Source organism: Limnobacter sp., assembly GCF_036846585.1.
Taxonomy (GTDB): domain Bacteria; phylum Pseudomonadota; class Gammaproteobacteria; order Burkholderiales; family Burkholderiaceae_B; genus Limnobacter.
Map to the genome: position 1 here is coordinate 22,932 of NZ_DAIUBR010000006.1, position 57,671 is coordinate 80,602.

Consider the following 57,671-nt stretch of genomic DNA (forward strand, 5'->3'; position numbering starts at 1 on the left):
GAAATTCATTCAAAAACAACTCATCATTTGGGGGGTTTAGCAAAAATGGGGGTTGCGTGAATGTGCCAATACACCTCAATATGCTTGGTCGATGTACAAGAAGGAATACATTGGATTCGTTGTTGTCATGTCGTCATCAACCAATGAATCGTGCTTGTGAAGTAAAAAATGACAAATTCCCTTCGGTATTGGCAGCGTCGATACAAACTGATTGCCGTTTTGCTGGGTGTTACCCCGTATCTGGCCTATTGGTTTTTGGAATTTAGTGCCGGGCCTTCACTGTCTTCCGAAGTCTGGCGAAGCGTTGCGCTGGTGACCGCATTCTGGTCGCTCAATAATTTGCTGGTTCTGGTGTATTTCGAATACGGAAATAGAACCATCAAGGCAACAGTACTGCAACACGACAATGCCGAAAAAGCGCGCGAAATTGCGCAACGTGACCTGGAATCTTTGCTTAACGGCGTGCCCTACATGCTGGGTTACTGGGACAAATCACTGCACAACCGTTTTTCCAACAAAGCGTATGCCAACTGGTTTTCAGTTGAACCAAAAATACTGCTGGGCAAGCACATCAGCACGCTTCTTTCCCCCCAAAGGCTTAAAACTTCAATGTCCTTGATCAACAAGGCGTTGAACGGTGAACATTGCGAGTACCTGGTCAAATTAAGAAATAAATCGGAAGATCGCCCCACGCACATTCTTGTTCAGTACCTTCCCGACTTTGCCAATGGCGAAGTCAGCGGGTTTTATGCAATCGGGCAAGACATTTCTGAAAAATACCGGGCAGAACAAAACCTGATACTTAGAACAAAACTGCTGGAACTGGCCAGCGAGATTGCACATGTGGCGAGCATTGTCATTGAACCCACGACTGGCGAAGTTCAGCTAACGCCCGAAGCACAACGGCTTTTGCATTCGACCAATGAAAGCTTCGCCGATGCGGGCGCGTTTTGCCGACAGTTTGTGTGCACCACGCAGCAAGCCCTGGTTGAACACAATATTCACTTGGCAGTAAAACAGCAAAGCAGTTTGTCCATCGAATTTCAGACCAATGATGGTCAAATGCATTTCGGTTGCTCCGGGGAGTCAGTCATCATTCAAGACAAACCCAGTTATTTGATGTGCTTGATGGACATCACGGAATCGACGCACGCAAAAACCCGTTTGATTGAAGCCAAGGAAAGAGCCGATCAACTGACCGCCGCAAAAAGCCAGTTCGTGGCCACCATGAGCCACGAGATACGCAACCCACTGCACACGATTCTTGGCCTGTGTAATTTGCTCAATGACCAATGCGACACGGAAACCCAGCAAGACCTGACTGAAAAACTGAAGTATTGCACAGAAGACCTGGTGGACCTGTTGACGAATTCACTGGACTCCTTCCGGCTGGACCGCGGTGAACTTCATTTTGAGAACAGCGAATTTGATTTGTGGTCGCTGATTTACAACCTGTCGAACCACCTGTACGGCGGCGCGAAAAACCACGACCTTGAATTGCGCATCGAACTAAAGGGAAAAATCCACAGGCACTGGATTGGTGACGCGTTCCGGATCAAGCAAATGGTGGGCAATTTGATCAGCAATGCCTGCAAATTCACAGAGACAGGGCATATTCACCTGATCATTGAGCAGTTGTCTGCAAACCTGCTGCTGTTCACAGTGAACGACACAGGCCCCGGCATTCCGAAGGACAGTGTGAAAAACCTGTTTGATCAACTGGCACAGTCAACCCCTTCCACCGCGCGACTGTACGGCGGTTCGGGCCTGGGTTTGAATCTGGTGAAGTCGCTGGTTGAGCACATTGGCGGCACCATTCAAATTACAAGCAGTGAAGGAAGCGGTACTTCAGCCACACTCAATGTACCGTTAACGCCCAGCAAGAAAGAAGACACTGAAACACTGAAATTGCTCAATGCCCAAGCAATTCAACTGGCCGTTTCCCACCCCCAATGCGACAAACATGCGCGGGACATGCTTGAAGGCATGACCTGCAGAATTGTTGATCAAGGTGCTGCACTGCTGATTACCGACCGCACCGAGACCGCACATGCGCACCTGGACGCACACCCGGACCACCGGGCCTTGATATTGCCCGGTGCCAATGGGCATTTGCAAACAACAAACCACCCCGATTATTCACACCGTACCTTTCTGGCACAAGGCCCCCTGCAACCTGCAGTAATTGTGAAGTGGCTTCAATCACTTCAAGTCACCGCAGGGGGCAAAAACCTTTCCGCGCAAACACAACCCCCTACTGAGCTGGTGGTGCTTCTGGTTGAGGACGTCAAAATGACGCGCACGGTGATCAAGACCCTGTTGAACAGAAGGGGCATACAGTGCATTGAGGCGGAAAACGGCCAGAAGGCTGTGGAGATTATCCAGGCGCAAGGCGATACCATTGACTTTGTGCTGATGGACATCAATATGCCTGTGTTGAACGGCATTGATGCCACATTGCAGATTCGCAGTGACTACCGATACGGCAACCTGGTGGTTTATGCCTTGACAGGCGAAGATGAATCAACCACCACGCACAGCCGGGACTGGTCCGTGTTCGACAAGGTGCTTAGCAAGCCTTTGAAAATGCCCACCCTTGAAGCCTTGCTGGACACACACCGCGCTACAAAAGCCCCCGAACCATATTCACAGCAATAACAAACAGCACCACTGCAAACACTTTTTTCAACAGATCTGCGGGCAACACATGCGCAGCCCTGGCACCCAGGGGCGCGACCAGAACAGACGCCACCACGGTGAACAGCAAGGCGGGCAGGTACACAAAGCCCGCACTCCCCACGGGCAGACCGGGTGCTGTCCAGCCATTGAATACAAACCCGATGGTGCCGCCCACGGCAATTGGAAAACCCATGGCAGACGCAGTGCCAATTGCTTTCTTGATGGGTACATTGCACCAGGCCAGAAACGGCACGGTGAGTGCGCCGCCACCCACTGCCACCAGCGATGAAGCGGTGCCAATGAAAGTGGCCACGGAAAACTGGCCCCACTTGCCCGGCAGCAGCCTGCCCGGTTTGGGCTTGTATTCAGAAACCATCTGGAATGACACGCTGCCCATGAACAGCGCAAAGAAACCCACCAGAAAATTCGATGTCACATGCCGTGCCAGAAAGGTGCCAAACAAGGTGCCCAATAAAATGCCGGGAATGAAATTTTTCACCACATCCCAGCGCACCGCGCCGTGCTGATGGTGCGACCGTACACTGGATAACGACGTGAACAGGATGGTGGCCATGGACGTGCCCAGTGCCAGCCTGAACACCCACTGTTCTGGCAACGCAGCCAGCTCGAATGCCCACACCAGCGCGGGCACCAGCACACTGCCACCACCCACACCCAGCAAACCCGCCAGAAAGCCGGCAACAATGCCAATGGCGATGTAGGCCGACACGGCATCCACAGTGAAAATTTCAGCGAACAACAATGCCTCCCAACCAGTTCAAAGCCCCACCCAGGGTTTGAAATTCTGACAATGAACGTGCCTTCGCATTCGGGAAACGTTCGCGTACCATGCGGGTCAAGGTGTTGCCGGGGCCAATTTCAAAGTACGCCCTGGCACCCATTTCTGCACTCAAGTCCAGCGTTCTGGCCCATTGCAATGGCTCGGAAATTTGGCGTGACAGGCAATCAATCGCATGGCTTTGCGAGTCCACGGGGCTGCCGTCCAGTGCGCTGAGCACCGGGCAATCAAAGTGGTTCCAGCGGGTTTGCTCAAGCGCGCTGCGAAAGGCCACAGTGGCGTTTTTCAGCCAGGGCGTGTGCGAGGGCACGGACACGTTCAAATGCACCACATGTGCGCCAAGGTCATGCTCCATGTCCTTGCAAATCGATTTCATCACGGCAATGCTGCCGGCCAACACCGCATGTTGTTCGTCGTTCACGATGGCAATGTGCAAGCCGTGTTTCTGCGCAAGGGCATTCAGTGTGTCCAGCCGCACACCTTTCACTGCCATCATGCCGTGTGCCTGCGGTGATGCAGTGTTCATGCTGCGCGCGCGCGCTGTGGCCAATCGAAGCGCATCGCTGGCGTGCACACTGCCCGCCACCACATGGGCGGTCAATTCACCAATGCTGTAACCCGCACTCAAATCAATTCGAACACCCTGCGATTTCAAGGCCAGCGACACGGCTGCACCTGCGGCCACAATCAGGGGTTGCGCATACTCGTTCAAAAAACAACTTGAGGTGTCTTGCGAAATCGCCAAGGCGTCAAAAGGCATTTCGCTGATTAACGGTTGCAAATGAGTGGCAAGCAACGGTTCTGCGAGCAGGCGCGGCAACATGTCGGTGAATTGGCTGCCCTGCCCCGGGCACAGCACGCACAAGCTCACCGGTTGAACTCCACAGGCTGCGAAAGTGTTGTGTTCAAGGCAGCGAGCGACTGCACAAACCACGCGGCTGAAAGCAGGTCGGCGCTGCCGCCCGGGCTTAACCAGTGCGCCTCGAACTCAGTGCACATGGTTGCCGCGTGTTGCTGCCAGGCAGAGGCAAACACGCTGCCCTCGGCGAGAAAACGTTCAGCCCGGCGTTGTGCCCACTGCAAGCCTTGCAGGCCACCGCGGTGGGCCAGGTTGGTGTCGGGCAGTTTGGCCATGGTGCCTACCAAGGCGTGCAAGCTGGCTTGTTCCGCGCTGGCACCTTCAGACAATGCCCAGTGCAACTGGGGCACTGTTGTGGCAAACAGCACCGGGAAACCTTGCGCGGCCTGTTCACGCGCGCCGGGCAAGCCGAATGCACTTTTAACGTGTCTGCCATGTGTGGGCTGCACACCCGGCTGTACGCCCGCCAACAAAATATTCACGCCCCATTTTGCGGCGACCAGCCGCCCCAGGCGCATGGGCTCGAAGCAGCCGTACTCGCCATACTGCGCGCCCGCAGCACCCGCCAGCAGGCCCATCAGGAAGATGGCACCCTTGTGGGTGTTCACACCCTGTGTGGCGCTGAACATGGCTTTCTCTGCCGCCACACCCAAGCGTTGCAAGTCGCGAAATTCCTTGCCTTCAAAGCCCGCCTTAAAGCACCCACCAAAATAGCCTTGAAGCGCATCGATGCTGGCCTGAAACGTGGCGCAATCCATGTCGGCATGGCTACCATTCCGGCTGGGGCACACCAACCCCGGCTTGTTTTCCAGCATCACTTCCTGACGCAATGCGTCGCAGGCCAATGCATCGATTTGCAGCATGAAGGGCGTCATGCTGCGCTCCGTTCAGCAAGATGAAATGCCCCTTGATATTCATCAAGATTGACCAGGCGCACCTCTTGATTCGACTTGACCAGCAATTGAACACGTTTCTGGCTTAACTCCAGCCAATGCACGGCATCGCCTGCGGGGTTTAATACCTCGCCATCCACCTTGAATTCGGGATGCTTCAAACGCAACTGATTCAAGCAAACACACAGGGCTTTGGCTGCTGCCCAGCCTGCGGGTTTTAACAACACATCAAGATCCGAGTTTGCGGTGATGCAGGGCAAGCCGGTAAGCACCTCAATGGCAGTTGACCCGTACACATGCGCAGGCACACCCAATTCCTTCACGCTGATCGCCAATTCTGCGGCACCTGCCTGCCATGCTTGTGGCAGGCGGTGAATAATGTCGCCCAGCAAAGGGCCGGGCTGACGCCGTTCAATCTCGTCCGTGTTCACCAGAAAAGCCAGGCGACGCTTGCCCCACGCTGCGGGTTCAGCCAGGCCCACGCGCAAACAGCCCTGTGGCAGGTCGTTTTGCCGGGCCACAATCAAGGGGTAGTTGCCCAGCACCCAGCGGTGCAACAGCGACAAGGCACGCATGGGTTCCATGGCAGTTGGTCCGGCGTATTCTGCGTGCTTGACAGCATCCAGTTTTAACCACACCAGGTCGTGGCGATTGAAAGCGTTCATTTCCACGTCAAGCATGGCCCAGCACGCGTTCAATTACCACGCCTGCTGCTTTTCTACCGCCACGTTCTACGCCACGGGCAATGCGGGAATCAACCGCAATATCGGCACGCGACTTTGCTTGCAAGGCAGAAATTGAAGCCGCCAGTTGGGTGGCGCAATCGCCTTCCCACACTGCGTCGAGATGGCCCATGCGCAAGTAATTTTCCACCCCGGGCGAGAACACGGGCGACTGTTTAGCGAGTTCCTGCAGCTGTTCCAGCGGAATTTTGGTGATGCGTGCCATGGCAGGCAAATTCATCACCTTGATTTCTGCATCGGCCAGTGCATAGCAGGCATCGGCCATCATGCCGGTGCTGATGTAACCCCCGCTGACTGCTTCGCCGTACACCACACTGACAATCACATGGCCTCGCTGGCGTGCCAGCTCAACCGCCTTGGCCAGGTGCGCCATATAACCATTCAAGCCCATCAGTTCATCGCGGCGGCGAAGGCGCTGACCTTGCGTGTCGAGCAAGAACACAATCGGTTCACCCGCGCGTTCCTTGATGGTTTGAATCACCACGCGCGCCATGGTCAATGCCATGTCTGCACCTACTTCAGCTTTCTCGGAAGTACCAATCACTGTGACCTCTTGATTGCCGACGCTGGCACGGCCATAAAAATGATCTGCCTCAAGGTGTTCTGCTTTCCAGTTTTCACCAAACAGGGCGTTCAATACCTGGTCCCGGTTCATCTTGCCCCCTTGGCCACATTGCGTGCGCTGGCTGTCGTGCTGACAAATTCATCGGCTGGCATCAAGGCCAGTTCCTCTGCGCTGGGCAAGCCAAGCCGTTGCCAAATTTCCTTGGCGTCCCGGCAATCGCCGAACTGCGCAAGGCGCTGGGTCAGCATGGCGTGCTCGGCTTCCAGGCTTTCCAAATCAAAGTTCACTTTGCCGGTATCCAGGGCCTCCATGGCTGCTCTGCGGAATGCATCCACTTCATCGGCCACCAAGGCCTGAATGTCGCCCATCACGTAGCGGTGCTTGCCACCGCTGACCCGCCACACCAGTGCGCGGTCGCGTGAATCAAATTCTTCCACGCCGTACACGGTTTCAATCACCTCGGGGCCAGACATGGCCAAGCGCCCTTCTTCGGACATGATCAGCACATCGCAACAACGGGCAATCAAACCCGTGCCACCGAAACAACCGGCGGCCCCACCGATCAAACCGATGAATTGCACGCCCTGTGCACGGGCTGAACACACGGCCCGCATGATCTCAGACACAGCAATCAAGCCCGCATTGGCTTCATGCAAACGCACGCCACCACTTTCGAAAATCAACAACACTGCGCGTGGCTTTTCTTCAATGGCTTTGGCAATCAGGGCGGTAATTTTCGCGCCGTGCACTTCACCAATGGCGCCCCCCAGAAACTCACCTTCCTGCGCAGCCACCAGCACCGGCGCACCACCCAGGGTGGCGCGACCAATGACCACGCCATCGTCGAAAGCAACTGGTTGTTCCAGCAGTGCCATGTGCGGGCTACTAATGCGATCGGAAGGTTTCAAGATTTCCTGAAAGCTGCCTGCATCACAAATACCGTGTACGCGTTCACGCGCGCCGGCTTCCAGAAAACTATTGATCATGTTCGTTCTCCCACGCCTCAAGGGCTTGGTCAAGGCGCAGGCTGACCACGGCTGGCGTGGCACCCACGTCATGAATTTCTATTTTCAGGCCACCGGCATTTTTGCGCTCGGCAAAGTCGCACAGCACCGCTTGCCAAATCTGGCCAAAGCCACGGGCCGAGGTTTGAATGTCCACCGCGCAATGTGCGGGGTCATCGCCTTTTTCCAGCAACACTTCGCAGTTGCCACTGGCGGTAACACCCACCAGAATTGCATCGCGCTGCTGCTGTTGTGCCTTGCTGGGCAGCGTGTATCGCAGTTGTTCCATGCTCATGAGTTTGTCCTTACCAGTTGCGGAAACGGCTTGGCGGGTTGTACAAACCGCCGGAAGCACGCACCAGGTCTTTCACTGTTTTTGCCGCCAACAAATCGCGCGTGGCATCGCGCCGCGCAATACCCAAATCTTCGGCTCGACGAATCACGCCGCGTGCGCGAAGTTCTTCCACCTTTTTCCTGTCCCGTGCCATGCCCACTTCGGTGTAACCTGCCACACCGCGAATGGCCTGCTCACGTTCTTCTTCACCGCGACACAACAACAAATTCGCAATGCCTTCTTCGGTCACTATGTGCGTTACGTCATCACCAAAAATCATCACTGGCGGGTTGTTCAAACCCATGCTGTCGGCAAGGTCCCAGGCGTCCAGTCGCTCTACAAAGGCGGGGGCCATGTGTTCGCGGAATGTTTCCACCATTTGCACCACCAGCTTGCGGCCACGCGGCATGTGTTGGGGGTTGGCCTGTGCCTCGCGCCCTGCCTTCACCCACGCTTCGCTTTCATGGCGGCGGCCACGGGCGTCTGCGCCCATATTGGGTGCGCCCCCAAAGCCCGCAATGCGGCCCTTCGTGGCGGTACTGCTGTTGCCAAATGTGTCGATTTGCAGGGTAGAACCAATGAACAAGTCGCAGGCGTAATGGCCTGCGGCCTGGCAAAACGCGCGGTTCGAACGCATGCTGCCATCGTTGCCAGTGAAGAATACATCGGGCCTTGCGGCAATGTATTTTTCCATGCCCAGTTCACTGCCAAAGCTGTGCACACTTTGCACAAAACCGGCTTCAATCGCGGGTATCAATGCGGGGTGCGGGTTCAGTGCCCAGTTGGTGCAAATCTTACCTTTCAGGCCCAGTTGTTCGCCATACGTTGGGAGCAACAATTCAATGGCTGCGGTATCGAACCCAATGCCGTGGTTCAAACGCTTCACACCATATTCGGCGTAAATGCCCTTGATCACCATCATGGCCATCAACACTTGAATTTCTGAAATTTGAGCGGGGTCGCGCGTAAACAGCGGTTCGATGTAATTGGGGCGCGGGGCGTGAATGACGAAATCAACCCAGTCTGCTGGCACATCCACACGCGGCAGTGTTTCCCGAATTTCATTGACCTGCACAATCACAATGCCGTTTTTGAATGCGGCGGCTTCCACAATGGCAGGCGTGTCTTCGGTGTTTGGCCCCGTGTACAAATTGCCCTGTGCGTCGGCTGCCTCAGCGGCAATCAAGGCAACGTTGGGCGTTAAATCCACAAAGTAGCGGCCAAACAATTCCAGGTAAGTGTGAATGGCGTTGATCTTGATTTTCCCTGCTGCCACCAGGTTGGCCAAACGCGCACCTTGCGGGCCAGAAAACGAGAAATCAATTTCCTTGGCAATGCCTTTGTCAAACAAGGCTGTGTGTTCAGGCAAGGCCACCACCGATTGCAGCATGTGCAAATCATGCACCTGTTGCGGGTTTACTTTGGCCAAACATTGCGCCAGAAAATCAGCCTGTTTCTGGTTGTTGCCTTCCAGGCAAACACGGTCACCGGGCTGAATCACACTTTCAAGCAAGGCCACGGTTTGGTCTGCTTTCACCACCTTGCCTTGGGCAAAGCGGGAAGCGCTGGCCAACCGGGCCGCCTTGGATTGTTGCCCTTGGCGCCATGCGGTGTTGGTCATGCTCATTGTTTTTTCCTGATTAGTAGTCGTAGAACATGTCGGGCAGGAACATCACGATATCGGGGAACACTGTCAGCAACACAATGTAGGCCACGATAATCAGGATGAAAGGCACGATGCCCCGGAAAATTTCACCGAACTTGATGTCAGGTGCAATGCCGTTGATCACGAACAGGTTCAAGCCCACGGGTGGCGTAATCAAGCCCAGTTCCATGTTGATGGTCAATATGATGCCGAACCAGATTGGATCGAACCCTGCAGCCAGAATCGGCGGCAGAATCACAGGTGTAATCATCAAAATAATGGCCACTGGTGGCAAGAAGAAACCCAACACCAGCAACAGCATGTTGACCCAGAACAGCAAAGCCCACTTCGACATTTCCAAAGCCACCAGCCATTCCGCCATGCTTTGGCTGATCCGCAAGTAGCTCATCACATACGTGAACAGGAATGACATGGCAATGATCATCATGACCATGCAGCTTTCTTTGGCCGTGCCCGTGAAAATCGCTTTCAGGTCGGTCCACCGGTAGCACTGGTACAACGCAATGACCAAAATCAATGCAGCCACGGCGCCCACACCCGCCACTTCAGAAGGTGTACCGAAGCCGCCGTACATGGCACCCATGATCAAGCCAATCAGCAAGAGGAAGGGCAGCAGGCGCGGCAGCGACTCCATTTTTTCCTTCCAGGTGAAGTGCTCTTTCTGTGCAACCTTGGCAATTTCTGCGGGGCTGGCGGTTTTCATCCAGGCGTGGCGATCACGAATGAATTTGAAGACCACCCACACCGAGAACAGCACCGCCAGCAAGATGCCGGGAATAATGCCGGCAATGAACAACTTGCCGATGGATTGCTCTGCCATCACACCGTAAATAATCAAGGTGATGCTGGGCGGAATCAGAATGCCCAGCGTGCCGCCGGCAGCAATCAGGCCAGAAGCCAGTGCACCGCTGTAACCGCGTTTGCGCATTTCAGGAATGCCCATGCCGCCAATGGCTGCACAGGTTGCAGGGCTTGAACCACACAAGGCTGCGAAAATGGTGCAACCGGCCACGTTGGCCACGCCCAAGCTGCCCGGCATGCGGTACAGCCAGCGGTAGGCTGATTCATACAGATCCACCGCTGCCCGCGTTTTACCAATGGCCGCCCCCATCAAAATGAACAAGGGAATGGTCAGCAAGGTGAAGTTATCCAGTTCACCGAAAATAGTTTCTGCAATCAAGTGAATATTGGTTGCAGGCATGAAAAAATACATGATGATCACTGCCGAAGATCCCAGCGCAAACGCGATGGGCATCCCCGAGAACAGGAGCACCAAGGTGAGGGCCGTGTAGATCAGGCCAATTTCAACAACACCCATTTTTAGTCTCCCAGCACGCTGGCGTGTGAATGTGAAGGCAGATCTGGCACCTTGCCCATCAGGCCTTCAATAATCTGAACCACGAATTGTAAGGTCAGCAATAACATGCCAAGCGCCATGAAAAAGTAGGGAATCCACAAAGGCGGCCCCCAAGTCGAGCTGGTTGCCCAACCTTGATCCCAGGCTTCAAAACAGTACACAGCCGACAGGTACGCCACCAAGCCGCAGAACAGCAGTGACAAAACATCGCCCAGCAACAGGCGGAAACGGGAGGCGCGCTTGGACATTACTTCGTCCAGAATTTCGATACCCACATGGCCGCGCTCACGCTGCGTGTGGGCTGCAGCCAGGAAGGTGGCCGCGATCAACATGAAAATGCTGAGTTCGATTACCCAGTCATTTGAAATATTCAGAATGTATCGAGTGACCACTTCGTACACCAGTACGAGTGAACAAATCAGGATCAGTAGTGCAGACAGGTACGCCATGGCTTGGTTGATGCCGCGTACCGTGCCGCTGAACAGTCGCCACAAAGGGTTGTTCATAATATTCTCCGTGTGGAACTTGAACACCAAACCCCGTTCTTTTGAAAAAGGGCTTGGTGCGCTTTACAAGATTGGCTTCACAGCTTTATTTCACTGCGGTAGCCATATCAAGCCACTTCTGGCCGTCTTTCACTTCTTCAGCGAAATCAACCCACGCGGTTTTCTTGGCAATTTCACGCCACGCGTTAAATGTTGCGTCGTCCATTGCATAGGCCTTCTTGCCTGCTTTTTTCCACACTTCGGCTGCTGAGGCGTCGTCTTTCTTGGACTCTTCCATGCCAAACTTTTCCAGGCTGGCACCCACTTCCATCACTGCTTTTTGCTGTGCTGGGGTCAGGCGGTCAAATGTGGACTTGGCCATCAACAAAGGTTCGAACATGTACCAGAAAGAATTCTGGCTGGCGTCGGTCAAGTGATCGCCCACTTCTTCCAGACGGAAAGAAATGATGGACGTGCTGGATGTGACAGCAGCGTCCAACACGCCAGTTTGCATGGCGCTGTAAACTTCGTTGGATGGCACGTTGGTGATCGAACCACCGGCGCCTTTGAGCATCAAATCCATGTGCTTGGAAGCACCGCGAATTTTCACGCCCTTTACGTCAGCGGGTGAAAGCACTTTCTTTTTGGAAGCAATGCCGCCAGCCTGCCAAATCCAGCTGACCACTTTCACGCCCTTGCTTTCCAGCAGCTTTTCCAGTTCGTTGCCGATGGGCTGGCCTTTCCAGCGGTGGCCTTGTTCGTAGCTGGTGATCAAGCCTGGCATCAATGTAATGTTCACTTGGGGAATCTTGCCGCCTTCATACGCCAGCGGGTACAGGGTCATGTCCACTGAACCGTTTTGCAAAGCGCCAAATTGGGCAAATGTTTTCACCAGCGAGCTGCCGGGGAAAATTTCAAACTTCAATTCACCATTGGTTTTTGCCTCGACACCTTTGGCAAACTTGCGCACCAAGCGGTCGCGGAAATCGCCTTTGTCCTCAGTCCCGCCGGGGAACTGGTGCGACACCTTGATTGTTGTTGCCGCTGACGCGGTGCTTGCCATACCGAAGGTTAGTGCGGCGGCAGTCATACCTGCCACGAGTGGTTTGAACATAAATCGCATGAGTAAGTCTCCTCTTTGCTTCTAATAATTGAACGCCATTGAATCGACCAAGCGATTCTTTGACGCGCTCCACATCCGAACGAAATTTCTGGGTTCGTTCAATATTTCCCGGACAACAGCGAGCCGAAGCCCGGGGCATAGGTCTTAAGACCCAATTTCTTTAACATCATGTAAGTTGTTGCGACCGACGATGACAATACGGGCATACCCGCACGGTCCTCGATTTGTTGAATGGATGCCAGCGACGGCATTTGCACACAAGCCGAGGCCACAATGGCGTCTACATTGGCTGTGTTCAGTTTTTTGGTGTGCTCTACCGGGGCCAGCGGGTTGAGCAACCCCACCTCCAGATTGTTCGATACTTCCAGCGAAATACTGTCAAGTACCTCAATTCCCTCGTGTTCAATGTAATCAACCACCAGTTGGGTCAGCGGTTTCATGTAAGGCGTCAAAATTGCGACCTTCTTCGCGCCAATGGCTTTCAAGCCGTCCACCAACGCACCAGCACTGGTTACCACGGGCGCAGGGCCACCCGCTTCAACGGTGCGGCCATGCAGGCGTTCTTCTGATTTTTTGTGATAACCCAGTCCCATGCTCATGATGGCCACCAGGCACGCGTAGCCCAGCACATCCACACGGGCGTCGGCCAGTTCAAGCGCACAGCGGTCCGAATCGGCATCCATTTTTGCCAGCTCTTCTTTTGTAACGTGCTGCATGCGCATGCGGCTGGAATGGAAGGTGAAACGCTCGGCCTCGACGGCTTCGCGTGCGCGCAAAATGGCTGGAATTTCAGTTTCCATGGTGGTGTTGGAACTGGGCACAATCTGGCCAATTCGGTAAATCTTGCTCATTGAATGCTCCGTGTCTTGCGGTTTAAGCGGCCAGTTGGCGGGCCAGATCCACAAAGTCTTGTGCTACAAAATCAAATTCGCCTGCTTGCACTTTCGGCAAGGGCACGTGTTCGCCAAATTCAAAGGGACGCATCACATAGGCGGTGCGCATGCCTTGCGCCTTGGCGGCGCGCAAATCACTGGGGTGGGAAGCACACAGCATCACCTGCTCAATTGGCAAATTCAGCAAACCCGCCACACCGTGATAGGTTTCAGGGTCAGGCTTGTAATGCTTGAACAGCTCGGCCGACACAATGCAGTCCCAGGGCAGACCTGCGTTTTTCGCCATGGCGGTGAGCAGGGAAAAATTGCCGTTCGACAACGTTGTGATAGTGAACTGTTTTTTCAGGGCTTGAAGACCTGCAACCGTGTCAGGCCAGGGCGCAAGGCGGTGCCACACCTTGTTCAGGTTTTCGCGCTGTTCGTCTTTCAATTGGAAAAGCCCGAACTGCTCCACGATTGAATCCAGAATCATGCGGTGCAGGCTGTCGATGTGCATCCAGGGCAACTCGCCTTTGCGAACACGATCCATGGCCGGTGCATAACCAGCGCGCCAGGCATCCGCAAACGCCAGTGCATCCACCTGAATATTCAGGTGCCTGGCGATCACAGCCACTTCGCGGGCCACGCTGCCCCGCCAGTCTACAACTGTGCCAAATACGTCGAATGCAAGTGCTTTAACTGCACTGGCTGGGTGGCTCATCACCTGTCTCCTCGTCGGTTTACCCGAAACTGATTGTGTTTGGGCGTTTGCTCTCTTATTATTGTATGTAGAGCATCGCATTTTGCATGCGTTTTTTGATTTCTTGTATACAAGACTAATTCCGCTCGTATACATTGTCAATAACGCTGATTCATTTTTTTTATCGCCCCATGAAGAAAAAACTCTCGGAAGACGTACGGGATCAAATCGAAGAGTTGATCGCTTTCGGCAAGTTACCGCCGGGCGAACATCTAGACGAAACTGAGCTGGCAGCACGGTTTGGCGTGTCCCGAACCCCTATTCGAGAGGCACTGAACCAGCTTGCCACTGCAGGCCTGGTCGATTTGCGCGCGCGCCGGGGCGCGGTGGTGGCACAGTTCAGTGCCCAGCAATTGGTCGAAATGTTTGAGGTAATGGGCGAATTTGAAGGCATGTGCGGCAGGCTAGCTGCCCGCAGGCTAACCGATGAGGAGCAACAAGAACTGCTGGCCACCCACGAAGAATGCAAGGCCGCGATGGCCAAGGGTGGAGACCCAGACGAGTATTATCAGCTCAACGACAAATTTCACGGTGTCATTTACCGTGGTAGCCACAATGAATTTTTGATCGAACAGGCTTGGGGATTGCGCAGAAGGCTGCGCCCTTATCGCCGCTTGCAACTTCGCGTGCGCGGGCGCATTCCGACTTCGCTGGATGAACACGATGCAATTGTGAAGGCCATTCTGAACGGTGAGGGGGATACAGCAAACGAGCTGCTTCGCAACCACGTCATGGTGCAAGGCCAGCGCTTTGCTGATTTGGTGGCTTCGCTGCCTTTGCTAAAGGCGAGGTCAGCGGCTTAGTGTTTTAACTAAACCGTCGGCCTTGCCAATTCAAAATTACTGCGGGTGGTGCAATAACCATCGCCCGTCAGTTTGCCCACCGCGTCCAGCAAATCATTGGCAATCAAACCATTGCGCATTGCAGCGTCATTCACTTCAACACCCAGCACATCCAGCAGCATCATCGAGCCACCCATGGGGCCCTCACCCACAAGTTTCACTTCCCGCAAATTGCATTCGAAACGCACCAGTGCATCTTCAACGCCAGGTGCAGTCACCGCTTTGCTCAGTGACTTTTTTAAACCGGCTTTTTCGAATTCATCCACTTCGGGCGGGTAGTCGCCACAACTGGTGTTCATGGCGTCCACCAGCACATGGCTCACCACGTTCACCACGCATTCACGCGTGGCCTGCAAGTTGGTTAAGGTGTCTTTCTCAGCGCGGTTGCGTGGGTTCACCTGCACTACGCACAACACGGGCGGCTTGCAACTGGCCACCGTGAAAAACGAATACGGCGCCAAATTGGCCGTGCCGTTTTCACTTAGGGTGCTGACCCAGGCGATTGGGCGCGGCACCACCGCCCCGGTCAACAATTGATAGTTTTCGCGTGGGCTGATTTCCGCGGTGTTGAAGTACATAGCGAGTTGACTCCTTACACAGATACGTTTTTCAGAATGGTCGGCTGCACCTCACTTTCACCCAGATACACCATGCCTTCCTGAATGGTGCAGGCCAGGTTCATGTTGCGCTGGGCCAGGCTTGCCAATTTGGCGCCATCTTCCACGCTCAGTTGCAGCACCTGCACTTTGTCCAGTTTGTTCAACCAATCCTGGTTTTGTTTCCACCACACAGCGGCTGAGCGGGTGTAGCAGTAAATCACCACGCGATCTGAACGGCCGCATGCTTTTTTTATTCTGCTTTCATCGGGCTGACCCACATCAATCCACACTTTGATTTGCCCTGTGGGGTCGACTTCCCACACAGCAGCCTCTTCTTCTGCCGACAAGCCTTTGCCGAACTGCACATCTTGCCCTGCATGCATGGCAAAAGCCAGCAGGCGAACCATCATGCGTTCTTCCGTTTCAGAGGGATGCAAAGCGAGGGTCAGCGCGTATTGCGCGAAGTGGTTGCTGTCCAGGTCGGACACATCCAGTTGAACTTTGTAAACGGTGGCTCGAAGGGCCATGAGGCGACTCGCGGTTTGAAACATTCAAACCGCGATTATCGCTGATTACAAGCCTGTTAACGGCCCATGCGACGCAAGGCTGCCGTAGAGAAGTCGGCAGGCGAGTACTTCTTGCCAAATTCGGCAAACTTTTCTTCGTTGGTCAAACCGCCCACCAGGTAGCGGCGCGACTGCAAGTCGTAAATCACTTCGCCTGCGGACGCAAACGTAGGTGCCTGGTACGCCTGTGTGCCAAACACTTCACGCACACGCCACAAGCTGTTGCGGCTGTCGTACTGGTCGCCGTGCAACACACCCCATGAGTCTTCATCAATGTAGAACACGCGCTTGGCATAAATATGGCGCTTGCCTGGCTTCAGCGTGGCTTCCACCACCCACACGCGGTGCAATTCATAACGCACCATGTCGGGGTTGATGTGGCTTTTCTGGATGATGTTGCTGTACTTCTGGGTTTGATCGGCCAGCTTGTAGTTGTTGTACGGCACGTACATTTCTTTCTTGCCAACCAGCTTCCACTCGTAACGATCTGGCGAGCCGTTGAAACCGTTCAGGTCGTCATTGGTTCGCAGGCCATCAGCACCAATACCGGGGGAATCATAGGCCAGCTCTGGCGCACGAATCACGCGGCGCTGCCCGGGATTGTACTGCCAGGCCAAACGGGGTTCTTCAACCTGATTGATGGGTTCGTGCACCAAGGCCACTTCGCCAGCTGCATTGGCAGGCGCGGTAATCTGGTTCATGAAGTAGAGAATACGGTTGGGTTCGGGGTTGTCCATGTAAGAAGCCAGCGACACTGTTTCCATCCGCTTGCCCACGGTAAATGACCCGTCGGTTTGAACCGGGAAGTCGGCGGAGTAACGCGTGAACGAGCCACCCAAATCACGGAAGTTGTGGTTCCAGATCACCTCGATGCCGCTTTTTGGCACAGGGAAAGGCACGTTTGATTTTTTAATGCCTGTGACACCGTTGCCGTTTTCAACCAACTTCACGTTGGGTGCTTCAGCTTTGGCATTGTCGTACACCGACTGGCGATAACCCGCAGTGCGGTGGGTTTTGTACACGTTCATTTTGTACGTGGGGTAACGCTTCATCAATTCCATCTGGCCCGGGGTCAGGTTGGCCTTGTACTGCTCCATATTGGCCGCGCTGATGGTAAACAGTGGTTTCTCGCCAGCGAAAGGATCGATGTAACCTTTGGCGGGATCAAACCCTTGGGGCGGCTTGACCATGCCACCAGTCCATTCCGGAATGGTGCCTTCGGCATTGCCCTTTTTCTCTGCACCGATCGGTGTCAGGCTTTTGCCCAACTCGGACAGGTCGTTGGCCAGTGCTGCGCCACTTCCCAGAATAATTGCTGCGGCCAGCAAGCCGTGTTTCAACTGTTGAACTGCCATTTCATTGTCTCCTTGTGGATGAATGGTTATCGATTGGTGTTTTGATCTTGTTCACACAGCGCGAACACCTCGCTGCTGCGGTTGCTTTGTACAAATACTTCAGGCCTACAGTACACGCCCTTGGGCGCGAATTCGCCCATCACCGTCTGCAATGGTTCACCCTGCTGAACATTTTGAATGGCCTGCTCAAAAACCGGGTTGTGCAGCATGTGGCGGTACAACAAAACCTGATCTGGATAGGGCCCCCAGGGAAGCCACACGAAACCATTTTCTGCAGTTGCGTTGGCAGGCCTGTCCGCGGGGTCGGAGATGACAACGGTGAAGTAACCGGAGTCATCCAGCGGCACCTGGTAGTCGGCTGCACAATCGGTGTAACGCTGGGTCGCAAACTCATTGGCACACAGCGACCAATAGCGCAATTGTTCCTCCTTGAATTCCACGCCGGGCTGCCCACGGTAGGTGGGTGCCTTGGCCCGAACCATGGCAATGCTGCCGCCACTGCGGTCGAATGCGGTGCTGGTATAGGCATTGTGCACATTGCTCAGAAACCCGCCGGAACCCGAATCCACACGCTCACCCACAGCGCTGGTGCCTTGCCCGGTCACGTTGCCCACAATTCGCAGCGCGGTGTCGCCCAAGCTGTAAAATTTGGCGGTGCCGGGTGGATGGGTGGCGGTTGGAAACGGCAGCGCGAGTTGATTGGGGTAGTCAAGCCCCAGCAGCAGTTCATTCAAGCCCAACACGGGCAGCGCCCCCCCGCCATTGGGCAGGGTCGGTTCGGCACAGTCGGGAAGGGTGCCCAATTCACGGCTACCATCGGCGGTTTCAAGCGTCAGGGTGGGCAAGCCCACACCACCGTCCATGAATTCACCCGCATTGGACACATACACCCGGTAAATGAAAAGCGCCAGGCCATTGGGCACACCCAGCGGCCCCAGACCGATCTCGCCGGTGTAAAAAGTATTCTGTTTTCTGGGTACTTCTGAGTTTTGCGTGGGCGATGCACCATATTCCAGATAGGCGGTGTACTGCCCCCCCGGTTTTGCACCTTTGCGCAGGAAAGGGTTTCCAGCACGGCCCGCCGGGCTTAATTCAAAATCAGCGATTGCATCGGTGGGCCGCAGGGCCACATCGTAAGCGTTGTACGAAAAGTAACGCGCATCGGGATAACGGCCGTCAATGCGCAATCGGGTTTGTGGCGACACGGGCGCGGCAGCCACCCAATATTTGGCTTCACTGTCGGGAAACGCGATGTTGGCTTTGTCCGGATCAGACGCAGCGACCCAGCCGCAACCCAGCCCCAACGGGGTTTCGCTGCCCATGGCTTGCATCAGCGATTCGTTGCTGAGCACGTTGCCTGAACTGGGCGACACAACTGCCATTTCAGTGCCTGGCACCTCTTCGGACGAACAGGCACCCAATGCCGCCAAGGCCAGCAACGACAATCCGGTCGTGAACACTTGAACAAGTTTCACGCATGTCTCCTGATTTTGTAGTTATAGTGTGTTTAATCACTCTAGATTAATACCAAGGTATTAATTCAGGCAAGCAGAAAATTACTCACAAAAACAAACACATGAATAAACCTGCCGATTCTGCCCATTCTGTAGTTGATACTCGCGAACAGCTGTTACGGATTGCATTGAATGAATTTGCCCGGCACGGTATCGAAGGTGTGACGCTGAGCAAGATCCGCCAGTTGTCGGGCCAGGGCAACCGCTCTGCAGTGCATTACCATTTCAAAAGCAAAGAACGATTGGTCGAAGAAGTGGTGGATTTCGTGACCGGTCAGCTTGATGTGTATTGCAAACAGGCGCATGCCGAGTTCGCGCTAGGCTTGCCCGAACACCGCGAGTGGACACGCTTGAGTGAACTGATTTTCGACCCGTTCCTTCGGCTGTTTGCAAGCGGTGAAACAGGGGCCACCTGCATTCAGTTTTTATCGCGCCTGACCTGGCAAACCGGCGAACAGGGGCAACGTTTCCTGACCCGGTTTTTTAATCCTTACATGGCTGCATTCGCCCCCACCTTGCAGCAAATGCTGCCGCATTATTCTGAAACCCAATTGCGCTTCAAAATACATTTGGCTGTGAACACCGCCATTCATGGGCTGGCCGATTTTTCCATGGTGATGCACGATGAACGCCTGTTGCCTTTGGTCAGCCAGGCCGATGGGCCGAAAGAAATGCGCAGGCTGTTTCACGACTACATAAGCGCAGGGTTGAAAGGTAACGCGACGCTATAACAACTTGTTTTGCCGCATGGCATGCAGGCGCGCTTTGCCCTGCTTCAGCGAACCCGCGTTGTCGACGATCGGCGGCAGACAATTGGGCGTGTTGAATTCAGGCAACCAGCGGCGAATAAACTCGCCTTGGGGGTCTTGCTCAAGCTGTTGCTTCACCGGGTCATACACCAGCATTTGAGAGAAATGACTGGTGCCCGATGCAATGCGCACTTGCCCGTAGTGAATGGCGGGTTCAAAATCAAGAAACTGCTGCGCCAGGTACAGGGCCACAGGCTGCCAGGGCAGGCCCAGTTGAACGCACGCGAATGACACCAGCGTGGCCCGCGCCCGCATATTCAGCCAGCCGGTTTGACACAGGCAACGTTGCAAGGCGTCGATGTAGGCGAAGCCGGTTTTGCCCTGCTGCCATGCGCTTAGAAAATCCTCATTTGTTTCAGCGGGTTCATTTGCGTAAAAGGCATCGGTTTCCAAACCCGTGTGGTTTTCAAACTGCTGAAAGTAGCCTTGCCGCCATATCAGCCTGTCAACATAAAAACGCGCGGCGTCTTCCACCTTGGCGATCAATTCCGCATCGCCCTGCCCGTGCACGGTGTTCACCAGTGCGTTCAGTTTTTGCAGCACTTCCCGGTCGCTGACCACGCCATACGCCAGGTAAGGCGACAGGCGCGAACAGCCATTGAACGCCTTCAAGGGGCTGGAAATTGAGAATGGGTAGGCCCTTAATTTTGCAGGTGTGAAAAACTTTGCAGCCACCGCCCGCGCCTGTGTTCGGCCACCCTTCATCCGCAGGGGTTTGTCATCGCCTGCAGCCAGTGGCACTGTGGCGCGGTTCAATGCGTGCGGGGGCTGGGGTGCGAAGAAAGCCGACAAATCGCGCTCCGCCGGGTTTTTGATTTCCTCTTGCGCAGCGCGGTCAAGGTAAGTTTGAAAGCTGACTCTTTCACCGCGCGGGTTTGCACAATGTGCAACACGCTGCACATTGTTCTGCGGCAGTTCAATGAATGCCACACCCGCACTTTTGCACCAGGCCGCCACGGCCTGGTCGCGCCTGTATTGTGCAAGCTGCGTGGTTTCCTGATGCGCCCACAGGTGGGTAAACTTGAATTGTGCGTGCAGCGCGGCCAGCACATCAACGGCCTCGCCCAGTTCTTCGTGCAGGTAGCCGCCGACGGCGTTGAATTGCTGATGCAGGTCTTCCAGACATTCATGCACAAACAACTGGTGTTGGCGTGCTGTGTGCACATCCGCAATGTGGCTGGGTTCGTGAATGTACAGGGGCAACACCAAACCATGGTGTTTGGCATTGCGCATGGCCTGAAATAGCGGCAAGTGGTCGCTTAAACGCAAGTCCCGCTTGAACCACAACACCTGCATGCTACTTCCTTTAAAGGGGCTGCAACACCCCGGCGGTCAACAGCGCCAATACCACCACGCCCAGCACCACCCGGTACACCACAAACAAACCGTAGCCACGCGTGCTGACAATTTTCAGGAACCACACAATCACGGCGTAGCCCACAAAGAAGGCGACAAAAGTGGCCAAGGCTGTGTTGGCCGGACTGACCGGGCCCGCCACGCCCCAGCTTTTGTACAACTGGTAAAAGCCCGAAGCAAACACCGCAGGCACCGCCAGCAGGAATGAATAACGCGCTGCGGCCTCGCGGGTGTAGCCCATCAGCAAACCCGCCGTGATGGTGCCGCCTGAACGGCTGACACCGGGAATAAGCGCCAACGCTTGGGCAAAACCAAACACAATCCCATCGCGCCAGGTCATGTCGCGCAGTTCGGTTTGGCGCTTGCCCGCCTTGTCGGCAAAACCAAGGATGAGGCCAAACACAATCAGCATGATGGCGGTCAGGTACAAATTGCGCAGGTAGGTTTCAATCATGTCTTGAAACAACAGGCCCAGAACCCCGATGGGCAGCGTGCCCACAATCACCAGCCAACCCATTCGGGCATCGGGATCCATAGGCGCACTACTGGGAGTATTGCGCTTGAACGAACCACACCATGCCAGGAATATTCGGGCAATGTCCTGCCGGAAATACACCAGCACCGCCAGTTCGGTGCCCAATTGGGTAATGGCCGTGAACGCCGCGCCGGGATCAAGCCCTGAGGGCAACATGGGGCCAAGGATGCGAAGGTGCGCACTTGACGAAATTGGTAAAAATTCGGTTAGCCCCTGAATGAGCCCCAAAATGACAGCTTCAAACCAACCCACACCGTTGCCGGCAACAAACATGGCAAATTCCTGGTAAATGACAAAAAAATGAATGCAATACACCAAAAACACAACGGAACAGGCCATTGTTGGCGCGTTTTCAATGCGCCACTATAACAAGCCCGAACAGGGGAAAACATTTTTCTGGAGGGGAAAGAGGCCTGATATTTAACAAATGATCACAAGCCCTTGCCCACATAATGAAGAAAATCAAACAGAAAGGCTTGGGAATGGACGATCGGAAAATTTTTGTGACGCAGCCCGCGCTGCCGCCGCTTGCAGAGTTCATTCCCTATCTGGAACAAATCTGGGACAGCAAAACCCTGACCAACAACGGGCCTTATCACCAGCAGCTTGAAAAAGCCCTGTGTGAATACCTCGGCGTGCCTTTCCTTTCCCTGTTTTGCAACGGCACCATCGCCCTGATGACCGCGCTGAAAGCCCTGCGCATTCAAGGCGAAGTGATTACCACCCCCTATTCCTTCGTGTGTACCAGCCATTCCCTGTTGTGGAACGACTTGCAACCCGTGTTTGTTGACGTGGACCCCGTCACCCTGAACCTGGACCCCCGCCGCATTGAAGAAGCCATTACCCCGCAAACCAGTGCCATATTGCCCGTGCATTGCTATGGCCTGCCCGCCAACACCGAAGAAATTCAGCGCATTGCCGATGTGTATGGCCTGAAAGTAATTTACGATGCTGCCCACGCCTTTGGCGTGAAGCAACACGGCGAGAGCATTTTGAATGCAGGCGATTTGTCGGTGCTCAGCCTGCACGCCACCAAGGTGTTCAACACCTTCGAGGGCGGTGCCATTGTTTGCAAGGATGAAAAAACAAAGCAGCGCATCGATTACCTGAAAAACTTTGGCTTTGCCAACGAGGTGACCGTGATGGCCCCCGGCATCAACGGCAAGATGAGCGAACTGAACGCCGCATTTGGCTTGTTGCAATTGAAGTACGTGGACCAGGCCATTGAAAAACGCCACCGCATTCAAGCCCTGTACCGCGAATTGCTGATCAACATTCCTGGTGTCCAACAAATGACCGTGCCTGAAAACGTTCAATGGAACGGTGCCTACTTCCCGGTTTTTGTGAATGGCCACTACCCCATTTCACGCGATGCGCTGTATGCGCGGCTTCAAGAACATGGCGTGAATGGCCGTCGTTATTTTTTCCCGCTGATCAGCAGCATGCCGATGTACCGCGGCCTGCCGTCTGCCGCACCACGCCGTTTGCCCCATGCGCACAAGGCCGCTGAGCAGGTGTTGTGCCTGCCGATTTACCCAGACCTTGCGCTGGAAGACGTAGCCCGCATCTGCGTGATCATCGACGAGGCCAGCCGTGGCTAAGGTGCTGCTGGTTGACACCAATTTTTCCTCCGGGCCTATCCTGAATTTCCTGCGCAATGCCGGGCACACGGTTATGTTTGCTGGCGGCAAACCCAACGATTTTCTGGCCAAGGCCACACCCGGTTACCAGCAAGTGGATTATTCCGACCCCTCAGCGCTGGCCGATTTGTGCACACGGCTTGGCATTGAATACCTGGTGCCAGGCTGCAACGACAGATCCTACTATTCTTGCGCAGCGGTGTCGGAAACACTGCACTTTCCCGGTATTGATCGCCTTGAAGCCACAGAAACAATCAACCACAAACAGAAATTTCGCAGCTACGCGCAACGCGAAGGTTTGTCCGTGCCACGTGTGTTTGGCAATGATGAAACACCCACCTGCGCCGTAATTGTAAAACCTGTGGACGCCTACAGCGGCCGCGGCATCACCGTGGTACAAGCTGGCGAAACCACGCAACTTGCACGCGCCATTGAAAGCGCCAAAGCCGAATCGAAAAGCGGCGACTGCTTGGTGGAAGAGTACGTGGACGGCCAGTTGTACAGCCATTCGGCCTTCGTGGCCAATGGTCGCGTGGTGCAAGACTTCATGGTGATTGAACACGGATCGGCCAACCGCTTTGTGGTGGACACCAGCCACATGGCCATCGACTTTCCTGCCGAAATGCACACCCGCATTCGCCGTGAAATTGAACACCTGGCCAAAACCCTGCGCTTGTGCGACGGCTTGGTGCATACCCAGTTTCTACTCAAGGACGATCAATTCTGGCTGGTGGAAATTACCCGGCGTTGCCCCGGCGACCTGTACAGCCAACTCATTGAGCTTTCAAGCGGCTTTCCCTATGTTGCAAGTTACGCCAAAGCCTTTCTGGGTCAGCGTGCCGCCCCCGGCGCATTGAAACAGAATTTTATTTTGCGCCATACCCTGACCTTGCCGCACGAAGGTTTGTTGCAACACCTGCACTTTAACCACCCGGTGCACATGGAGCGTTGGGTGCCCATTGCCGCCACAGGCGACTTCATTGCACCCAGCCCGGTGGGCAGAATGGCGCTGCTGTTTGCGCGCTGTGGCAATGCTGTTGATCTTCAAACGCTGGCCAACCATGCAATTCAGCGCAGGCTTTACACCTTCAATGGTTAAAGCCCCACGCAAAGGACATTGAACATGAACACACCCATCAGCAAGCCCATCAAGGTCGCCATGATAGGCGGCGGCGTGAATTCAGCCGTGGGCCGCGTGCATGAAATTGCCATGAAAATGGACAATGAATTTGATCTTGTGGCGGGCTGCTTTAGCCGCAACCCCGAATTCAATGCCGAGTCAGGTCGTCAATACCATGTGCCAGCCCACAAGCTTTACTCCAGCGCGGAAGCGTTGATTGACGCGGTGGCCGATGAAGTGGATGCCGTGGTAATTGCCACGCCGATCAAATCGCATGCGCAGTACATTCATTTGGCGCTCGATCACAATTTGCGCGTAATTTCAGACAAACCCCTGCTGGCCAATGTGCATGAATGCAAAGAACTGCTGGCCCGCGTAGAACCCGACAACACCCAGGTGTTTTCAATTTTCAATTACACCGGTTACCCGGCCGTGCGCGAAATGAAACGCCGCGTGGAAAGCGGCGCCATTGGCAACGTGTTCAAAATGATGGTGGAAATGCCGCAGGATTCCTACATGCGGCTGAGCAACCAAAACAAAACCCAGGCCATTCAGGCCTGGCGGCTTGAAGATGGCGACATCAGCTGCGTGTCGCTCGACCTGTTCGTTCACCTGCACAGCCTGGTGAACTTTGTGTGCGGCAACACGCCGCTTGCCGTGAATGCCTGGCAACGCGCCATCACGAACGTGGCCCCCGGTCTGATCGATGAAGTGGATGCCGTGATTCAATACAGCGACAACCTGATGGTCAACGCCTGGTACGGCAAAGCTGTGTTGGGTTACCGCAATGGTTTGCGCATTCGCGTGTTTGGCACCAAGGGCAGTTTGCAGTGGCACCAGGAACAGCCGGAACTAATCGAGGCGGCAGACGACGCTGGAAACCGCATGCTGCTTGACCGCATTTCCACCGACAGCACCATCACCGCGCAACCCCGCTACAACCGCTTCAAGGCCGGCCACCCTTCCGGTTTCATTGAAGCCTTTGCGAATTACTACGCCGACATTGCGCAAGCCATGCGCGATGGAAAACTGAATGCCTACACACTGTCCACGGGCGTTGCCGCCGAAGGGCTGGCCCTGAGCCAGGCCATTGCGCAGGCTTCTGCCACCGGACGCACCATTGAACTTGCTCACTGAGAACTTCACGACAATGACCACACCCAACCTTGAAGAACAATTGCAACCGTTGTTCAATGAAATCGACACCAAGTTACAGGCAATTGAAAACGGTGCCTATTTGCAGCGGCAAGATCCGGAAAAAACCATCAACCAACTTGCCGTGTTGGTCAACGATTGCCAGAACAAGCCCTACGCCAGTTTGATGCAACTGAACATTCAAGGCACCACGGAATTGTGCACCCGGTTTGCCGCATTGTATGTGAACGTGCTGACCGACCTGAAACACACCCTGAGCTTAAACAGCGTGCTGGTGCTGACAAAACAAAAACGCTTCATGAGCTATGTATTTGAAGTGTCTGGTTACGGCGGCAACAGGGCCACCTTGCACATGCTGCTGCAAAAAGCACGCGACAAAAAAACCAAACACCTGAGCGACAACCCCGCCATGGTGCGCGCCGTGTTGCTGGCCGGTGTGGGTGATCTGGAAGCAAGCGACCTGGTTGAACTGACACTGGAAAATTCTGAAACGGCGGCGCTGCTGGCCATCGGTTTGTTGCTCGACCGTTTGCCCCTGACACTGACTGGTGATGCCGGACGCACTTTCCTTCTGGAAGAATACAACCCCTACGAAGTACTGCGTCCGCTGGACCAATACCGCGCATTGATTTCCAACATCTGGATGCTGTGCAGCTACAGCACATCGACCCGCAAACACGACATCAAAAAACACCTGAACAACTGGTTCAAGCGCGTGCACAAGGCCAAAGGCATTCAACCCAAACCGGCGGGCAGCGTTAAACATGCGGGCAATGTGGGCAACAAACCAGTGATGGCCGTGATCGCGGAAACATTCAAGTCGGTGCATGCCATGTACCGCTGGTACGCCCCCATGATCAAACGCCTGAAACGCGATTACTACATGGTGATGGTGTCGATGAAAGCCGATGTGGATACGCAATCCATGGGCCTGTTTGATGAATTCATTGAAGTACCCGACGATGAAATGAACCTGCAACCACTGCTGAACCAATGCACACCCGACATTGCGTGGTTCATGAGTGTGGGCATGCGTTCGTGGGGCATATCGCTCGCCAACCTGCGTTGGGCACCCTTGCAAACCATGAGCTTTGGCCACCCCGCCACCAGCCACAGCACGGAAATGGATTTGGCCTTTGTAACCAGCCGCGTGTTCGGCGGCCAGAGTGTGGTGAACGAGAACATGCTGATTCTGGAAAGCGAAATTGGCAATGTGGCCGAAGCGCATCAGGACTTGAAGCTGCCACCGCCCGCCGTGTTGGGCGACGACATTATTTCGATTGCAGTGCCCTGCAATGTCATGAAAATCAATTTGAGTTTTGTGACAGCGCTGAAGGAAATCGAGCGGCTGTCCGTCAAGCCCGTGCGGTTCATGTTCTTCCCCAATGAATATGGGTTGGGGCATTTGTCCACTGAACGCCGTTTGCTGAAATACTTTCCCACTGCCGTGGTGGCACGCCGCACCGGCTACGACGCCTATTTGAATTTGCTGAACCAGAACCACCTGGCGCTAAGCCCATTCCCGTTTGGCAATGCCACATCGACCATCGATTGCATGGTGCTGGGTTTGCCTGTGGTCAGCCTGATTGGTGCAGAACCCCATTCACGCAGCGACTACGACATACTGGCCTCGCTGGGCCTGGCCGAATATTGTGTTGCCGATTCCGTGGAAAACTACGTCAATGGTGTGGTGCGCTACATCAATGAACCGGGTTTGCTGGAGGAACTTCGGGCCATGGTCGAGTCCAAACAATTCATGGACTTGCACCAGCAAAACGAGAACGAATTTTCCGATGAAATGTGCAAGGCCTTGAACTGGGCGTATGCGAATCAGGATGAAGTGCGTGGGCCAAGGGGGTTGATGATTGAAGGGGGCGGTAGGTGGGTAGGTTAGGCCTGTGGCTTAGGAACAAGGAGCATTTGTAACCCTGCGCTAGACTTGTGTAAAGTTGTGGCTTTTAAACTCGGAAAGAGCTATGAACTACGCTCACGAAGTACGGCAACCAGAAGTACCTGCTTGCACAAAGTCCGTAATTACCCTCCACTTTGATGGGCAAATCTTCAAAATTCAAACTGCGGCGGGAATACTCAAAACTTACCCTGCCGTATCTGGAAAATCGATTAACGGCAAGTTCAGTTACTCTACAGAAAGGCAGAAAATTGCCAACCAAGGGCCGATTCCCGAAGGAAATTACTGGATCAGTCCAGCCGATATATGGGAGAACAGTGCAATCAAAAGTTTGCTTGTCTCCTCAAGATCGGCATGGGGCGATTACCGAATCACAATTCGTATTAGCCCAGGAACCCAAACACATGCGCGAGGCGGTTTTTTTATTCATGGTGGCGATATCCCTGGTAGCGCCGGTTGCATCGATTTGACCACATCAATGAATCAATTCATCGGAGATCTGAAAAACTTGCTTGGTAAAGCAATTAATTGCCACATCCCCTTAACTGTGGAATATCCAAATGCCAAATAGAAATTCAATTCTAGCGGCCTGCTGTTACTTGCCGTTTTATGCACATGCAGAGGTTTTGGATAAATTACCCCAAGTTCAAGACATGTGGTTGCATGCCACGGCAGGGGTTTTGATTGCCTACATTGCCTTGCGTATTCACTGGGGGTTGTTTGCGCTTGGTTTGATTTATCCCGCCTTGTGGTTTGCAAGCCTCCTGATGGATTTGTATTCATTTGATCTTGGGCCAGTAATTGCTGTTGAAGCTGGACAACTGTATTCAATGAATACCCATGCGGCTACAATTATTTGGCTACTTGGGGTTGTTACATTGGCTGTTTGGAAAATACGATTGAGGTCTTCCTAATATGTAGGCTTTTGTACGACAGATCTGTGAATCCTTTAACGGACAACGAATGGGAAACAGTCAAAATAAAATACTCATTTATAAACAACGTCTTACAAGATATTTTAATCAGATAGATTTTGCTTTACAATACTGAGTAAATTTACTCAGTATTGTCAAAATGTACAGTCGCCATCAAATATCAACACTTCGGCAAAGGCTTCAGGAAACACCCAAGTTCATGATTGCCATCACCGGTCCCCGGCAGGTGGGGAAAACCACCATGGTCAATCAGGTTCTTGATGAACAGCCAGCTGCGCACAAGTTGTTTGTGGCAACAGACCAAGTGGAAACCATTTCGACCAATTTCACCCAGTTCGACTTTGATTCAAATGATGGGTCAGCTTACACACCTCCCCCAAGGTCAGAAGAATGGCTTGTTCACACCTGGAACAAAGCAAGAGCCATGGCCCGGCGTATCAACAACGGCGCCCACTATATTTTGGCGATTGATGAAATACAGAAAATTCCGAACTGGTCAGAAGTTGTAAAAGGGCTGTGGGACAAAGATCGAATTGAAGAATTGCCCATGCATGTGGTGTTACTTGGATCATCGCCATGGCTTATGCAAAAAGGCCTGACGGAAAGCCTGGCAGGTCGATTTGAGCGCATTCATTTAAGCCACTGGTCATTTCGTGAAATGCAAGAAGCATTCGACTACACATTGGATCAGTATATTTACTTTGGCGGATACCCTGGCTCGGCGAGCCTGATAGGCGATGAACAACGCTGGCGGGCTTACATACGGACCTCGCTGATTGATCCAATCATCGACAAAGATATTCTTGAACATAACCGGATTCACAAACCAGCATTGCTGAAGCAACTGTTTGAACTGGGTTGCGGAGCCTATTCAGGCCAAATTCTAGCACTCAGTAAAATTGTTGATGGGGGCCTTCTGCAAGAAGCAGGCAATACAACAACGTTGAGCGATTACATTGGATTGTTGTCGGCCGCAGAACTGCTCAGCGGGCTTCAAAAATACGCCAGTAAAGAACATCGCAAGCGAGCCTCACCGCCCAAATTCAATGCACACAACACAGCGCTTATGTCAGCACTTGCTGGCTACACTTTTGAGGAAGCCAAGGCTGACAGAAGTTATTGGGGGCGCCTTGTAGAAACCTGCGTGGGAGCACACTTGATGAATACTGCACACGACGAGTGTGATGTTCATTATTGGCGTGAGGATGGGCATGAGGTGGATTTTGTTTTGAGCAAACCTGCAAAGCTGCTGGGCATTGAGGTAAAAAGCGGAAAAACAGGAATAGTACACAAAGGACTGCAAGCGTTTAGTCAAACCCACACTGGGTCAAAAACACTGCTGGTTGGAGATGCTGGAATTCCTGTCTACGAGTTTTTGAGTGCGCCCGCACATCATTGGCTGGGGTAACAAACAGCATGTTCATTCCACGCACAGTCACTGAGTATCAGTTAAGCGAAGACGCTCAGCACCCTCAACATAAAACAATGCCGCTGAGCAAACTTCGAGAAGTAAAGTCGTGGGTTCTTCTGGGCGAGCCGGGATCGGGTAAAAGCACAGCATTCGCAGAAGAGTGTGAAAAAACAGGCGGTAAAGTAATACTTGTTAGTGATTTTGATGAAGAACTTGTCGACTTGGCTCTGGAACCTGTCATTTATCTGGACGCATTAGACGAAGCCCGCAACACAACAAACAATGGTCGCAAGCTGCTGCGCCAAATTGCAAAAAAACTGAAACAATTGGACCGCCCACCATTCAGAATTTCATGTCGCGCAGCGGACTGGTATGGCGAACTAGACCATGCTGAACTAAAACGAGTTGATCCAGAGTTGAAGGTTTTCAGACTTGATGAACTTTCAATCGAAGACGAGTTCGTGCAGCAATACATTGCGGAGGCATTGGATTCAAGAACGGGGAACATGCCAGCCGAGGAGTTTCTGAACCGGGTCAAACAACAAAACCTGCAGCCCTTGCTTAGCAAACCTTTGTTAATCAAGCTGCTGATCGAAGCTATTCACGAAAAAGAATTTCCAGAATCACGGCGTGATTTGTTCGAATTGGCCGCTGCGAAACTGGCCAAAGAAAACGACAAGCACTATCAAAAGTACGCCCCAAGTGAAAAATATTCCACCGAAAAAATAGTGGATCGAGCGGGCTACTTGTGCAGCATCATGCTGTTCAGCAACCGTGTTGGCTTCGCCTTAAGCGATGGGAATGCACACCATACAACACACTTACAACCGGATGAACTGGACGGGCTTGAGTCACTAAGCCTGCGAGCACTGCGCAGCGCGCTTTTCCACCCATCGAATTTAACCGAGACGGTTGAACCTTTTCACCGAACAGTTGCGGAATTTCTGGCTGCTCAATGGATCGCAAAACAGATTGAACAAAATGCCTTGCCAATCGGGCGAGTGCTACGTTTGTTCGAGGGGTTTGACAAAAAAACAGTTTCCAGCCTGCGGGGATTATTCGCCTGGGTTGCCACGCTTAGCCTGACTGCTTTTCAACGTATGGTTGAAATTGATCCGCTTGCAATCGCAATTTATGGCGATGCGACCTGCCTAAGCACAACACAAAAAAAGGAGGTAATTCTGGGGCTCCAAAAGGAAGCTCAGGCTTATTTTGGATTTAACTGGCAAGTGCCATTCAAAAGCCCGCCTCAAGCCCTTTGGGATCAAAAATTCGAATCGTTTTTTGTTGAAAACTTTAGAAGTGCATCCAGAGAAAAAAGTCACCAAGCATTCATAGGTGAGCTGCTAGACATATTAAAAGGTAACGAGACAAGCGAGCAATTGGCATTTGCTTTGGAAAATATTATTGCAGACCACAGCTTTTGGGAACGTATTCGAAGTGCTGCGCTGGATGTATTGCTGGCAACACCGGGCCAACAATACAGAACATTGAAGCTGTTGAATCAAATTGCAACAGGCGAGATCAACGATTCGGAAGATTCTTTGTTGGGAGCTTTGCTTGAAGCGCTCTATCCTGAAAACATTGGGCCAAGCAAAATACTCGACTATCTTCACCGACCAAAAAATCCCAACCTGTTTGGTGCATACGTGTTCTTTTGGCATCATCAACTTTCCGAACGAACAACAAGCAGCGATTTAAGTATTTTGCTGGATGAATTGGCTAATACGGAACGCCTCGAATGGTTTGAAGGCATGCTGAGCCTGAAAAGACTGATTGGGCAGTTGGTGGTTCGTGCGCTTAATGAGCTGGGCGATGAAATAAATGATGACAAACTTTTCAGCTGGCTTGGAATTGGCGGCAACAAATATGGCGGCGTAGAACGGAACACAAAAGACCAACAACAAATCGCCGATTGGTTCAGCGAGAGACCAAAACGCTATCTGTCGTTTGTCAGCATTGCTGCAATGCAGGCATCAAAAGCCACGCGTCCACGACATACCTATTCCACAATCAAACAACGCATTTCTGGCAGCAAGCTGCCAACTGAACTGGGTGTGTGGCATTTGAATCAGGCTCAGTCTGCCTGCGAACACGCCACAGTGGAAATTCATCTTGAAGAGGCCATACACTGCCTGTACTTTGCACAAGGCGATGAGGGACTGTCACTTGAAATGATCGAAAATTTCTCGCGGACTCACCCAGCGTATCAAAATTTTATCAACAGCTTTCTTGTTCAAGAACGATCGGATGCAGAGCGTGAATTGGCACATAACAGAAGTGCCGAAAGAAGTGATGCAGAAAAAAAGCGTTTAGATAACACCGAAACAGTAACCAAATATCTTGATGAAATTAAAGCTGGTACTGCAAGTTTGGGAATATTCTACAACTTGGCTATTGTTTGGAATGGCGTCACAAACGATGTAGAAGGTAGCAATCCGCAACAACGATTCGACAGTTTTTTTCTAAATAGCGCAGAAATTTACAACGCCGCTTTGACCGGATTCCAACGCTTTGTTCAAGTTCACAGTCTTCCTGATTACACTGAAATTATTGAACTGTACATTAACAACAAAAGGCCATGGATCCAGTTCCCAACCATTGTCGGCCTTGAAGCACTGTTTGAAAACGATGCCAGTGCATTCAATTCAATGGACGAAGTGCGCATGAAAAGCCTTGTTGCCACGCAACTGTCTTATGGCCTTCGCGAGAAACCCAAATGGCTGGCATATGTTGCAAATAGCCAGCCACAGCTTGTTTCAGAAGTGTGGGCTCACTTTGTATCGGCCTGTTTTAAGAAGGGGTTACTTGCAACACCGAACATTTCTGAAATTTGCGACTGGCCTGAATATCGTGCCGTTGCAATGCTGGGTGTAACGAAAGCACTTGAATCCTACCCCGCCAAAGGCCGCACTGAACAACTTAACGCCCTGCGGCATTTGCTTTATTTTGCAATGAACAACCTGCGCAGCACCTTACTTCCAGTGGTGAGGCACAAACTGAAAAGAAAAAGTCTGGATGCAGGTCAGCGTGTTTACTGGGTGATGGCGGGCTTGGCGGTTAATCCAACCGAATATGAAACACTGTTGATTGCTGAATTAGCAGGCTCGGCAATCAAGATTCATCATTTCACCCAATTTATCGGGCACGATCCGCACGAGAAAAGTTATATCACGATTAATTCAGCGAAATTTCTGGCCAGATTGATTGAAGCTGTTACACCTCAAGCCGACCCCAGCATTGAAAACACCGACGGCTTGGTCAGCAGCTCCGGCGAACTGTGGTGGATCTTACGCCGTCTGATTACGCAGCTTGGTGAAAGCGACGACCCCAATGCGCTGACTGAACTTCGACGGCTACAACAATTGCCTGAACTGGAAAAAATCCATTTTCTTCTTGAACACACTGCATACGATGTACAAATTCGCGTTCGGGAAACGTCGTTTGAATTCCTTAAACCGAAAAGCCTGATCAAAGTGCTGAAGAATGGCGAGCCTGTTGATGTCAAAGATTTGCAGCAATTGATTGTGGAGCATCTGGATGACTACGCTAAATTGGTTCACACCGACAACACCAACATTTACACCTGCTTTTGGAACACGCACGAGCAACGGCGACCCAAAGATGAAAACGATTGTCGGAATTTTATTGTTCGTGAACTGAAAGGCAGGCTATCGCGGCACGGCGTGGAATGCGCACCTGAAGTCCAGTATGTCAACAACAAACGTGCAGACATTCGGGCTTCATTCAGCAACAAATTCTCTGTTCCCATAGAATTCAAATGCAACTGGAACCCGGATCTTTGGACGGCCCTGCGCAACCAATTGATCAACAAATATTCAATTGAACCAAATGCGAATGGGCATGGAATTTATGTGGTGCTTTGGTTTGGAAAACATAACCGTGAACCCATTCCAAATACGCGTGATAGCTCACCCAAACCCCAAACACCGGCGCAAATTGAAAAGCACCTTTTGAGCTTATTGAATCCGGAGGAAAAACAGCGAATTCTTGTTCGGGTTATCAACCTTGAATGGACTGGAGCCTAATTATCCGGGAACTTCAACACAGAACATCCCCCCCGGCTCCACCGCAGTTGCAGGCCAATTCGCGGCCTGCTGCACTGGCACCACACCGTTCGCAACAATCCATTGCACCGCGCGAATGATGCCTGCATGGGTAATCCACAATTCATCGCCTTGCATGTTTTGCAATGCTTTCCCCACGCGCTGCAAAACCACGTGTGTGCTTTCAGCACCGCCAAAACAATGATGGTCAAAGTCAGCCAGCCAGGCATCGAATGCGACTTGTGGCACCGCATCCCAAGGTTGCATTTCCCAGCAACCAAAGTTCATTTCATTTAAGCGGGCATCTACAATTGCGGCAGGAAAGTCGGGCCGCAGCACCGCCAAATGGTTTGCAAGCTGTTGCGCACGCCTTAACCCAGAAACCCTGACCGACAAACCGCTGGGCAAATCTTCTGCTGCCAGTTGCGCAGCCTGAAGGCTTGCCGCATCATCGGCCAATACATCGCTTGCGCCATAGCAAATACCCACAGGCAACAGCACAGGCGCATGGCGAATCAACCACAGTTTCATGACACAGCAGCCATTGGCCAAGCCAACAACAAGCCCAGGTAAAAAGCCACCTCACACACTTGTTGTGTGGCACCCAAGCCGTCGCCCGTAAAACCGCCCAGCCTGCGTTGAAGCAAGCGCCACATATAACCCAGTGCCAATACGGCGCCCAAAGCGGCTGCCCACCAAGGCACACCCGGCGCAAGCGCATACAACAGACCAAATGCCAATGCAGCCCACACGGCCGCTGCCAACAAACTGCCGTTACCAATTTGATCGGCCAGTGGTTTGGATTTGGATTGCAGTGTGTCGCCCACATGCGGCAGGCTGCGAATGATCCACAAGGGCAAGAAACGCGACACCACATGCGCGCCGAACACAGCGACCACAGCCAGCATGGGTGCCAACTGCAACAACGCCATCAGCAGGCTGATTTTAAGCAACACAATCAGCACCAGCGCCAGTGCACCATAAGTACCCACGCGGGAATCTTTCATGATGTCTAGCGCGCGTTCGCGGTTCATGCCGCCGCCCAAGCCATCGGCCGTGTCGGCCAAACCGTCTTCATGAAAAGCGCCCGTCAGCAACACACTGAACACGGTACACAACACCGCAGCAACCCAGCTTGCAACGGGCACTTCAGGCAATGCCCACACCAAACCCCACAACACTGCCGCGCTGGCAACACCCACCAGCCAGCCAACACCGGGAAAATGTGCTGCACTTGCACGCAACATGGCAGGCGAGAAACCCACCCACGCAGCCAATTTTCCGGTAACCGGTATGCGTGTAAAAAACTGCATAGCAAGCAGGTAATGGCGAATGAATTGGGTTAGAAATTGAAGCATTCACTCAACCTTTGACTTTTATTGGATAGTTCACGGTGTAGATAAAGGTACAAAAATACTTCCGTCCGGACCCGTCCAGAACTTTTCACCTTCTTTGAGCCCATAGCGTTTGCTGATGTAATCGTCGTAACTGCCAGCGGCTGCGCCATCAGGTGTTTTACTTGACTGAGGCGCCATGAAGCCACTTACTGCAGATGCTGAAACACCTTGAGTAGCGATAGCTCCACCGTTCTTGCCAAAAGACTTTACCAGTGACGCACCAGCAACAAACCCCGAGATTGCCAGCCCGCTTGAAACAGGTGCTTTACCTTGTGCCACCCCACCTGCCAAAAATGCACAGTAAGAAAGGATGTCTTTTAATTGCCGGGGTATCTGCACTTCACTTAATACTTCTTGAGTAATTCCCATACATGCAACAGGCAAAGCCAACTGCTGCAGGTTTTTAACGGCTTCCTTTCTTGTAACCCCACGCATTTTATCCACGCATGCTGTGGCAATTGCGTTGCTACCGAAATTAACGGGAAAGTTGCGCATGGCTTTTTTAACAATGGCCGATGGCGAGCGTCGGGTTTTATATTGACCGTTTTCTGAAAAGTTTAAGTCCAGGTTTTCAACGCGGGCGTCTTCGTTAACTTCCCTTTGCAATCCTGAAACAATATTTTTTATACCCGTGCTGATTGCCCCAGTGAGCAACCCACGAGAAACAGGCGCTGCAAATCGACCTGAAGGCAAACCAGCTTCAGCCTGGTTTTTTGATGTTGCTACGGATGCTATAAGCAAGCACGTCGATAGTGGACTAATTTTCATGATTTTTAACTTTTATGTCCTGTTTAAAATGAGGTTCGAATCATGCATGAAATCCATCGATCACACATTTCCGAAAGCTTGGGCTTCGCTCGCAGTGCCATCAACCAGCACGCGACACGCTGGCTGAATCGAAGCTGGCCATGTCGCGCAGTATGCTGCAAGCCGACACTAGCAAAGGCCAGGCCAAGGCTGCACCGGAGCCTTCCCCCAAACGCAAACCAAGGTCAAGCAAGGGCTGCGCATTCAAGTATTTCAGCATGTTGCGGTGACCTTGTTCGCCCGATTGATGCGCAAAAACACAATACGGCAACACATCTGGGCACAGGGCATGTGCCACCAGCACGGCTGCCGTGGCAATAAAACCATCCACCACCACCACGCGGCGTTCACTGGCGGCCTGCAACACCGCACCCACCATGGTTGCAATTTCAAACCCGCCCATCGCAGCAAGTATTTCAAGTGGTGTGCGTGCATCGGCATGTTGATTCAATACCTGCTGCAAAATACCGGCCTTGCGTTCAATGGCAATGGCGTTCAAGCCTGTGCCTGCACCTGTGCATTCAGCAATGCCACGCCCTGTGAAGCTTGCCATCAACAGGGCAGCGGCCGATGAATTGCCAATGCCCATTTCCCCCAGCAACACCACATTGCCGGGCAAGCCACTCAACAGTTCAATGCCGTTGTGCAGGGCCTGTTCGCATTGCTGTATCGACATGGCCGGGCCTTCAAAACTGTCGGCTGTGCCATGGGCCACCTTACACAGGTGAAGCCCGGGGCGTGCCGCGAAATCATGGCGCACACCACAATCGACCACGCCCAAATTCAGGCCATGCTGGCGCGCAAGCACGCTGACAGCCGCACCACCGGCCAGAAAGTTTTCCACCATTTGCCAGGTCACATCGCTGGGGTACGCGGACACCCCGCGCTGCGCCAAACCATGATCGGCTGCAAACACCAGCAATTGCGGCTGTTCCAGAACCGGGCCTTCAGTGCCCAAGGCCATGCCGATTTGAACGGCCAGTGTTTCAAGCCGACCCAATGAACCAAGCGGCTTGGTTTTGTTGTCAAGCAGGGTTTGCAACCGTGCTTGCAACACAGCACTGCAGGGGTTGTGAACAAGGGGCAAATCAAATGGCATGGGTGCTGTGTACCTGAAGAATTAGGGTTCGATAAGTGCGTTCAACACGCCCGGTTGAACATGCTGTTCCAGAAAATCGGCCAACCCGTTGAACACGCTGTCCAGCGTGGGGGCTTGTGCGCCAAACAATGCAGTCAACACTGCCGGGTCTTCAAACAGGCCGTGCACGTAAACACCCAGCACATTGCCTGCCGTATTTTGCCAGCCCAAACCGGGCAGTACTTCGTGGGCAAGCTGGCCGGTTTGCGCCAGCGCAGGGTGTTGCACCGTGCGCCCGTGGTGAATTTCATAACCATTCACCTGTTGTTGCGCCAAGGCAGCCCAAGGCCCCTGCACAGCGCCAAAAAGCAATGTGGCACGACGCACAGTTTTGTCGGGTTCAAAACAGGTCACCAAAGGCAAAAGCCCCAGGCCCGGTGCATTGCCATCAATGCCGTGCGCATCCACCAGCGCTTCGCCCAGCATTTGCAGGCCGCCACAAATACCCAGCACAGCCTTGCCTTGATCTGCATGGGCAGCCACGGTCTGGTCCAGCCCCTGCTCGCGCAGCCACGCCAGGTCAGCTGTGGTGTGTTTGGAACCGGGCAGAATGATCCAGTCAGCCCCGGCACAATCAGCGGGCGTGCGGGCCCACACCAAACGCACACCGGGCATATTTTTCAAAGGCTGGAATTCATCCAGATTGCTGATGCGCGGAAAAGCCAGCACCGCAATGGTGGTGTGCACGCGGCCAGTGGAACGGCTGCGGTCGTCGAACACACCGTCTTCTTCCGGCAAACCATGCTGAAACCACATGGGCAGGGTAGCCACGGTGGGCACGCCGGTCAATTGCTGCAACTGCTCGGGCGCGGGGGCCAGCAACGCCGCATCACCCCGAAATTTATTCAATACAAAACCACGAATCAAGGCACGTTCTTCGGGGGGCAACAAAGCCCATGTGCCGTACAGGTGGGCAAAGGCCCGCCCCGGTCAATGTCGGCAACCAGCAGGCAACGCGCCTGCGCATGCAGGGCCACACGCATGTTCACAATGTCACTGGCATGCAGGTTGATTTCCGCGGGCGAACCTGCGCCCTCGATCACCACCACGTCGTGGTCGGCACGCAGTGCATCCAGTGCCGTCATGATGTGCGGCCACACTTGGGCGCTGCGTTCCCGCCACGGGGTTTTGCTTAATGCTGAATCCACTTGCCCCAGCACCACCACCTGGCTTTTGGTGTCCGCTTCGGGTTTCAGCAACACCGGGTTCATGTGCACATGGGGTGGGCAGCAGGCAGCCAGAGCCTGGAAATACTGGGCCGAACCAATTTCACCTTCACTGCCCTGCAAGCCCGCCACCACACGGGCATTGTTGCTCATGTTTTGTGCCTTGAAGGGTGCCACCTTCAAACCCATGCGTGCGTAATGGCGGCACAGTGCCGTGGTTACCCAGCTTTTGCCAGCGCCACTGCTGGTGCCCAGCACCATGACACACACAGCTGTCATGCCTGGCCCTGTCGTGCATGATGTTCAAGCGCACTTGAAAGTGCCGCCATGGCCTGCGGCCCTTGTGCGCACAACCGCCACCAGCCGGGCAGACCAAACGAGGTGGCATCTCGCAGCTTGATGCCGTGCGTGCGCAGGTGCGCTTGATCAATTTCACAAGGTGCCTTGGCACACACAAACGAGGCAATGCTGGGCATGGTTTCCCAACCCTGCTGGCGAAGGCAATCAAGCAGATCCAGTTTCCATTGCGCCAGCACGCTGCGGCTTTCAGCCAGCCAGCCTTGTGTTTCGGGCAAGGTCCAGGCGTGCAGCATGGCTTGCCCGTGCGCGCCGATCAGCCAGGAAGGTGCCAGGCTATTGAGGGCGCACACAGCACGGCTTTCGCCCAAGGGTGCAATGGCATAAGCGCCCCGAATCCCGGTCATGCCCAGTGCCTTGTTGGGCGACCACAATTGCCACAGGTGATCTCGCTGCTGCACGGTTGCGCGGGCCTGGTCATCAAGGCACAAAGGTTCGTAAGCACAATCCAGCACGGCAACCACGTCGGGGTGATCCTTTACAATCTTCAATAGCTCGGTCGATTCAGGCTGCCCCATGGGGCTTGACGGGTTGCACAACCACACCAAACCTGCCCGGCTTGCGTCCTCAACCAGCTCCATGTCCCACACCTGCGCGGCGTGCGCATAATCGCCATAAGCGTGTTGTGGTACCCAGTAAGAATTGCAACCCTTGCGCCACTGGCAGGTGGTCAGGCGTTGAATGAATTCGCTGGCACTGCCTGCCACCACAATTCTGGATTCATCCACTTGATGAAAGTCGGCCAGTGCAACGCGCAAAGCGGTGTAATTCGGGTCAGGGTAGCGCAGTGCATCGGCCTGCTGAACTGCGTTCAACACCGCCGGGCAAGGCCCCACGGCATTGGCATTGCTGGAAAAATCAAAGGGCACCGGCCCGTGTTCATCGGTACCGCCATGTATGCGTGTGTTCATGTCACCCCCCACAAAACAGCCACCATGCAAAATACTGCTATGAATACCACCACTTGTGCGCAGGCATGCAAGGCCGCTTCGATGTGACCACTGCGTGGTACCCCGCCTTGCACATTCAAACAATACACCCCTTTCTTTTCGAGACGAATACCCATCCCCAAAGCCAATGCCCCCATGGGCCAACCGCCATTGGGGGAAGGGGTTTGTTGTGCAATACCGGGCAATTGAAACAGGCCCCGGCCTTTGAACAACAGACAAATCAGCAAGGCGGTGATGCGGGCCGGGACCCAGGACAACACATCGTCTGCGCGTGCGGCCCACTTGCCTGCCCAGGTCCAGTCGCGCCCGGCGCGTTCACCCCGGTAGCCCCACATGGCATCGGCCGTGTTGGCAAAACGATAAACCGCGGCCCCCGGCAAACCCAGCACGGCAAACCAGAACAGCGGGGCCACCACGGAGTCATTCAAATTTTCTGCAAGTGTGGAAATGGCAGACTGCCGAACCTGCGTCTCGCTCAGGCTGTTCACATCGCGGCTGACCAAACGTGCCACCTGCTGTCGGCCTTCGGGCAGAGAGCGTTGCAAGGCCTGCTCAACCGCGTGTACTTCGTCGCGCAGCACCCGCCACGCCAGCATGGGTTTTAACAGCATGCCCAGCAGCAACACCTGAAACACCCCGTGTGCCTGTGCTACCCACATTGAAAGCACCGCCGCCGGAACGAATACACACGCCGCACCCATGCACCACGCAAGAGCACCAGCTGTGAATTGAACCATCACGTTTCGGGATAATTTGCCAATTTCAGGTGCAAACAGGCGGCCTGCCCACCCCAGGTAATTGCCCATCCACACCACCGGGTGCCAGCGAACCGGTGGTTCACCGAAACAAAAATCCACCAGCAGGGCCACCAACACGGCACCAGCCAGAATATCAACCGGGGTGGCGGCAAACAACATGGCTAGGCCCTCCCTTTGGTGGGCGGTGAATTGACCTGATGCGCAAACAAGGCACTGGCTTTGCCCCAAGTGTCGTCAAACACCAAACCTGACAAGGCTTCGCATTCGGCCCAGTGTTGTTGGGCCAACATGGGTTCGGCGTAATAGCCCTCAACCGGCCCCAGGCACAGCACGGCAACCGGGCTGGCGCCTTTCGGCAGGTCCAGCAACGCGGCCAGTTCGGCGGGTTCAAACAACGACACCCAGCCCATGCCCAAACCTTCAGCACGCGCGGCCAACCACAAGTTTTGAATGGCACATGCGGCCGACGCCAAGTCCATTTCAGGCATGGTTCGTCTGCCAAAAACATGGTGTTCGCGGCCATCGGCCAAAGCCACCACCAACACTTCGGCTGCATCAAGAATGCCTTGTACTTTCAGTTGCATGAATTCGCTTTCGCGTTGCCCCAAAGCGCGGGCGGTTTGAATGCGCTCCGCCTCAACCAGCGCATGCAGGCGCACACGCGTGTCGCGGTTCTGAATTCGAACAAAACGCCAGGGCTGCATGTAACCCACACTGGGTGCGTGGTGGGCCGCACACAACAAACGCTGCAACACATCGGTGTCAACCAGCCCGCCACAAAAGTGGCGCATGTCGCGCCGCTCGCGAATGGCGCGGTACACCGCGGCCGATTCACTGGTTGTGAAAGGCGTGGCTGCAATCAAGGCGGGCTTGGTCTTGTCCATGTGCATTTCGTTGCGTTGTGTTTAATCTTCAATGCCGCGTTGGGCTGGTATACCCGCCTTGAAGGCGTGCTTGACCATGGCCATTTCTGTCACCGTGTCGGCCATGTCGATCACTTCCTGCGGGCAACGCCGCCCGGTGATGACCACATGCACGTCCTTGGGCCGGTCGCGCAAGGTTTGCAGCACATCCCCCAGTGGTATCCAGCCGTAGATCAAGCCGTAGGTCAATTCATCAAGCACCACCATGAAGTGTTCGCCGCCCAGAATGGTGTCGCGGGCCTTGGCCCAGCCGTCCCGGGCCAGTTGTGCGGAATGTTCAATGTCTTTGCTTTTCCAGCTAAAGCCATCACCCAGCCCTTCGATGGGCAAGCCCAGTTGCTCGAACGACCGGTGTTCACCAAAACGCGCACTGGGCACTTTCATGAACTGGTAAATTTTTACGAGCTTGCCGTGCACATGGGTGCGGCCAAATGCACGCAAGGCCAAACCGAATGCCGCGGTGCTTTTGCCTTTGCCATCGCCGGTGTTCACGATGATCAAACCACGCCGTTCGCCTTCGGGGCGGTCGTAACGTTTTTCGGTGGGGGGCGTTTCAATTTGCATGGGGTTTTCTCTCGCGGTCAGGTTGGCAACACAAGCCAACGGTTGTTCACCTGGTGAATGGAAAGTCGATGATCAAACACGGTTTGCAAGGCGTGGTGTGCAGCCGGTTCGTGGCTGGGGCCTGCGTAGTGCAGTTGCCCGGCTTGCATCACCAACAGATCGTCGGCCAGCAAGGCCAGGGAAATTTCATGCAACACCGTCACCACTGTTCGGCCTTGGGCCACCAGGCTGCGCACCAGCGCGATCCAGTCCGCCTGGTGCGGCGGGTCCAGGTTGGCCAAGGGTTCGTCCATCAACACGATGTCGGCCTGAACAGCCAACAGGCGGGCCAGTAACACGCGCTGGCGTTCGCCGCCGGACAGGCTGCCCAGCAAGCGGCTGCGCCATTCCCACACGCGAGTCTGTTCCATGGCCTGCTGCACGGCGGCGTGGTCGGCCGGGCCGGGCGGGCTTAACCAGGGCAAGTGGGGAAAACGGCCCAGCATCACGATGTCGTAAGTGCTTAAATCGTCGGCAGCCTGATCGGCCCCGCCTTGCGCAAGCCAGGCCACTGTTTTGGCGCGCTCGCGGTGTGCATAGTCGTTCAGGGCTTTTCCATTCACCTTGACATGGCCTTGCTGCGTGGGCACAAGCCCGGCCAATGCACGCAAAAAAGTGGATTTGCCCGCACCGTTGGGACCCACCAAACAGGTCCAGCGGCCAGCGGCAATGCGCGTGTCAATCTGGTGTAAAACGGGGCGCGCAAAGCGGCCCGCACCCAGTGAAACCGACAGGCCCTTTGCCTCAAATGCAGCAGCAGTTTGGTTCATTTTCTTTACCCTGCCTTTCTGTGCATCAGCCACAGCAAATAGCCGCCACCCAACGTGGCGGTCAGCACGCCCACGGGGATTTCCTGCGGCGCAATCAAACCCCGGGCCAGAATGTCCGCAGCCAGCAACAAAACCCCGCCCATGAGGCTGGCCAGCACCACCAACTGTGCATAGGTGGTGCGCACGGCAGCGCGCACCAAATGCGGCGCAGCCAAGCCCACAAAGGCGATCAGGCCAGTGTGCGCAACGGCAGTGCCAGTGGCCAAAGCCACCACGGCGATCAGCGCAATGCGTGCAGTGCGCAGGGGCAAACCCAGGCTTTGCGCGGTTGATTCACCCAGGGTAAGGGCATCCAGCGTGCGGGAAAAAGCCCAGGCCACACCCAGACACAACACGCCGGAAAACAGCATGATGCCCAGCGATTGCCAACCCACAAAACCGGTAGAACCCAGAATGAACGCCTGCATGGCCTGCAGTGTTTGCGGAACCGCAATGGTGATCAGCGAAGTCAGCGCGCCCAACACCATGCCCACCACCACACCGGCCAGCAACAGCCGCAGTGTGTGTTGCACGCCTTTGGCCAAAGTCAGGGTAAGCAGCACGGCGCCCACAGCACCTACAAAAGCAGCACCAGTCAAACCCAGCCGCACCACCCACGCCTCGGCAAATGGCGACACGCCTAGAACGGCCAGCGACACAGCCACCGCCAGTGATGCACCCGACGCACTGCCCAACAAAAACGGATCGGCCAAGGGGTTGCGAAACAGGCCTTGCGCAACGGCACCGGCCAGCCCAAGCAGGGCACCTGCTGCCCAGGCACCCAGTGTGCGGGGGGCGCGAATGTCCATCACGATCTGGCTGGCCACCGGGTCGCCCCACATGCGCCACACCGATTCAAGGCCCGTGCTGCCCACACCCAAACCAATGGCGCACAACAACAGGCTTAAGACCAGCAAGAAAACACCCAGCCACAGGCTTGCACGTGTATTCATAACGCCCCGCCCCGGCTTGTTGCTGTTGCGTTGCTGTGTTTCAGAATGCACTGTGCCAGCAAGCGGGCACCTTCGGCCATGCGGGGGCCGGGGCGCACAATCGCATCTTCATCGTCGCTGTTGAAAATGCAAATGCGTTGTTCGCGCACTGCACGCAGGCGTTGCCAGCCGGGCCGCTCGGTCATGCCTTGCACATTGCGTTGCCCCACCATGATGAGGTCGGGGTTGGCACGCACCACAAATTCCGGATTCAGTTTTGGAAACGGCCCCAGTTCAGCGGGCACCACATTGCCCACGCCAAGGCGCTTAAGCGTTTGGCCGATAAAGGATGATTCACCCGCCGCGTAAGGCGCACGGTTCACTTCAAAATAAACGCGAATGCCACGCGCATGTTCAGGCAAAGAACTGGCTGCCGCAGACACACCCGCATCCACATTGCGCCACACTTGCTCGGCCTTTGCCGGTGCAAGCCCCAAAGCTTCGCCCACTTTGGCCATCACCACCTGCACCTGTTCGTGTGTTTTTGGTTCCAGCATCAGCACTTTCAGGCCAAGCGCCTGCAACCTTTCTGAAGCACGCGACGATTCCGCCATCAGCACCAGGTCCGGTTTCAGGGCCACAATGGCTTCAATGTTGGGATCAACCCCGCCGCCTACGCGCGGCAGTTGTTGCACGGAAGCAGGCCAGTTGGAATACCGGTCAACGCCAACCAGCCGACTGCACTGCCCCAGTGCACACACACTTTCAGTAAGCGAAGGCAACAGGCTGACAATGCGCTGGGGGGCCGCGTGTGCGGACCACGCTGACAATGCCAGCAGAAAGGCGATTGCGCACCGTGCGCCCTGCATCTTCATGCGGTTGCCCCTTTCACATGCAATGCCTGCCCGGCCACCATCAAGGTAACCCGTTCACATGCATCGGCCATGATTTGGTTCAAGCGCCCCAGTTCATCGACGTAATGGCGCACTTCTTTGCCCATGGGCACAACACCCAAACCAATTTCATTGCTGACCAGCACCGCAGGCCCGGGCAAGCTGTGCAGCGTGTGGACCAGTTGCTCAACAGTGTGCTGAAAACCTTGCACAGGTGCGGGCACACCGGGTGGCGGCATCAACCAGTTAACCAGCCACAGGGTTAAACAATCCACAATCAAAAGCGTGTTGTCGGTGCTGTGCAATTTCAAGGCTGCAGGCAGGTACAGACTTTCTTCAACCGCTACCAAACGCGGCACGCGCAGGGCGCGCTCAAGCTGATGTTGCACAATGCGTTGCCGCATTTCATCGTCGCCAACATGGGCTGTGGCCACCAGCAAGGCTTGCCGTTGTGGACTGGCTTCAAGCCATTGCATGGCCAGGTTTTCAGCGCGGCGCGATTTGCCGCTGCGCTGGCCACCCAGTATCAGTTCAGAACGGGCAAGCATGTGCATCAATCAGGTTTCACCCCTTTAAAAAGACCAGTTGGCAGACACAAACAGGTTTCTGCCCGGTGTGGTAAAGCCATTGGCCAATGAATAGGTTTTGTCGGTGATGTTGTTCAAGCGGGCCGACACGGACAATTCCTGATTCACCTTGCGGCTTACACCTGCGTTGAGCAAACCATAACCGCCCAGCTCAATGTTGGGGTCGCTGAAACGAATCGCCCTGTCTTCGCGGTCGCTGGCCAGTTTCAATTCACCATAGTACTGCCAGGGGCCGGTTTCACGGCTCAAGTTTAAATTGAATACGTGGCGGGCAATGCGCACAATGCGCCTGTTGTCCGGTTCGGTTTTGGGGTCGGTGTAGTCGTAGGAAGCTTTCACCAACATTGTTTCAAACTGGCGATCCACCGCGAATGTGGCACCACGCAAGGTGGCACGGGCCGACTGCACATTCGTCGATGGCGTAATAAAACCCTGCACCCTGTTTTCATAGACCACCGCACTGGCGGCAAGGGCGGGTGCTGCGTACTTCACACCCAGTTCTTTGGAGCGGCTGCGCTGGGGTTGCAAATCCGGATTACCAAAACCTGGAAAGTACAGCTGGTTGAAGGTGGGTGCCTGAAAGCTGCTGCCCGCACTTCCCACCAAACGCCATTGCGAATTCAGCTTGTAGCCAGCCGATACGGCGTAGTTGTTGAAACGGCCGAACTGGGAATTGTCGTCGCTTCGCAGCACACCCAGGGCGTCCCACTGATCGCGGTTCAATGCGTAAGAAGCCATCAGGCCATCGATGGTGCGGGACTTCACGTCGTAATCCGTGGTGCTGTCCACTTCTTCAGTGCGCTGCTCGGCCAGCAAGGTCAGTACATCGCTGCCAAAAGTGATGTCGTTTTGCCAGCTGTACTGGTCGCGTTTGGTGTTGAACCGTGAACGACCCGCGTCTGCGCCATCGGACAGGCGGCGGTATTCGCTGACCGACTTGTCATCGGCCTGCGCCAGCAGCACGGTAGACTTCCAGCGCGGCGCCCACTTCGCCACCCATTGCAGGCTGGACTGGTTCAATTCCGGTTTTGCAATCGCTTCGCTGGTTTGCGAATTCAGGGCCAGTGGATTGGGAAACGGATTGCCGTCAAAACCGTACTCGCCCTCGCTGTACAAGGATTGAAATTTCAGTTGGTGATCAGTGTGTACGTCGGCCACCACACTGAAATTCAGGCTGCTGGTTTCAAAACGGTCTTCATCCGGATTCAGGCCCGACGCGGCGGGTGTTTTGGCATCAATGCCAGTGCCACGCTCATGCGAAAAACCAAGGCTGTAACCGAACATGCCGGTTTTGCCACTGAAGTGCGCCGCACCAAGCCGTTGGCCATCGCTACCCACGCCCACGCTGACAGACCGACGGGGCGTGCCCGCTTGCCGCGTAATGATTTGAATCACGCCGCCCACGGCATCGGGGCCGTACAAGGCCGATGCAGCACCGCGCAGAATCTCGATGCGCTCAATGGACTCAAGTGGAATTGTTTCCAGTGAAAAACCGCCACTGGTTGCAGAACCCACGCGCACGCCATCAACCAGCAAAATGGTTTGTGTGGCGGATGCGCCGCGCAAAAACACATTGGTGTTGGAACGGTAACTGCCATTGGACGATATTTGTACGCCAGGCTGTTGGGCCAGCAATTCGCGCAGCGAAGTTTGCCCGGCACGGTCAAGCGTTTCCCGATCAATCACCGTGACATCGGCCAACACCTCGGTGATGGGCTGTTCGGTACGGGTGGCGGTGACCACCACAGATTCGAAAGTTGGGTTGGTTTGTGCAAATACGGGGCTGGCCACAGCAATAGCGACCGGCGTGGCAAGCCAAAGCTTGCCCAAGCGAATTGAGTTCATTGTAAGTTTGATTGACTAGTACCCTCACCGCCTTCCCCGACAGTGCATGGGATACAGTGCGCCAGTGGCACACCCCGCTGTTGGCCGGTATCCGGGCTGGCAGACGAACCTTCATCACCTTCTCGGGCATTTGAAACACCCAATGGTTTTTGATGAAAGCCAAGCACAAGACTTGTCTGCGTACCGTTGCGGGGGCAGCGCAGAAAAAATTTCCTTATCTGGATATTCTTTCCAACTTCCCGTTTAACTTCAGAACATGGACTGTTCCAAGAGCACCAACAGGCGCATTGTACCGCAGTAGTACGGGAAAAATTGGGCTTTTTTATTGATGGGACCACCACGGATTTGCATGTTTGTCGCAAAACCAATAACATATGACCACACCCATATGACTATGGTCTTTTTATGTCAATTCAAGTATCGAAATCTCAATTCAAAGCCAGGGCGCTTGAATTTTTCAGGCAAGTAGAATCAACAGGAGAGTCCGTCATCATCACCGATCACGGCATTCCCACTCTTGAAATCAAGCCGTTCAAACAGACAAACGCAGATCCTTTCGATGTGTTGCGCGACACTGTGCTTCGCTATGACGCACCCACAGACCCCGTTGGCGAAGACGACTGGGATGCAGCCCGATGATCGCAATCGATACCCATGTGCTGATTTGGCTGGCCACAGGCGCACGCCAAATGATTAGCAAAAAGGCCATGAAACGTATTACCGAAGAACTTCAAAACGGTGAAATTTGGGTGTCGGCAATTAGCGCATGGGAAATCACCATGCTGGCTGAACGTGAACGATTGGTGCTTTCACTGGATGTGGAGTCCTGGCTAAGCAAGATCAACGAAATTGATGCGATCCGTTTTCAACCGGTAAACAACAAAATTGCAATTGAAAGCGTTCGCCTTCCTGGCGAATTTCACAAAGACCCGGCCGACAGAATGATTGTTGCCACTGCGCGCACCATGGGTTTGGCGTTGATTACTGCCGATGAAAAAATTCAAGCCTATCCACATGTGAATACAATTTGGTAAGCCCGAGTACCTAGTTGCCTTGTGGTGAAAGCTCAAGCTTGTTCAACTTGAACCCCTTGGCCTTCAGGCGCTGCAGCAGTGCATCGTATTTGGCTTTGTCCACCTTTGGGGTACGAGCCAGCACCCACAAATATTTTCGACTTGGTTCGCTAACTGCTACCAACTGGTATTCCACGTCCAGATCAATCACCCAGTACTTCCCCCACACCATGGGCAGCCAACTTAACCATGCGGGTGCGAAGCGCACTTCCAGCCTGGGCGATTTTGCGCCGCCAATCTGGCGGGCCTGCCCCTGAGCCTGGTCCATCTCGCCACTGGCCAACTGGCAGCGGTTGAGTACTTTCACCGTGCCGTCTTTTTCCAGTGAATATAGCGCTGTGGTGTTGCGCATGCACTGCTTCTGAAAACGGTTGGGGTACTTCGCAATTTCATGCCAGGTTCCCATGTAGCGGGGCACATCCAGCGATTCAATGGTTTGAAACGGCGGGGGAGTATCGGTGGCAAACACGGGAAACCCGGCAAACACCACGCACCCCAGCCACACCATGTACGCGAGAATTTTCATGACTGCACCTTCAAAAATTGTGTCACCTTTTTATGTGATATCACGAGTAGTCGCGGGTTTACCAGCTTATTCCAGCCTTCCTGATTGCAGCACTGTGAAATTATGTGTCTGCTGACACGCAACATTACAGCCCAATCTGCAATACAGCCTCAATTAACTAGAACAAGGTGCTGGAAACCATGACCAATCTCAGAAACAAATTGCCCAAAGCAGGCCTATTGCTCGCCAGCTTATTTGCGCTTCACACACCCATTGCCGCGCATGCTGCGCCCGATATTTCCCCCACACTGAAGAACATGCTGGGCGCACTGCCCTTGGCCGATGCAAAAGAACAATTACAAGGCATGGTGGGTGCATTAAAAAAGACCAGTTGCGGCGGCGGCCTGAAGGGTTGCTATTTCACCGAACAAGGCCCCATACAGCTTTACTTCTTTACCAGCAACACTGCACAACAAACCTTTCTGGTGGTGCTGGACAAGAAATTGGCCATGCCCCACCTGCTGAAAGAAAACGTGCAAAAACTGATGGGCACCACCACCCTGAGCTCGCCCATCATCTCGATCTCAACCAGCGACTTTGCGCTCGACACCGTCAAAATGCCGCCCAACCTGCAAAAGGTGGTGCGTGAGAAATATTTCAACGTCAACTCCTTGGCGTTTTCCAGCGGTGTACAACTGGCTGCGCGGGCCGACCTTGGCGGAGCAATCAAACTGGCCATGCAAAGTTTGGGTGTGAAAGGCGATGACATTACACTGCGTGCAGCGGTGGTAATGCCCATTCCCACCGACCTGGTAGGCGGTGCTGGCGCAGGCGCAGGCATGGCCGATGCGGTTAGTCATGGCGACACGATGAAAAAAGCGGGCGCAGATGCAGCAACGCCTGAAGCGTTTATCGAGTTCCAGTTTGCACCCAATGCAAGGCTTCCACTGAGAATGCCCGAGATGGACCTGACAGATGCCACCTTCTTTCTGAACAACGCGCTGACTTTCGGTTTCAAAGGCAACGCCATTTACCGCGCAGTACCCAATAAAAAAATCATCACACATTTTCAGACGCCGCTGAACCCAGCTGGCGTGATGGACCTGACCGATTTCACCTTCCGCATGGCCACACCGCCTGCATTCACACTGGAAGACCATGCCCGCGTGATGTTTGCAATGGCCACACCCGACCCGCGCCTGGCCCCCTACGGCGGTGGTTTTATTCGCAACATTGAGTCGTACAAAAACATGCTGCTTACGGTGACCAAACCACTGTCGGTGTTTCAAGTTCGCAACCCCAACCCGCCGAACGAATATCGCTTCGGAGACAGCACCAAACCATTCCCAACCGACCCCAAGAACTTCAACATCACCCTGCTAGGCCCTTTGGCAGATGGCGGGCCGTGGATGCGACTTGCAGGTGACGCTTACATTCTGGGTCAGAAAATGGGCTGGCTGGATGCTTCGGCAGGCAAAGACGGGTTGCACGGCGTGGCCGGTGAAATGATTGATCTGAAACTAGGCCCACTGGGCCGCGTGAAAGTAAAAATGGAAGCGCTGGCCGATGTGGATCAAAAGTCGCAGGAAATCAGCATGCGTGGCAACTTTGTGGGCCAGGCCGTGAACGTGGTCATGAGCGGAAATACATTGAGCATTGAAGTGCCGCCCAGTTGCGTGAACCCCTTCGAGATCAAAACCAGCGTGGCCATTGAAGCAACCACCAACATTGCCAGCGTGTTTGAGGGGCAAGGTGGTGCCAACGTAGATCCATCCAAAATACAAGGCTGTATTGGCGCACAGCTCGAGGCGGCTTACAAAAAAATCGCGGGTGAATACAAAAACCTGAGCGGCTACACCGCAAATGCAGCCAATGCAGAACTGAAGAAAATCTCTGACACGGCAGCAGCCGCTACCCGGGCTGCAGAAGCGCAAGCCAAAAAACAGGCTGAAGCTGCGCAACGCGAATACAACAAAACGAAAGACGCTGCCCGCAATGTGGCCAATTCCAGCAGCAATGCCGCCAACAAAGCATTCAACGATGCTGGCAACGCATTCAAAAAACTGGGCAAGAAGAAAAAACGCAAACCTGCGCCAGACATTCGTTTTGCAGCCTCAGTGTTTGATTGGGACTTCTACTACGATGCGGCCCCCGACGTGGTAAAGGCCAAAGTCGACCTGTCCACCCACTGGCGCGACAACGGATTTCAAGAAGGCCGTCAAGGCAGCCCTGAATTCAGCGCCTCGTTTTACTGGCACCGCTACACCGATGTACAACGGTTGTGCAAGCTGGGCGATCGCCTGTGTGTTACCAAACATTGGCTGGACTACGGCATTGAACAAGGCCGCCAAGGCAGTTCGGGTTTCAGCCTGTATGGCTACATGGATCGATACACCGACTTACAAAACGCATTCGGCCAGGAGAACTACGAAGCCGCCATCGACCACTGGTTCGACAATGGCGAAGATGAAGGCCGCAACACCCAAGCCACCGTTTCCGGCAGTGGGCCAGTTTCTGGCCCCGCCCGTGCAGGTGGTGGTGGTGGCGGTTTCTGGAGCGACATGGCCACTTGCAAAAACCAGCACGTTACCGGCTTTCGGATTGGCGCTGGCCGCGTGGTTGATCGGGTGCAGTTCAGGTACCCCAGCGGCTGGGCTCCTCGCCAAGGCGGTGGCAACACCTGGCCGGTTGACGTGACCTTGCCAAAAGGCCAATACATTGTGCGGGTTGATTACCGCGGCGGCGGCTTGGTCGACCAAGTCAGCTTCACAACCAACACGGGAAAAAAGTATGGCCCGTATGGCGGCGGCGGTGGCAGCCCTGGCGTGTATGAAGTAACACCCGGAGAAAAACTGGGTTGCATGCGCGGGCGTGCAGGGTCGTCGATGGACCGACTCACATTCACATCCACAGGACCACGCTAAATCATGAACACATTCATTCCCACTGCACGCCTTGGCAAAATGGCTGCAGCCATCGCCCTTGCGTTTTGCATGGCCCAGCCTTCTTTGGCCAATGACACCGCCGCGAAATCGTTCGTGGACATGGTCAAAGAAGTACCGCTGGTTCCTGCCAACATGCGCGATTCAGAAATGCTGATAAAAGTAACCGAGGCGGTGAAGCACATCAAACGCCTTGAATTGCCGCAAGCGCACTTTGCAGTGAACGAAGCTTTGCAGCTGGACCCACGCAATTCGCATTTGCATTTTTTGAATGGTTTTGTGTACCACCTTCAAGCCCGCCAGGGGGACACGCAAAAAGGCGAAATGGCGCTGGAAGGTTACGAACAAGCCCTGCGCATTGACCCCAGCAACTGGATTGCGCAGGAATTTCTGGGCCTGGCCCACATGGACTTGAAACAGTTTGACCGCGCAAAACTGGCCTTCTCGGAAGTGCTACTGCTAACGCCCGAAAGCGCAGTATCCATTTACGGTTTGATGGTGGCTTCATACGTAACAGGCGACGCAAAAACCGCCTGTGCCATGGCCACACAGTTCAGAAAAGTATCCACCGGCTTATCGCACGGATTTATTCGATCAAGCATTGCGGTGTATGCCTCGTGTGCAGATTTCGAACGTGCCGGCATTATGCGGGAGGTGTTGAAGGAATTAAACAATGAAGGACCCGAAGTGGAACGGGCCGACCGTCGTGTTGCGCAGTGGAAAAGCTTCTACAGCAGGCCTGCTGCTTACAGGCAAGGCGGCGAACAACTGGCACAGGCTTTCGACGTGCCTGCGGTGCCCTACCCCACGCCACCCACGGCTGTAACAACGCCAACGGCCCCGGAAACCGTTGAAGTTACAACCGCAGTTGCGCCTGTTGCCACTGAAGCCGGCAACGGCCCCCGCATGTTGTTGATTGATGTGGTGCTGTTGTCGACCCAGGAATTGATTTCAACATCCAAAGGCGTGAACCTGTTGAACGCACTAACCCTGCAACTGGGCAATGTGGCCGGCAATGTGGCGGCTTATGCACGTGTGAACAATTCGACCGTGACCAACGGCGGCGCAGCCGATGTAAGCACCGCCATTACCCGCGCAGTGACCATTCCAGCCCTGTCGTATTCATTGAACATAGCCAATGCCAACAGTTCGCTCAACGAAGTGCTGGCCCGCCCCACACTGGCGGCCATTGAAGGTTTGCCTTCGGAATTTTTCTCGGGCACGAATTTGAGTGCCGGTTTTGTTTCAACCAGCGTGCAAGGTGGTACCACCGTGGTGCCGCTGGAAAAACGAATTGGCATCAAGCTGGCCGTTACACCTGTGTTTTTGCCACAAGGCCGGATACAACTGAAAGTGGAAGCGCAGCGCACCAACCTGAACGCCACCACCGAAAACCCACGCGTGGCATACCAAATTGAAATTGGCGAAACCACTGCCAACGCCAATGTGGTGATGAACCTTGGCGACACACTGGTGTTAAGTGGCTTGAGCGAAAAATCAAGCGCCAGCAACCGCGACGGTGTACCGGGTCTACAAGACGTACCGGGTTTGCAATACCTGTTTTCAAACAAAAGAACCAACGAACTTCAACGCTCGGTGTTGATACTGGTCACCCCCCGTTCGCCCGTGCAAATTGCAAGCGCTGCGCAAAGTGAAAGTGAATCAGTGGACAGCCGCATGAAAATGCTGCGCGACAAGTTTGGATTTTCAAACAGCATGCCGGGCAATATTGAAGCAGTGATGACCCAGCTTGATTCGAACGACTTCTTCCGCGAATTCAGGCAAGGCGATGTGGCCATGGAGCGCTGGGAACGCATGCGAACCACAGGCGATAGATTAAAAGAAGCATTGGAGTTTTTGTATTACTAGAAGCGCAACAACACTTTGAGGGAAACCCTTGCTGTGCCCGCATGTTCTTTAAGAAATAGCCCAATTGCCCTGAAAGTTGTGATACTGGTTTTCATGATCGCACCTGGCCAATGGTTTATGCTGCCTAAGGATTACATTGTTTGTATGCTTTTAAGCGAATAAGCAAAATATATTCTTTATAAAGCATAACCAGACCACCCAGGGTGATGGGCTAAACATCCCTCGATTTGTTGAATTGCAAGGCCTGCGAAATACTTGCCGCTTCAGATACAAACGACGGGAAATACAATGGCAGCAAGAATGCTGATTGATGGCCGGGCGCAAGTTGTGGTGGGCGACACCACCAGCCACGGCGGCAAAGTGATTTCAGGCAGCCCCACCACGTTCTTTGGGCCGGGCAACATTCCAATTGCGCGGGTAGGCGACATGACCACCTGCCCCATTTGCAAGCCCCACGTATTCCCGATCGTCGAAGGCCACCCCTTCATGACCGACAACTACATGCAAGTAGCCCTGCATGGCCACAAAACAGCCTGTGGTGCCACCTTGATTGCATCGGCAACCCCAGCGCCACCCGCCCCACCCAGCAATTACAACTCCATCACCGACGAAGCATTGAATTCAAAGCCATCCACACCCTGAGAAGTGGAATTTGTGGATGCCGATGGCGAACCGCCCAAAGCGGGCGAGGCCGTGAAATTCGAGTTCAACAAAGAAACGCTTGAAAAAACGCTGGACGGTGAAGGCAAGGCAAAGTTTGACAAAGCCCCACAAGGTTTTGCGCGTGGCGAGCAAACCGACAGAACGGCCAAGGAATAAAGGGCATGGGAAATTTGAAGAAGTCGCCCGTGCTGGAGGTGGACAACGACACACAGGTCACGTGCATTGACCTGCCAGGCGAGCCGATTCGATGCGTACGCACCAAACCAAAGCTGCGGGTAGTACTGCGCAAACACCGCGATGTGGTGTTCGACATCAAACTGGGCAGCGGTGGCAGCTACACAGTTGAATCAGAGAAAAGCAATTTCTACAGCGAGCGTGACAGCCGGTTGATCATGCCTGGCACCCCTGTTCACTTCCAAGACGGCGAACGGCTTCACCTGTGGGTGGCACGCACATTCGCAGGCAAGCTGCTATTGAAAAAAAATGGCCAACTGATTGCGCAATACGAGCCCAACAAGATTGACCCTTTTACTTGCACCGCGCAAAACCCGGAAGGAAAACCCGCGCCGTTGATCGTGTCGATACAAATGCCCAGTGCAACAAGCGCAGCGATGCAAGGACCCAGGTCGGTCAGCACAGAACTGCTTGAGGACATGCAGACAATGCATGTGATGGAAGTAAAAAATTGGGGCACTGAAGTACCCAAACAGGTTCTTGATTTCTTTGCATCAGGCGGCGAAGAAACAGCAATCGACACCAACGGCGTTGTGACGCGGAACTGGCTGTTGGGGCAACTTGTGGGCACAAGTATTTATGGTTTGGAAAATCAAAAATGGATTCGTGAACTAAACGGTCAAAAGTTCTATTTGAAAAAACGAATTCGAAAGAACGGACAGGCGGTGTATGACGTGATCTTCACCGGCAACCACAAAATCCGCGAGCTACTGAAAGGCACGCGCTACCTGGCCGACAACCCCGCAGTACTAACCATTACAAATGGTGCAGGTACTGCAAACGGCATAAGACATGCTGCCTGGAATGCGACCAAAAGCACATTCAAAAAACTGGGGGCTGTGGCAATCGTATTCAGTGTTTTTACCGACGTGGCCGAATGGATCAGTGACTATGACCAGATCGACCCAGCAACGGGAAAACCAAAATCAAGTGTGCTGGACTTAATGAGCAAGATTGGCGTGAATTTGGTAAAAGCAGGGATCGTTGCGGCGCTTACTACTGTGGCGATGGCGGGTTTTGCTTTTGTGGCCGCCACTATTGCCGCTACAGCGATACCTGTCGCCGCCATTTTAGTGGGAACTGTTTTTGTGGGATTTTTTATTTCATATGGACTTGAAGTCTTGGATAAAGAATTTGGTATCAGCGCATCTGTTGGTAAATCTTTACTAACTCAAGTCGAATACCTCAAAACCAAATTCCCAAAAGACTATGAGGGATATGATGCTTTCGTTCAAAGCAATTTCGACTGGGGAGTAGCCCCATGAGTAAGTCACTTGCCTTTCCAATGTACTACAACGTCCCATTGATCTGCCGCCTCGGCATTCCAGTGATGTGGGGCATTTGTGGAGGACTCGGATCATTCGCACTATTCATTGCCACTCTCAAGGGAGTTGTCTCCTCAAACCTGCAGGTGTACTTCTTTGGTGTTACCACAGCAGTAATTATCACCTCAGCTGTCGCTAGCTTTTTCGTTCCGAAAGTCATCAGACGAATACGAATAGTTTATTCACTAATCGGCTTGATGACCTGCATCACCCCAACGGCGATAGGTGTCTTATCAGTGATGTATTTTATTGCGAAGCCAAACTACTTGCATTCATTCATGCTGCTAATCTCCGTGATTTGCATGTGGCTGATTCAAGTTTATATCGAAGCAACTCGACGGGTTAAAAATAAAAAACTAATTGAGAGAAACTACACGGAACAGGATGACTGCTTTGTCCTGCAGCGTCCAATAAATGAATTCAATGGTGACCTGAAGCTAAACGCCAAGCAACATGCCAAAAAGAACTGGATCTATATCTTTATTGGCGCCTGGAGCCTCTATGAGTTCATCACCACAGACTTCAAGGCCCTGCTACCACTGGATCTATTTATGTACTGGATCTTCAGCAGCATTGGCTTGACACTTCTTGCGTACAGCTGCTCCCGCCTAGTCCAAGGCTTCTACCTGTGGTTCTACATCATCAGGAAACTTGAAAGGAAAACAGGGAAAAAGTTTTTGTTTCCAGAACCCAAGTCGTTGCAGTAAAACTGCACGGTTTCATGATGATCAACCCATCTTTGTTGATCACTACAACGCTGCCAAATCGAGCCATGGCTGCACTGCCCAATGCCGCCTCGCCAATCCCGACGGCGAGGGTAGAACAAAAAGCATGGTGCTGCCAATTTTCTCTTCCTGCAAACCATAGGAAACCGAGCGACGCAGGAATTCCTGACCAGCACGCTTACTGGTAAACGCGAGTATTCGGGGACGATGATGCAGAATTTTTGCGCGAAGTTCATCACGACCAAAATCGGTTGCGGCCAGCACGCTGTCTGCCCCGTATACATGCTTGGCCAAATCAGTAAGCCCTAGCCCAAACTGCGTGATGATTGGGTATTCGTCGGGAGCAATGCGCCGGGGGGTAAGCCCTACCTCGAACAAGGTGGGCCAGAAGGCATTGCCGGGGCCAGCGTAGTAGGCGCCACGGCGAGCGGAAACAGTGCCAGGGGCTGTTCCGCAAAAAACGATTTTCAGACCTGGTTGAAGAAGGTCGGGGAGTACAGTCATTTGGGTCGTGTGGTGATCTACCTTTTTGGAAGTGTCAATCCGGCAACGTATAGGAAACCTTTGTCCCTACGACGGTAATTATCCCTTGTTCTTTTAGCTCATTCAGCAACAGCTGAATTTCCTGCTCTGTGAGTTGCTTCTGAAACATTGAGTTGATGGTGCTGGTGAGCGTCTTAACGGCTCGAGGTTTCGAAGCGCCTCTGCGCCTTAAGTCGGCCACAATTACACTAATCTTCTCGCATGGTGATTTGGAATTTAAAGCTTTCACTATCTGGATTTCTGTCACATCATTCGATCGACAAACCCATATCTTTTTGGTTTTAAGGTGTTGAATGAGGGGATCAAAGCCGGTGTCCTTTGAAACGATGTGAAAATAGACATCGGGCTCTTTACTCGCCAGATGCCCAATGTAGTACGCAATGTGGAAGTCGAGAGCATTTGAACCACTACCAGAAATTTTGATGTACTCAGCCCGTTGCGCCATTTGTTGAAGCACGGATGCAACTTCAAAAGTAACCTTGGCTTGATTTGCACCAACAAAAACAATTACTTTAAAGTGCTCTTTGTTAAGTGCAGCCATCGCTTCTGGCTGCACGTTTTCGTAGTCAATCAGTACATAGTTTGTGCGCAAATTGCCCCCAAATAAGTAAGATTTCAGTCAGCTATTGTCCGGAATATTAGGCTCAACCAGCCGGGCCAGTTGCTCCAGCGATT

At 53.8% G+C, this 57,671-nt stretch carries 55 protein-coding genes, 1 pseudogene and 1 riboswitch (1 of these 57 only partly in view); of the genes and pseudogenes, 19 read left to right on the forward strand and 37 right to left on the reverse strand.

Features of this window, described 5'->3' with window-relative positions:
* The first annotated feature begins 168 nt into the window (after window positions 1–168).
* On the forward strand, window positions 169–2,658 hold the full coding sequence (locus V7028_RS04420) for a hybrid sensor histidine kinase/response regulator (RefSeq protein WP_334118893.1): 2,490 nt from the start codon (window positions 169–171) through the stop codon (window positions 2,656–2,658).
* On the opposite strand, the gene V7028_RS04425 is transcribed toward V7028_RS04420, so the two are convergent.
* The 13 genes from V7028_RS04425 to V7028_RS04485 form a co-directional block, all read right to left on the reverse strand.
* On the reverse strand, window positions 2,624–3,439 hold the full coding sequence (locus V7028_RS04425; RefSeq protein WP_334118894.1) for a sulfite exporter TauE/SafE family protein: 816 nt from the start codon (window positions 3,437–3,439) through the stop codon (window positions 2,624–2,626). The two genes, V7028_RS04420 and V7028_RS04425, sit on opposite strands and share 35 nt — an antisense overlap.
* Window positions 3,429–4,349, reverse strand: a complete 921-nt coding sequence (locus tag V7028_RS04430) for an acyltransferase domain-containing protein (RefSeq protein ID WP_334118895.1) — start codon at window positions 4,347–4,349, stop codon at window positions 3,429–3,431. Before V7028_RS04430 ends, V7028_RS04425 begins: the two co-directional genes overlap by 11 nt.
* Window positions 4,346–5,212 carry a triphosphoribosyl-dephospho-CoA synthase gene (locus V7028_RS04435; RefSeq protein ID WP_334118896.1) on the reverse strand — a complete coding sequence of 289 codons (867 nt, stop codon included), beginning with the start codon at window positions 5,210–5,212 and terminating at the stop codon, window positions 4,346–4,348. Before V7028_RS04435 ends, V7028_RS04430 begins: the two co-directional genes overlap by 4 nt.
* Window positions 5,209–5,928, reverse strand: a complete 720-nt coding sequence (gene mdcG / locus V7028_RS04440) for a malonate decarboxylase holo-[acyl-carrier-protein] synthase (protein ID WP_334118897.1) — start codon at window positions 5,926–5,928, stop codon at window positions 5,209–5,211. Before mdcG ends, V7028_RS04435 begins: the two co-directional genes overlap by 4 nt.
* Complete coding sequence (mdcE, locus tag V7028_RS04445; protein WP_334118898.1) at window positions 5,903–6,628, reverse strand: biotin-independent malonate decarboxylase subunit gamma; 726 nt, start codon at window positions 6,626–6,628, stop codon at window positions 5,903–5,905. Before mdcE ends, mdcG begins: the two co-directional genes overlap by 26 nt.
* Window positions 6,625–7,524 carry a biotin-independent malonate decarboxylase subunit beta gene (locus V7028_RS04450; protein WP_334118899.1) on the reverse strand — a complete coding sequence of 300 codons (900 nt, stop codon included), beginning with the start codon at window positions 7,522–7,524 and terminating at the stop codon, window positions 6,625–6,627. The genes mdcE and V7028_RS04450 overlap by 4 nt, the downstream gene beginning before the upstream one ends.
* A complete protein-coding gene (mdcC, locus tag V7028_RS04455; RefSeq protein WP_442918677.1) occupies window positions 7,514–7,837 on the reverse strand; it encodes a malonate decarboxylase acyl carrier protein in 324 nt (107 codons plus the stop codon). The genes V7028_RS04450 and mdcC overlap by 11 nt, the downstream gene beginning before the upstream one ends.
* Before the next feature lie 10 nt (window positions 7,838–7,847).
* Window positions 7,848–9,503 (reverse strand): malonate decarboxylase subunit alpha, encoded by a 1,656-nt coding sequence (mdcA, locus tag V7028_RS04460; protein WP_442918678.1) that lies wholly within the window; start codon window positions 9,501–9,503, stop codon window positions 7,848–7,850.
* A gap of 13 nt (window positions 9,504–9,516) precedes the next feature.
* Window positions 9,517–10,860 carry a TRAP transporter large permease gene (locus V7028_RS04465; protein WP_334118900.1) on the reverse strand — a complete coding sequence of 448 codons (1,344 nt, stop codon included), beginning with the start codon at window positions 10,858–10,860 and terminating at the stop codon, window positions 9,517–9,519.
* Window positions 10,861–10,862: 2 nt separating this feature from the next.
* On the reverse strand, window positions 10,863–11,405 hold the full coding sequence (locus V7028_RS04470) for a TRAP transporter small permease subunit (protein WP_334118901.1): 543 nt from the start codon (window positions 11,403–11,405) through the stop codon (window positions 10,863–10,865).
* A gap of 85 nt (window positions 11,406–11,490) precedes the next feature.
* Complete coding sequence (gene dctP, locus V7028_RS04475) at window positions 11,491–12,507, reverse strand: TRAP transporter substrate-binding protein DctP (protein ID WP_334118902.1); 1,017 nt, start codon at window positions 12,505–12,507, stop codon at window positions 11,491–11,493.
* Between the two features lie 98 nt (window positions 12,508–12,605).
* Entirely contained in the window at window positions 12,606–13,358 is a 753-nt protein-coding gene (locus V7028_RS04480) for a maleate cis-trans isomerase family protein (RefSeq protein ID WP_008247318.1), read from the reverse strand.
* Window positions 13,359–13,380: 22 nt separating this feature from the next.
* The gene (locus V7028_RS04485; RefSeq protein ID WP_334118903.1) at window positions 13,381–14,100 is read right to left on the reverse strand and encodes a haloacid dehalogenase type II; all 720 of its coding nucleotides are present in this window, start codon (window positions 14,098–14,100) and stop codon (window positions 13,381–13,383) included.
* A gap of 170 nt (window positions 14,101–14,270) precedes the next feature.
* Between V7028_RS04485 and V7028_RS04490 the strand changes: the two genes are divergently transcribed.
* The gene (locus V7028_RS04490) at window positions 14,271–14,942 is read left to right on the forward strand and encodes a GntR family transcriptional regulator (protein WP_334118904.1); all 672 of its coding nucleotides are present in this window, start codon (window positions 14,271–14,273) and stop codon (window positions 14,940–14,942) included.
* Between the two features lie 8 nt (window positions 14,943–14,950).
* Here V7028_RS04490 and V7028_RS04495 read toward each other — a convergent pair whose 3' ends face one another.
* The 4 genes from V7028_RS04495 to V7028_RS04510 are packed head-to-tail and all read right to left on the reverse strand — an operon-like array spanning window position 14,951 to window position 18,976.
* Complete coding sequence (locus V7028_RS04495) at window positions 14,951–15,559, reverse strand: flavin reductase family protein (protein ID WP_334118905.1); 609 nt, start codon at window positions 15,557–15,559, stop codon at window positions 14,951–14,953.
* 14 nt (window positions 15,560–15,573) lie between these two features.
* Window positions 15,574–16,107, reverse strand: coding sequence for a YaeQ family protein (locus V7028_RS04500; protein ID WP_334118906.1), 534 nt, complete (start codon window positions 16,105–16,107; stop codon window positions 15,574–15,576).
* 56 nt (window positions 16,108–16,163) lie between these two features.
* Entirely contained in the window at window positions 16,164–17,501 is a 1,338-nt protein-coding gene (locus V7028_RS04505; protein WP_334118907.1) for a DUF1329 domain-containing protein, read from the reverse strand.
* A 26-nt stretch (window positions 17,502–17,527) separates the two neighbouring features.
* Window positions 17,528–18,976, reverse strand: a complete 1,449-nt coding sequence (locus tag V7028_RS04510) for a hypothetical protein (RefSeq protein WP_334118908.1) — start codon at window positions 18,974–18,976, stop codon at window positions 17,528–17,530.
* Between the two features lie 101 nt (window positions 18,977–19,077).
* Between V7028_RS04510 and V7028_RS04515 the strand changes: the two genes are divergently transcribed.
* Entirely contained in the window at window positions 19,078–19,746 is a 669-nt protein-coding gene (locus tag V7028_RS04515; protein ID WP_334118909.1) for a TetR/AcrR family transcriptional regulator, read from the forward strand.
* Here the strand turns inward: V7028_RS04515 and V7028_RS04520 are convergent.
* A complete protein-coding gene (locus V7028_RS04520) occupies window positions 19,741–21,120 on the reverse strand; it encodes an FAD-binding domain-containing protein (protein ID WP_334118910.1) in 1,380 nt (459 codons plus the stop codon). The two genes, V7028_RS04515 and V7028_RS04520, sit on opposite strands and share 6 nt — an antisense overlap.
* A gap of 10 nt (window positions 21,121–21,130) precedes the next feature.
* Window positions 21,131–22,054, reverse strand: coding sequence for an undecaprenyl-diphosphate phosphatase (locus V7028_RS04525; protein WP_334118911.1), 924 nt, complete (start codon window positions 22,052–22,054; stop codon window positions 21,131–21,133).
* A gap of 113 nt (window positions 22,055–22,167) precedes the next feature.
* Between V7028_RS04525 and V7028_RS04530 the strand changes: the two genes are divergently transcribed.
* The 8 genes from V7028_RS04530 (at window position 22,168) to V7028_RS04565 (ending at window position 33,934) form a co-directional block, all read left to right on the forward strand.
* Window positions 22,168–23,316: a DegT/DnrJ/EryC1/StrS family aminotransferase gene (locus V7028_RS04530; RefSeq protein ID WP_334118912.1), complete on the forward strand. Its 1,149-nt coding sequence runs from the start codon at window positions 22,168–22,170 to the stop codon at window positions 23,314–23,316.
* The gene (locus V7028_RS04535; RefSeq protein ID WP_334118913.1) at window positions 23,309–24,454 is read left to right on the forward strand and encodes an ATP-grasp domain-containing protein; all 1,146 of its coding nucleotides are present in this window, start codon (window positions 23,309–23,311) and stop codon (window positions 24,452–24,454) included. Before V7028_RS04530 ends, V7028_RS04535 begins: the two co-directional genes overlap by 8 nt.
* A 24-nt stretch (window positions 24,455–24,478) precedes the next feature.
* Window positions 24,479–25,612, forward strand: a complete 1,134-nt coding sequence (locus V7028_RS04540; RefSeq protein ID WP_334118914.1) for a Gfo/Idh/MocA family protein — start codon at window positions 24,479–24,481, stop codon at window positions 25,610–25,612.
* 13 nt (window positions 25,613–25,625) lie between these two features.
* The gene (locus V7028_RS04545; RefSeq protein WP_334118915.1) at window positions 25,626–27,524 is read left to right on the forward strand and encodes a hypothetical protein; all 1,899 of its coding nucleotides are present in this window, start codon (window positions 25,626–25,628) and stop codon (window positions 27,522–27,524) included.
* 82 nt (window positions 27,525–27,606) lie between these two features.
* The gene (locus V7028_RS04550) at window positions 27,607–28,110 is read left to right on the forward strand and encodes a tlde1 domain-containing protein (protein ID WP_334118916.1); all 504 of its coding nucleotides are present in this window, start codon (window positions 27,607–27,609) and stop codon (window positions 28,108–28,110) included.
* Window positions 28,100–28,453 (forward strand): hypothetical protein, encoded by a 354-nt coding sequence (locus V7028_RS04555; RefSeq protein ID WP_334118917.1) that lies wholly within the window; start codon window positions 28,100–28,102, stop codon window positions 28,451–28,453. Before V7028_RS04550 ends, V7028_RS04555 begins: the two co-directional genes overlap by 11 nt.
* A gap of 220 nt (window positions 28,454–28,673) precedes the next feature.
* Entirely contained in the window at window positions 28,674–29,882 is a 1,209-nt protein-coding gene (locus V7028_RS04560) for an ATP-binding protein (RefSeq protein WP_334118918.1), read from the forward strand.
* A gap of 8 nt (window positions 29,883–29,890) precedes the next feature.
* Window positions 29,891–33,934, forward strand: a complete 4,044-nt coding sequence (locus tag V7028_RS04565; protein WP_334118919.1) for an NACHT domain-containing protein — start codon at window positions 29,891–29,893, stop codon at window positions 33,932–33,934.
* On the opposite strand, the gene V7028_RS04570 is transcribed toward V7028_RS04565, so the two are convergent.
* The 14 genes and pseudogenes from V7028_RS04570 to V7028_RS04635 form a co-directional block, all read right to left on the reverse strand.
* A complete protein-coding gene (locus tag V7028_RS04570; RefSeq protein WP_334118920.1) occupies window positions 33,935–34,483 on the reverse strand; it encodes a histidine phosphatase family protein in 549 nt (182 codons plus the stop codon).
* Window positions 34,480–35,310: an adenosylcobinamide-GDP ribazoletransferase gene (locus V7028_RS04575; protein ID WP_334118921.1), complete on the reverse strand. Its 831-nt coding sequence runs from the start codon at window positions 35,308–35,310 to the stop codon at window positions 34,480–34,482. Before V7028_RS04575 ends, V7028_RS04570 begins: the two co-directional genes overlap by 4 nt.
* Before the next feature lie 30 nt (window positions 35,311–35,340).
* The gene (locus V7028_RS04580; protein WP_334118922.1) at window positions 35,341–36,117 is read right to left on the reverse strand and encodes a hypothetical protein; all 777 of its coding nucleotides are present in this window, start codon (window positions 36,115–36,117) and stop codon (window positions 35,341–35,343) included.
* 100 nt (window positions 36,118–36,217) lie between these two features.
* On the reverse strand, window positions 36,218–37,255 hold the full coding sequence (gene cobT / locus V7028_RS04585) for a nicotinate-nucleotide--dimethylbenzimidazole phosphoribosyltransferase (RefSeq protein WP_334118923.1): 1,038 nt from the start codon (window positions 37,253–37,255) through the stop codon (window positions 36,218–36,220).
* Window positions 37,256–37,276: 21 nt separating this feature from the next.
* Window positions 37,277–38,739 (reverse strand): annotated as a pseudogene (locus V7028_RS04590) (cobyric acid synthase).
* Window positions 38,736–39,728, reverse strand: coding sequence for an aminotransferase class I/II-fold pyridoxal phosphate-dependent enzyme (locus V7028_RS04595; RefSeq protein ID WP_334118924.1), 993 nt, complete (start codon window positions 39,726–39,728; stop codon window positions 38,736–38,738). The pseudogene V7028_RS04590 and the gene V7028_RS04595 overlap by 4 nt, the downstream one beginning before the upstream one ends.
* Window positions 39,725–40,684 (reverse strand): adenosylcobinamide-phosphate synthase CbiB, encoded by a 960-nt coding sequence (gene cbiB, locus V7028_RS04600; protein WP_334118925.1) that lies wholly within the window; start codon window positions 40,682–40,684, stop codon window positions 39,725–39,727. The genes V7028_RS04595 and cbiB overlap by 4 nt, the downstream gene beginning before the upstream one ends.
* 2 nt (window positions 40,685–40,686) lie before the next feature.
* Window positions 40,687–41,415, reverse strand: coding sequence for a 5,6-dimethylbenzimidazole synthase (gene bluB / locus V7028_RS04605; protein WP_334118926.1), 729 nt, complete (start codon window positions 41,413–41,415; stop codon window positions 40,687–40,689).
* A gap of 15 nt (window positions 41,416–41,430) precedes the next feature.
* Window positions 41,431–42,012: a cob(I)yrinic acid a,c-diamide adenosyltransferase gene (cobO, locus tag V7028_RS04610; RefSeq protein WP_334118927.1), complete on the reverse strand. Its 582-nt coding sequence runs from the start codon at window positions 42,010–42,012 to the stop codon at window positions 41,431–41,433.
* A 17-nt stretch (window positions 42,013–42,029) separates the two neighbouring features.
* Window positions 42,030–42,821 (reverse strand): ABC transporter ATP-binding protein, encoded by a 792-nt coding sequence (locus V7028_RS04615; protein WP_334118928.1) that lies wholly within the window; start codon window positions 42,819–42,821, stop codon window positions 42,030–42,032.
* Between the two features lie 5 nt (window positions 42,822–42,826).
* Complete coding sequence (locus tag V7028_RS04620; protein WP_334118929.1) at window positions 42,827–43,813, reverse strand: FecCD family ABC transporter permease; 987 nt, start codon at window positions 43,811–43,813, stop codon at window positions 42,827–42,829.
* Complete coding sequence (locus tag V7028_RS04625) at window positions 43,810–44,667, reverse strand: ABC transporter substrate-binding protein (protein WP_334118930.1); 858 nt, start codon at window positions 44,665–44,667, stop codon at window positions 43,810–43,812. Before V7028_RS04625 ends, V7028_RS04620 begins: the two co-directional genes overlap by 4 nt.
* A complete protein-coding gene (locus V7028_RS04630; protein ID WP_334118984.1) occupies window positions 44,664–45,239 on the reverse strand; it encodes a bifunctional adenosylcobinamide kinase/adenosylcobinamide-phosphate guanylyltransferase in 576 nt (191 codons plus the stop codon). The genes V7028_RS04625 and V7028_RS04630 overlap by 4 nt, the downstream gene beginning before the upstream one ends.
* An 18-nt stretch (window positions 45,240–45,257) precedes the next feature.
* Entirely contained in the window at window positions 45,258–47,117 is a 1,860-nt protein-coding gene (locus tag V7028_RS04635) for a TonB-dependent receptor domain-containing protein (RefSeq protein ID WP_334118931.1), read from the reverse strand.
* A 65-nt stretch (window positions 47,118–47,182) separates the two neighbouring features.
* Window positions 47,183–47,412: riboswitch (cobalamin riboswitch) on the reverse strand.
* Between the two features lie 110 nt (window positions 47,413–47,522).
* Here V7028_RS04635 and V7028_RS04640 point away from each other — a divergent pair.
* Together V7028_RS04640 and V7028_RS04645 are read left to right on the forward strand one after the other, a co-directional pair.
* A complete protein-coding gene (locus tag V7028_RS04640; RefSeq protein WP_334118932.1) occupies window positions 47,523–47,756 on the forward strand; it encodes a type II toxin-antitoxin system Phd/YefM family antitoxin in 234 nt (77 codons plus the stop codon).
* Window positions 47,753–48,151: a type II toxin-antitoxin system VapC family toxin gene (locus V7028_RS04645; RefSeq protein ID WP_334118933.1), complete on the forward strand. Its 399-nt coding sequence runs from the start codon at window positions 47,753–47,755 to the stop codon at window positions 48,149–48,151. The genes V7028_RS04640 and V7028_RS04645 overlap by 4 nt, the downstream gene beginning before the upstream one ends.
* A gap of 10 nt (window positions 48,152–48,161) precedes the next feature.
* On the opposite strand, the gene V7028_RS04650 is transcribed toward V7028_RS04645, so the two are convergent.
* A complete protein-coding gene (locus tag V7028_RS04650; protein WP_334118934.1) occupies window positions 48,162–48,716 on the reverse strand; it encodes a lipocalin family protein in 555 nt (184 codons plus the stop codon).
* A gap of 179 nt (window positions 48,717–48,895) precedes the next feature.
* Here V7028_RS04650 and V7028_RS04655 point away from each other — a divergent pair, with 179 nt between their 5' ends.
* The 6 genes from V7028_RS04655 (at window position 48,896) to V7028_RS04680 (ending at window position 56,435) form a co-directional block, all read left to right on the forward strand.
* Window positions 48,896–51,619, forward strand: coding sequence for a jacalin-like lectin (locus V7028_RS04655; protein ID WP_334118935.1), 2,724 nt, complete (start codon window positions 48,896–48,898; stop codon window positions 51,617–51,619).
* Window positions 51,620–51,622: 3 nt separating this feature from the next.
* On the forward strand, window positions 51,623–53,506 hold the full coding sequence (locus V7028_RS04660) for a secretion protein (protein ID WP_334118936.1): 1,884 nt from the start codon (window positions 51,623–51,625) through the stop codon (window positions 53,504–53,506).
* A 288-nt stretch (window positions 53,507–53,794) separates the two neighbouring features.
* Window positions 53,795–54,148: a PAAR domain-containing protein gene (locus V7028_RS04665; protein WP_334118937.1), complete on the forward strand. Its 354-nt coding sequence runs from the start codon at window positions 53,795–53,797 to the stop codon at window positions 54,146–54,148.
* 3 nt (window positions 54,149–54,151) lie between these two features.
* Window positions 54,152–54,325: a hypothetical protein gene (locus tag V7028_RS04670; RefSeq protein ID WP_334118938.1), complete on the forward strand. Its 174-nt coding sequence runs from the start codon at window positions 54,152–54,154 to the stop codon at window positions 54,323–54,325.
* Window positions 54,326–54,471: 146 nt separating this feature from the next.
* Entirely contained in the window at window positions 54,472–55,668 is a 1,197-nt protein-coding gene (locus V7028_RS04675) for a hypothetical protein (protein ID WP_334118939.1), read from the forward strand.
* Window positions 55,665–56,435, forward strand: a complete 771-nt coding sequence (locus V7028_RS04680) for a hypothetical protein (protein WP_334118940.1) — start codon at window positions 55,665–55,667, stop codon at window positions 56,433–56,435. Before V7028_RS04675 ends, V7028_RS04680 begins: the two co-directional genes overlap by 4 nt.
* A gap of 42 nt (window positions 56,436–56,477) precedes the next feature.
* Here V7028_RS04680 and V7028_RS04685 read toward each other — a convergent pair whose 3' ends face one another.
* The 3 genes in view from V7028_RS04685 to V7028_RS04695 are tightly spaced (at most 34 nt apart) and all read right to left on the reverse strand, a layout consistent with a single transcriptional unit that may run on beyond the window.
* A complete protein-coding gene (locus tag V7028_RS04685) occupies window positions 56,478–56,957 on the reverse strand; it encodes a mismatch-specific DNA-glycosylase (protein ID WP_334118941.1) in 480 nt (159 codons plus the stop codon).
* A gap of 34 nt (window positions 56,958–56,991) precedes the next feature.
* Window positions 56,992–57,588, reverse strand: a complete 597-nt coding sequence (locus tag V7028_RS04690; protein WP_334118942.1) for a PIN domain-containing protein — start codon at window positions 57,586–57,588, stop codon at window positions 56,992–56,994.
* Window positions 57,589–57,615: 27 nt separating this feature from the next.
* Window positions 57,616–57,671: the 3' end of an SRPBCC family protein gene (locus tag V7028_RS04695; protein ID WP_334118943.1), read on the reverse strand. Its footprint extends 403 nt past the window's final position; only the last 56 of its 459 coding nucleotides appear in the window; its start codon lies beyond the right edge, outside the window; the stop codon is at window positions 57,616–57,618.

Coding starts and splice junctions, on each gene's coding strand:
- V7028_RS04500 (WP_334118906.1), bottom strand. CDS start 16,107: ATGGCCCTTCGAGCCACCGTTTACAAAGTTCAACTGGATGTGTCCGAC.
- V7028_RS04685 (WP_334118941.1), bottom strand. CDS start 56,957: ATGACTGTACTCCCCGACCTTCTTCAACCAGGTCTGAAAATCGTTTTT.
- V7028_RS04520 (WP_334118910.1), bottom strand. CDS start 21,120: ATGCAGGTGTTGTGGTTCAAGCGGGACTTGCGTTTAAGCGACCACTTG.
- V7028_RS04650 (WP_334118934.1), bottom strand. CDS start 48,716: ATGAAAATTCTCGCGTACATGGTGTGGCTGGGGTGCGTGGTGTTTGCC.
- V7028_RS04680 (WP_334118940.1), top strand. CDS start 55,665: ATGAGTAAGTCACTTGCCTTTCCAATGTACTACAACGTCCCATTGATC.
- V7028_RS04640 (WP_334118932.1), top strand. CDS start 47,523: ATGTCAATTCAAGTATCGAAATCTCAATTCAAAGCCAGGGCGCTTGAA.
- bluB (WP_334118926.1), bottom strand. CDS start 41,415: ATGCACATGGACAAGACCAAGCCCGCCTTGATTGCAGCCACGCCTTTC.
- V7028_RS04620 (WP_334118929.1), bottom strand. CDS start 43,813: ATGAATACACGTGCAAGCCTGTGGCTGGGTGTTTTCTTGCTGGTCTTA.
- V7028_RS04490 (WP_334118904.1), top strand. CDS start 14,271: ATGAAGAAAAAACTCTCGGAAGACGTACGGGATCAAATCGAAGAGTTG.
- V7028_RS04420 (WP_334118893.1), top strand. CDS start 169: ATGACAAATTCCCTTCGGTATTGGCAGCGTCGATACAAACTGATTGCC.
- V7028_RS04565 (WP_334118919.1), top strand. CDS start 29,891: ATGTTCATTCCACGCACAGTCACTGAGTATCAGTTAAGCGAAGACGCT.
- V7028_RS04530 (WP_334118912.1), top strand. CDS start 22,168: ATGAAGAAAATCAAACAGAAAGGCTTGGGAATGGACGATCGGAAAATT.
- cobT (WP_334118923.1), bottom strand. CDS start 37,255: ATGCCATTTGATTTGCCCCTTGTTCACAACCCCTGCAGTGCTGTGTTG.
- V7028_RS04470 (WP_334118901.1), bottom strand. CDS start 11,405: ATGAACAACCCTTTGTGGCGACTGTTCAGCGGCACGGTACGCGGCATC.
- V7028_RS04495 (WP_334118905.1), bottom strand. CDS start 15,559: ATGTACTTCAACACCGCGGAAATCAGCCCACGCGAAAACTATCAATTG.
- V7028_RS04485 (WP_334118903.1), bottom strand. CDS start 14,100: ATGAGCCACCCAGCCAGTGCAGTTAAAGCACTTGCATTCGACGTATTT.
- V7028_RS04570 (WP_334118920.1), bottom strand. CDS start 34,483: ATGAAACTGTGGTTGATTCGCCATGCGCCTGTGCTGTTGCCTGTGGGT.
- V7028_RS04450 (WP_334118899.1), bottom strand. CDS start 7,524: ATGATCAATAGTTTTCTGGAAGCCGGCGCGCGTGAACGCGTACACGGT.
- V7028_RS04465 (WP_334118900.1), bottom strand. CDS start 10,860: ATGGGTGTTGTTGAAATTGGCCTGATCTACACGGCCCTCACCTTGGTG.
- V7028_RS04505 (WP_334118907.1), bottom strand. CDS start 17,501: ATGGCAGTTCAACAGTTGAAACACGGCTTGCTGGCCGCAGCAATTATT.
- V7028_RS04635 (WP_334118931.1), bottom strand. CDS start 47,117: ATGAACTCAATTCGCTTGGGCAAGCTTTGGCTTGCCACGCCGGTCGCT.
- V7028_RS04595 (WP_334118924.1), bottom strand. CDS start 39,728: ATGAACACACGCATACATGGCGGTACCGATGAACACGGGCCGGTGCCC.
- V7028_RS04555 (WP_334118917.1), top strand. CDS start 28,100: ATGCCAAATAGAAATTCAATTCTAGCGGCCTGCTGTTACTTGCCGTTT.
- V7028_RS04515 (WP_334118909.1), top strand. CDS start 19,078: ATGAATAAACCTGCCGATTCTGCCCATTCTGTAGTTGATACTCGCGAA.
- dctP (WP_334118902.1), bottom strand. CDS start 12,507: ATGCGATTTATGTTCAAACCACTCGTGGCAGGTATGACTGCCGCCGCA.
- V7028_RS04550 (WP_334118916.1), top strand. CDS start 27,607: ATGAACTACGCTCACGAAGTACGGCAACCAGAAGTACCTGCTTGCACA.
- V7028_RS04655 (WP_334118935.1), top strand. CDS start 48,896: ATGACCAATCTCAGAAACAAATTGCCCAAAGCAGGCCTATTGCTCGCC.
- V7028_RS04545 (WP_334118915.1), top strand. CDS start 25,626: ATGACCACACCCAACCTTGAAGAACAATTGCAACCGTTGTTCAATGAA.
- V7028_RS04580 (WP_334118922.1), bottom strand. CDS start 36,117: ATGAAAATTAGTCCACTATCGACGTGCTTGCTTATAGCATCCGTAGCA.
- mdcE (WP_334118898.1), bottom strand. CDS start 6,628: ATGAACCGGGACCAGGTATTGAACGCCCTGTTTGGTGAAAACTGGAAA.
- V7028_RS04575 (WP_334118921.1), bottom strand. CDS start 35,310: ATGCTTCAATTTCTAACCCAATTCATTCGCCATTACCTGCTTGCTATG.
- V7028_RS04480 (WP_008247318.1), bottom strand. CDS start 13,358: ATGAGCAAGATTTACCGAATTGGCCAGATTGTGCCCAGTTCCAACACC.
- mdcC (WP_442918677.1), bottom strand. CDS start 7,837: ATGAGCATGGAACAACTGCGATACACGCTGCCCAGCAAGGCACAACAG.
- V7028_RS04660 (WP_334118936.1), top strand. CDS start 51,623: ATGAACACATTCATTCCCACTGCACGCCTTGGCAAAATGGCTGCAGCC.
- mdcA (WP_442918678.1), bottom strand. CDS start 9,503: ATGAGCATGACCAACACCGCATGGCGCCAAGGGCAACAATCCAAGGCG.
- V7028_RS04630 (WP_334118984.1), bottom strand. CDS start 45,239: ATGCACATGCTTGCCCGTTCTGAACTGATACTGGGTGGCCAGCGCAGC.
- cobO (WP_334118927.1), bottom strand. CDS start 42,012: ATGCAAATTGAAACGCCCCCCACCGAAAAACGTTACGACCGCCCCGAA.
- V7028_RS04560 (WP_334118918.1), top strand. CDS start 28,674: ATGATTGCCATCACCGGTCCCCGGCAGGTGGGGAAAACCACCATGGTC.
- V7028_RS04540 (WP_334118914.1), top strand. CDS start 24,479: ATGAACACACCCATCAGCAAGCCCATCAAGGTCGCCATGATAGGCGGC.
- cbiB (WP_334118925.1), bottom strand. CDS start 40,684: ATGTTGTTTGCCGCCACCCCGGTTGATATTCTGGCTGGTGCCGTGTTG.
- V7028_RS04665 (WP_334118937.1), top strand. CDS start 53,795: ATGGCAGCAAGAATGCTGATTGATGGCCGGGCGCAAGTTGTGGTGGGC.
- V7028_RS04645 (WP_334118933.1), top strand. CDS start 47,753: ATGATCGCAATCGATACCCATGTGCTGATTTGGCTGGCCACAGGCGCA.
- V7028_RS04525 (WP_334118911.1), bottom strand. CDS start 22,054: ATGGCCTGTTCCGTTGTGTTTTTGGTGTATTGCATTCATTTTTTTGTC.
- V7028_RS04615 (WP_334118928.1), bottom strand. CDS start 42,821: ATGAACCAAACTGCTGCTGCATTTGAGGCAAAGGGCCTGTCGGTTTCA.
- V7028_RS04625 (WP_334118930.1), bottom strand. CDS start 44,667: ATGAAGATGCAGGGCGCACGGTGCGCAATCGCCTTTCTGCTGGCATTG.
- V7028_RS04435 (WP_334118896.1), bottom strand. CDS start 5,212: ATGACGCCCTTCATGCTGCAAATCGATGCATTGGCCTGCGACGCATTG.